Raw genomic sequence first — 55,563 nt, forward strand, 5'->3', positions numbered from 1 at the left:
AACTTGTCCGGGTACGGGCTGTTCGCGTCGGCGCCCTTGACCGAACCGCGCCAGGCGGCCTCGGTGGCCCCGTTGGTGTTCAGCGCGGACACCACTTCACCGTCCATGATGGACTTCTCGCCGAGCTGGGCCAGCTCGATCTTGCCGCTGCCGCCGTCGGCCGTGCCGGGCGGCGCCGGGATGCGCTCGATCAGCGGCGCGCTCGGGTCCACCGCCTTCGGCGTGCTCTTGACCGGCGGGGCCGGGCTGGGCGGCGGAGCCTGCGCGCCGGTGGACTGGGCCACCGGGGGTGTCGGCTGCGGGTCCTCGTCGCCGGAGAACAGCAGGATGCCGCCGGTGACCAGGCCACCGACCACCAGCAGGGCGACCAGCGCGAGCAGGGCCACCTTGCCGCCCTTGCCCTTGCCGCTGGACTCCTCGAACAGTTCGGGACCCTGGCGGGTCCACTCCGAGCTCGAAGTGGGCGCGAGCGGCGGGAACTCCGAGCCGCCCCACGGCGGGCTCAGGTCGCCTTCGGGCTGGTTCCAGCCGGGCTGCGTCTGCTGGGGGTGTTGCTGCTGGTGCGGGTGCTGCTGGGCGAAGCCGCCCGAGTGCGGCCCCTGCTGCTGCGGGTACCCGGGCTGCGCGAAGCCGCCGGCCGGCGAGTTCTGCTGCTGCTGCGGGTAAGCGGGCTGCTGGTAGTTCGGCTGCGGCGGTGCCTGGGTCTGCCAGCGCGGGACCGCCTGCGTGCGATCGACGGCGGGATCGGCGACCCCCGAGACGATCTGCGTCGCCTCGGCGGCGTTCGGCTGCGGCACGCCCTGCGGTGGGCTGACCGGCGCGACCACCTGCGTGGCGTCCGCGCTGCCCGGCTGCTGCTGCGGGGGCTGGAACATCGGCGACTGCTGCGGTTGCCCGCCGTAGGGCTGCTGCTGCGGCGCCTGCGGGGATGCCGGGTTCTCACCCGGCGCGACCGCCGAGGAGAGCACCTGATCCCGGCGAACCCGGTAGTCATCGGCGGAAAGCCGGCCCGAGGCGAGTTCCTCGTCCAGCTTGCGGAGCTCCTCCTGCCAGGACACCCTCTGGCCCCTCTCTTCCGGCGGTGCGGATCTTTTCGCGGCCGCCTGCGACTACTGGTGCGGTGACCTGCGCCATTGTGCACGCCCGGGTGACCGGCCCTCGGATCGGGCCGGACTTCCATCGGGTGACAAGTGGCGCGTAATGCCGAGCGTTCGGCGATTGATAAGTGAGTGTATTCGCGCAAGAGGGGGAGGACCTCGAGTTGACCGAATCCGGTGGGCCGGGATCCGGACCCGCCCCGGCCCAGCCCGCCGGGGCGGCCCGGCTCCGCGCGTTCGCCGCCGTCTGCGCCGGGACCGCGCTGGTCGCCGCGCACGGCTCGCTCTACGGCAACTGGCTCGTCGACGACGCGGCGATCACCTTCGCCTACGCGCGCGACGTCGCCGACGGCGCCGGTCCGGTGCTGCAACCCGGTGGCGACTCGGTCGAAGGCTTCTCCAACCCGTCCTGGCTCCTCCTGCTGGTGCTCGGCAAGCTGCTCGGCCTGTTCGATTCCGGCACGATCCTCGGCGTCCCGGATTACGTGCTCTTCCCGAAACTGCTCGGGCTGCTCTGCACCGCGGGCGTGCTCGCCGCCTGGCACTACGCGGCGAAGGGCTTCACCCGGCGGCCCGCGCTACTCACCCTGGGCGCGGGCGCGGTGCTGGCGGTCATCCCGTCGTACGTGCTGTGGACGGTGTCGGGGCTGGAGAATTCGCTCTACGCATTGGCTGTCTGCTGGCTGGCGGCGATCATCCTGCGCGCGCTGGCCCGCAACGACCTGTCGCGCACCGGAATCGGCGTGCAGGCCGGGTTGCTGGCCGCGCTCGCCGCGCTGACCCGGCCGGACGGCGCGCTGTACGTCCTCGCGTATCCGCTGGTGCTGCTGGTGTTCGCGCGTCGGCACCGGTTGCCGGACGCACTGGCCGCCGGGGTCGCGTCGCTGGTCGCGTTCGCCGTGCCGTACGGCGGCTACCTGGGCTGGCGGTACCTCGAATTCGGCAGGCTGGTGCCGAACACCGCGATCGCGAAAGGACAGGATTTCCCTTCACTGGAAACCTTCGCGCTCGCCGGGGACCTGCTGGCGTACGCCGGTGCGTGGCTTTCCCTGCTGCTCGCCGCCGGGGTCGGCGTGCTGCTGGCGAAGGGCTCGCCGCGACGGGACGCATTGAGCGTGTTATTGCTGTTCCTCGGGTTGGCGGCCGTCGTGTTCTGCGTGCTCGGGCCCGAGCCGAACGGGGAACTCCGGTTCGCCACGCCGTTCTGGGCCATCGGCGCGCTGCTCCTGGTGTTCGTGCTCGGGGAGGCGCTGGCTTTCGCCCGCGGAATCCGCCGGGTCGCGGTGATCGGGGTGGTGGTGCTCGCGTCGCTGCCGACGTTCGCCGCGTTCGCCGACTCCGCGCGCAAGCACGCCGAGGCGCCGATCGTGCCCGCGTGCGTGGTGGCCGAGCGCTACGGCCGGGTGTTCAACGGATACGCCGACGTGCTCGGCATCCGCGAGGGCACGCTGCTCGTCCCCGACGTCGGTGGAACCGCGCTGACCAGCAGGCTGCGCGTGGTCGACCTGGTCGGGCTCACGCACGCGCGCATCGCCGAACTCGCCGGGTCCGGCGATCACGCGGGCCTGCGGGACTACCTGTTCGACGAGGTGAAGCCGACCTTCGTGCACACGCACCAGCCGTGGTCGGAGATCAGCGGCGTCACCGCCGACCCCCGGTTGGACCGCGACTACTACCCCCTGTTCGAAGGCGGGCCCAAGGGCGACTGGGTGCGCAAGGACGCCGTGCCGTCGATGGCGAAGTTGCAGGAGGTCCGCGACTACGCCGAAGTCGTCACCAACCGCGTGCTCGCCGAACGCACCGGGTCGCTGCGTGGTTCGTGCGGGGCCGTGCTCCGCCCGGGTCAGACGCCCTGATCAGCTCGGCGGCAGTACCGCTTCGACCTTGGCCAGCGTGTTCTTGAGCCGCTCCCCGAGTGCGAGTTCCTGGCCGTCGAGACCCTGCGAGACCCACACCGCGACGGCGAGGTTCTCCGAGTTGTACCAGGTCGCGTTCATCCGGCCGATGGTGTTCGCGCCGGCCAGCGCGCTCTTCTCCGGGGGCATGCCGAGGTCGAGCCGGGTGAACCCGGTGTCCGCGGCGGCCTCGCGCAGCTCGTCGGCGATCTTCTTGCCGCCCTCCGGCGAACCGGCGGGCACCACCATCACCAGGTACCCGTCGTTGCCGTCCGAGCTGGACCGGTAGACCACCTCGGTGGCGCCGTTCTGCTTGAACATGTTCGCCGTCTCCGGCGCGTACAGCTTCAGCTGCGTGCCCTTGTCCACGGGCATCGTCGAGTTGTTGACGTTCTGCGTGCCCGGCAGCGCGGGCAGCCGCTGCTCGATCGGCAGGTCGGCGGGCGGTGGGGGCAGCTGGCTCGACGGCGCGGGCACGGTGGCGGACGCCGGTGGTGGCGCGGCCGCGGTGCCCGCCGGCTCGTCCTTGGCCAGCAACCACACGCCACCGGCCAGCAGGCCACCGGCGAGCAGCAGGCCCACGCCGAGGAACAGCCAGGTGGAGCCGTTGCGCCGGGAACCGTGGTCGTCCTGGTCGTAGTAGTCGGGCTGGTGCGGCGGGTGCTGCCAGCTGCGCTGGGCTTCGGTGGCGTAGGGGCGGGTCGGCTGGTGGGCCGCCACCGGGGAGACCACGCTCCGGCCGCGCGTGAGCCCGCGCGGCGGCACGGCCATCGATTCGGTGACCCGCTGGTCGGCCGGGCTCGGCGCGGTGGTCGGCCGGTCGCCGGAGAGCAGCGCGGCCGCGTTCGGCGGCTGCCTCGGGTCCTGGTTGCCCAGCGGCAGCGTCGGGCGCGACTCCACCATCCTCGGCGCCGGGCGCCCGCCCGCGATCGCCGCGGGCGGCTGCTTCCCCTGTCCGGCGGGCATCGGCTGACCCGCCACCGGGATCCGCGGCAGCACGGCCGTTTCCTGCATGGCTTCCCGTGCGGCCGGGTCGTCCGGCGCGCGCCTCGGCGCGGCGACCGGGGACGTCGAGCCCCCGCCGGACGCCGCGGCCAGCAGTTCGTCACGCATCTTGCGATGCTCGGACGGCGTCAGGCTGCCGTCGGCCAGCTTGGCGTCGAGCACCCGCAGCTCTTCCTGCCAGCCCATCGCATGCTCCATGGTCGGTCTGTTCGGGGGGACCAGTGTGCCCTACAGCAGGTTACCGGTCCCCGGATCGGGTGAGTTCCGGCTCGGCCCCCGCTCGCCGGGCCTCCCAGCGGCGGAAAGCCCGCGCGAGCGGACGCTCGACGAACCGGTGCAGCAATTCCGTTGTGACGGCGAGCACAGCCAGCCCGATGCCGAGCGCCGGCCAGAAGCCCAGCGGGCCGGCCAGCAGGTTCAGCGCGCTCAGCACCACGGCGAAGTGCAGCAGGTAGACCGCGTACGTCCGATCCGCCAGCACCTTGATCACCCGCGAGCGCGCGATCCGGCCGTTCGCCCTGGTGCACAACAACAGGAGCAGGAGGATCAGCACCAGCGTACGCACGTAGGCGGGGCCGTCCGGGGTGCCGCTCCAGGTCGCCGCCGCGCGGGTGGCCAGCCACAGGTGCACCAGCCCGAGCGCGATCGCGGGTACCGGCGCGAGCCGCTTGCCGCGCACCAGCATCACCAGTTGGCCGAGGAACAACACGGGCAGGAAGGAGGCGATGATCCGCAGGTGCGCCGGTCCGGCGGTGGACGGGTCGTTGGTGACCGAGATCAGCACCGAGACCAGTGCCGCCGCGATGGCCGGCGGCAGCCACGGCCACCGGCGCAGGAGCGGGATGGTCGCGGCGGCGAGCAGGTAGAACACCACCTGCACGGTCAGCGTCCAGGTGACCGCCAGCAGCGTGGACGCGTCCTCGAAGCTGTAGTTGAGCAGGCCGAGGTTGAGCAGCAGATCGCCGAAGTCCGGCGGCTGGTTCACGCCGAGCGCGCCGGTCAGCGCCAGCACCCAGGCCAGCAGGATCGCCACCCACAACGCCGGGAACAACCGCACCGCGCGGCGCGCGAGGAACTGCCCGGAGGTCTCGCGGGTGCTGACGTGCGTCACCACCACGCCGCTGATCACCAGGAACGAGCCGACGCCGACGAACCCGAGCAGGTCGTTGAGGTGCAGTGACGCGACCACCCCGCCCTCGATCAGGTCGGCGACCCAGAACTCGTCCGAGCCGCGCATCTTGGCCCAGCCGGCGACGTGGTTGTAGAGCACCGCGACCGAGCAGAGCACGCGCAGCACGTCGAGCCCGTGCATGTAGTGCGAACCGCGGGCGGGCGCGGCGGGCCGCGCCGGGCGGGCGGCTGTCTGGGTCACACCGCCTCCCGGGTGCGCTGGAACAGGAGCCGGGAACCGCGGTGCCCGGCTTCGGCGAGCAGGCCGACCCCGGCGGTGGCGAGCACCAGCCCGGCCGGGTGGGGGAGCAGTTCGGCGAGCGGGTGCCCGACCGCCGCGTACAGCGGGATCAGCCACCACACGCGCTCGGCGAGCCAGCCGGCGACGGGGTTCGCGGCGATCCGCTCGGCCGTGGGCCCGGCCAGCAGGAAGGCGACCGCGCCGAGCAGCACGGCGTAGGTCGCGGCGAGCGGGTACCACCAGCCGCCGAGTTCGGGCACCACCCGGTCGGCGATCGACACCACGGCGAGCACGGCGGCGATCAGCAGGCCGCAACCCCAGGCCGGGAGCAGCCCGGCGCGGTTGGTGTGCAGCAGTTGCCCGGCGACGAAGAGCGGGTAGAAGGCGGCCGCGGCGGGCAGATCGGGCACGAAACCGGTCAGCGCGACGGCGTTCAGCGCGAGCACCAGCTGCGCCAGCTGACCGGTCCACCGGTAGCCAGGCGGCAGCAGGTGCGTGCCCCTGGCCAGCAGGAACCCGATGAGCGTGAGCACGGCGAACCAGCCCAGCGGCACCAGCCCCGCGGTCGGCGGCACCAGGTGCAGCACGACCACCAGCGCCGCGATCGGGTACAGCTCGCGCGGCGAGCGCCCGGCCGCCGCCGCGTACCCGGCCGCGACCAGCAGCAGCATCAGCCCGAGCGGGCCGAAGTCCTCGCCGAGCCCGAGCGGGCGGGCGATCCAGTCCCTGGTCACGTCGAGCACGGCGAAGCGCTGGTCGTGCAGGTCGGCCCACTGGCCGAAGAGGTAGCCGTACGCGGTCAGCACCGCCGCGCTCGCGGACAGCAGGGTCACCGGCGTTCTCATCGCGGCTCCCCGGCGGGGAACTCGCCGGTCTGCTTGCCGAGCAGGGCGCCGAAGGCCGCGTCGATCTTCTCGCCCACCAGCCCGGCTTCCCCGGAGGCGTCGATGCGCAGCACATCGCGGCCGCGGACGTAGTGGGCGTGGTACGAGATCGTGGGGGCGTCGGGCGCCTCGGTGAACCGGCGAACCGTGACGCCCTCGGGGGCCGGGGTGACGAGCTGGTGCCCACCGGCCGCGTAGATGCCGTCGAGGGCTTCCTTGGTGACTTCCGGGTGCGCGTCGTCGCGGGCGGTGAACCGGCTGAGCAGGAGGTTCACCCCGTTCTCGCGGGTCATCCGCAGGTGCGCCGCGGCTACTCCGGTGGCCACGAGCTTGTCCAGCTCTTCCTGGCTGAAGAGCTGGTAGGTGACGAGCGAGGAGAGCTTGCTGCTGCCGCGGTCGATCAGCAGGTCGCCGGGTGGCGTGACCAGCGGAAACGGCGGCGGGCCGGGGCGGCGCGGCTCGGGGTCGGCCAGCTCGATCGGCTGGACCACGGCCTCCGGGTTGGCGCCGCTGCCCCAGGCGAACCAGGCGGCCGTCGGCGGGACCGCGAGCGCGACGAGCAGCGCGGCCGTGACGACCACGCTGCGTTTCCCTCCCCGGTCACCCATAGTGGCTCTCATGGTGCGTGATCAGCTCCGGCGAGGGCAGAGCCGGGGTGCGTACAGTGGGGATATGACCTGGTTCGGACGTGACAAATCCCGCTCCGTCTCGGCTGAGGAGGCCCTTCCCGGCCGAGCCGAACCGCTGGTCACCCCGGACTTCCACGCGGTGTTCCCCGACCGCCGCATCAAGCCGCCGTTCCCCGAGGGCCTGCGCACCGCGGTGTTCGGCCTGGGGTGCTTCTGGGGCGCCGAGCGGTTGTTCTGGCAGACCTCCGGCGTGTACTCGACCGCGGTCGGTTATGCCGGTGGTCACACGCCGAATCCCACGTACGAAGAGGTGTGCAGCGGGCTGACCGGGCACACCGAAGCCGTGCTGGTGGTGTTCGACCCGGCGCAGGTGTCGTACGAGCAGCTGCTGAAGGTCTTCTGGGAAGGCCACGACCCGACGCAGGGCATGCGCCAGGGCAACGACGTCGGCACCCAGTACCGCTCGGCCGCGTACTACGCGGACGAAACGCAGCGCGCGGAACTCGACGCCTCCCGCGCCGCCTTCGAGTCGGCCCTGAAGTCGGCGGGCCACGGCACGATCACCACCGAAATCGCCCCGCTCGGCGAGTTCTACTACGCCGAGGACTACCACCAGCAATACCTGCACAAGGTCCCGAACGGCTACTGCGGCCTCGGCGGCACCGGCGTCTCGTGCCCCATCGGCCTCGGCGTCACCGAAAGCTGACCGCGGGCATAAAGAAGCCCCAGGCGCATGCGGCAGAGGCGACACTGGGGCGTTCGCTACAGACAGTAGCATCTCCGCATGCCATCCGTCGATGTCGATGTGGTCTGGGACATGCTTTCCGAGCCGCGGATGGCTCCCTACCTCGCCACTGTCGGCTGTGACAAGGCGAAAGCGCTCGAGTTGTACGAATGGGGCAGCCGGACGTCCTCGGCCGCGTTCGAGGTGGTCGGACACCTCGAGGTGCTGCTGCGCAACGCGCTCGACCGGAGTCTTCGCCGGCACTTCCGTGAGGACCAGCGCGGCATCCCGTGGTTCCTGCTGCCCACTCCCGGCGGAGAGCACGTCGCCGAGGCCGTGGCTACGGTTCGTGAGCGGCTTCGGCCACTGGGCCAGGAATCCCGGCACCAGATCATCGCGGGCCTGAGCTTCGGGTTCTGGTCCGGCCTGCTGGGCACGAGGTACGAAGAACTCTGGCGCGACTGCCTTCATCGCGCGTTCCCCAACTCGTCGGGAAAGCGCAAGCAGGTCGCGGTGGCGGTCGAGCGGGTGCGGAAGTTCAGGAACCGGCTCGCGCACCACGATTCAACGATCAACGTCGACATACCCTTCGAGGTGCGGCAGATCTTCGACCTCGCGGCCTACATCGACGCCGATGCGGCGAACTGGCTGAAGCAGCGCAGCACCGTGATGGCCGTGTACGCCCAGCGGCCGGTGACCATCGCCGACACCGTGGCGGTGCCCGCCAGGCAGGCCTGGCCGCTGTACCAGGACTGCCGTGCCTACGTGTGCCAGTCCGGGCGCGCCTTCCGCCCGGTCGAGCGCGTGGCCTTCTACGCCGATCGAGAGGTCAAGGCCGACGTTCCCGCCGTGTTGCACCGACGGGACAACGTCGAGTGAACCCTCGACGAAGCTTCCAGGCTCAGCCGGTCGGAAGACCGCTGGGACCGGAAGGTCGCCGCGGTGATCAGTGCGTCCGCCGCGACCCTCACCGGCGGCCGGTACCAGGTGTTCCTGCTCACCGCTCCCGGGCACCCGGATCACCGGAGTCTCCAGAAAGCGCTGCCCCACCACGCCACCGGCCGTGGTTCCGGCTTCGTGCAGAAGCAACGGTATGTGTCACTCCACTCGTTGGAGACCGCGGTGGACACCACGGACCTCCAGGTTTGAGTCACTCCCGGCGGAGCAGGTCGTAGGCGGCGGCGCCGATCAGTTCCAGTGAAACCTGCAGCCGCTCCAGGCTGACGTTGTCGGCGATGGTGTCCTCCGGCGTGTGGTACGTCGGCTCCAGGGCCGCCGGGCCGCTCTCACCGCGCCAGCTGAAGTTGCCCGAAGCGATACCCCGCTCGAAGAACGGCACGTGGTCGCTGGAGCCGCGGGCCACCGGGCCCTGGACGCGCGGGTCGTAGCCGAGGCGTTCCGCCGCCGCGCCGACCGCCTGCGTGACCGCGTTGTCCGCCCCGTCGACCGACAGCAGCCAGTAGACCGTCGCCGGGTCGTGGCTGGTGGCGACCATGTCGTTCTGGAAGCAGCCCTCGATCCGGCTCGCCTCGGCGTCGGACAGGTTGTTCACGTAGTACCGGCTGCCGATCAGCCCGTACTCCTCCGAACCCCACAGCGCGAAGCGCACCGCCTTGCGCGTCGGCAGGTAGCGCAGGACGCGCGCCAGTTCGAGGCACAGCACGGTCCCGCTGCCGTCGTCGTTCGCGCCCGGCGAGCCGGGGACGCTGTCGTAGTGCGCGGTGACCATGACCACGCCCTGGTCGTCACCCGGCACGGTGGCCGGCCGCTCGGCGATCACGTTGTACGAGGTCAGGTTCGTGTAGTGGTCCGATGACAGCTCCAGCCGGACCGCGCCCGACCTCAGCCGGTCGCGCAGCTTCTCCGCCTGCACCTGCGCCAGGCCGAGGACCGGGATCCGCACCGCGGTCGGGAGGGTCGGGGAGAACGCCGACAGCTTGCGGTCCGCGGTCGCGCTCAACCGGCCGACCAGCACCGCCGCCGCGCCGCGCTGGGCGGCGAGCAGGTAGGCGTTCGCGTCGTTCGCGACGCCGGCGTAGAAGGCGATCTTGCCGGTGAGGTCGGCCGGGAAGCTGTCCGGCGCGCCGCTGCCGACGTCGACGATCTCGCCTTCGAAGGTGGCGTTCTGCGCACCCTGCGGCGAAGAACCGGTCTGCCAGGTGTCGTCACCGACCCGGATCCGCCCGAGGAACTTGTCAGCGACGGGGAACGGCTGCACGGTCACCTGGTACCGCAGTTTCCGCAGCGTGCTGGCGATGTGGTCGCGCGCCTTCAGCTCACCGGCGGTCCCGGCGATGCGCGGGCCGATCTCGTCGCTGAGCACCTTGAGGTGTTCGAGCGCGCGCTGCGACCGCACCCGCGCGACCACGGGGTAGTCGCCGAAGGCCAGGTCCGGTTTGGCCGCCGCGCCCGGGCGCTGCCGCTGTCCCGCGGCCGCTGCCGTGGCCGGGTTCAGGCCGATGGCGGCCGCACCGGCGAGCGCGACGGCCCCCGTCATCACGTCGCGACGTCGAATCCCAGCCATGTGCACCCCATCGGTCGGTGTTTCCCCAGCGTTGTCCGAACCTTAGGAACCCGGTCGAAACCAGGACAACCGCCGAACGTCGGCATGGGCCAGGGGGCAGGTGTCACACGGGGGCCGCATCCACCCGATTGCGACCCGAAGAATCCCCAGCTCCACGGGCATTTTTCGAACATATGTTCTATACTTGGGGGAGTCGCGCGGGAGTGCTGGGAGGCGCTGTGGCCTATGTAACTTTGCCCACCTTCGTCAGTTGCAGCAGCAGTGCGGGCGCCAAGCGCGCCACGCTGGTGCGGCGGCAACGGCGGATGTACGACAACCCGGAGCCCTCGGGCTTCGACTTCTACCGGCGGGCCGCCGCGGCGATCCGCACCGGGCGGGAGGCGGACATGGACGCCGCCGCGATGGACATCCTGGTCGCGAACGCGACCCCGCGGTCGGCGCCGCACTACCAGGCGGTCGCCGAAGGCTGGCTGCGCTACCTCGGCCGCCGCAAACCCGCCGTGCTCAACGTCGGGCGCGGCCGGTGGCGCTGCGGTGGGCTGGAGGTCGGCATCACCCCGCAGTTCGGCCTGCGCTCGGCGAACGGGCAGGACCACGCCGTGCACCTGTACTTCAAGGAGGAGCCGCTCAACCGGGATGCCGCGCACCTGGCGCTGCGCCTGATGGAGCTGCGGATGAAGGAACTGCTCCCCAGCGGCGGCGAGCCCATGGTCCTGGACGTCCGGCGCGCGAAGCCGTACACCCTGGGCCGCCGGGACCGCGACCGCCTGGACCACTGGATCCGCAGCGAAGCCGCCGCCTTCCTCACCCTCTGGGAGCCGGTCGCCTGAACGTGTTGCGTTCACTGCGTTTGTTGCGTTTGTTTCCGACGGACTCGCTGGCGCAGTGCGAGCCTGTTCGACCTCGCGCTGGACCTGATCGGGGTCGACGCCAGGGCGGCCTGGGGAGCGTGCGGGTGAAGTCGTGACCTGGGGTTGAGTAGGTGTACTCAAGACATCGCGGCTGTGGTGGCGGACCGTTTCACCCATGGGTAAAGCGGTTTCGTCCTCAGCTCCGACCACCGGGGCCTTCTTCGCGCAGGCGGCCCTTTCGTTCGGCATCGCGCTCGTGGCGGTGGCGGTGGGGGTCGCGTTCCTCCCGGTCGACCCGTGGATCCGGGCCTTCCTCGCGGTCAGCATGCTCTTCGCGATCACCTCGGCCTTCACCCTGGCGAAGGTCGTGCGCGACCGCCAGGAGGACAGCTACCTGGTGAGCCGGGTCGACCAGGCGCGGCTGGACAAGCTGCTCGCCGAGCACGACCCCTTCAAGGAGCCGGCTTAGCCGCTGGACCTAGGCTCTTGACATGTTCGAATACCACGGGTGGGTGACGATCCAGGTCAGCGCGGACGGCGACGAACCGGACGGGCTGCTGGAACGCGCCGTCGACCGTGTCGGCCGGGTGGTGCGGGAGTTCGGCAACGCCCAGCTGGTGGACCTCCGCTACGCCAACGGCGTGCCGGTGCTGCACCTCGGCGGGGTGCTGAAGCGCCCGAGCACGGTGGGCGCCTCGCTGCTGCACCTGTTCATCCGCGTCGGGGAGCTGGCACCGGCCTCCTACGGGCTGCTGCACGTCCACGACGACGAGGATTTCGCCCACGGCAACGAGTTCCGTGTCTACCGGATGGTGCGCGGGCAGGTCACCGAATGCGCCGACCCGTTCCTCTCGCCGGTGGTGCCGACGGTGGCCGACGCGGACGCCTACGCCGAATTCTGAAACCCGGGACGGACCGGCCGCTGCAGGGTGGCAGGCCGGCCCGTCCCGGAGTCTTGTTCAACTGACGGGAAAACTCAGAACTGCACGTCCGCGCACTGGTAGAACGCGTTGCCGGTGTCGGCGATGTCCCACACCGCGAGCACCAGGTGCCTGCCGGACTTGGCAGGCAGTTTGCCGGTGTGCGTGACGGTGAAGCCGGGGCGCTGACCGTTGAACGGCACCGAGTAGAACGGCTGGCTCTCCAGCTGGTCGCGGGTCAGCGGGGCGGACGGGTTCCAGCCGTTCTTGGTGATGAAGTAGCGGAACGACGTGGTGGCGTGCGCCGCGGTGAGCGTCCAGCTGAAGGTCAGGTTCGACCCGCTGCCGACCTGCTTGGCAGGCCAGCTGCCGCCGCGCGGGTCGTCGAGCTGGGCGAACTGCCCGAGCCCGCCCGCGCAGATCTTGCCGTTGGCCGGGCCCGCCGCCGGGAAGCCCTTCGGGCCCTCGACGCTCTGCGGTTCCCACTGGATCGGGCCGCAGTTGGCGACCGCGCCGGTCTTGCAGTGGTACGCGCGGCTCGGCGCGTTGGTGGTGTAACCGTGCCCCTGTGCGACGCCGGCGAGCACCACCGGCAAGGCGACGCAACCGGCGGCGACGGCGGCGATTCTGCCCAGGATCTTCTTGGCCATGCTTGCTCCTTGGTGGATAAGCGAAGCGATTCGGGGGGAGCTGGGTCCACCGAGTTTAGGTGACCACCGTCACCGTGGTCTAGACCACGACACAATTGGACTAGACCAAGATTCCACCCCACACGCACCGTGGCGCCCCCTACCCCCAGCCACCCCCATTCGGCCGCACCCCCACCCCCAAACCCACCCCCCATCACACCCAGTGATCACCCCGCCCCAACTCCACCCGTCACGCACCACCAAGGATGGAGAAAGGCTTCGCAAGCAGACCGCTCAACAAATCAATGGCCGCAGGCCGAGACGACCCACCAGAAAGTCGATCAAGAGCACCAGCAGGAGCAGCCCCGATGGCCGCAGGCCAAGCCGCGCCAGCAGAAGCGCCCCGATGGCCGCAGGCCGAGACGGCCCAGCAGAAGTCGATGGCCGCAGGCCAAGAGAACACAGCAGGAGTGGTTCCGATGGCCGCAGGCCGAGCCATGCCAGCAGGAGTAGGACGATGGCCGCAGGCCGAGCCACACCGGCAGAAGTGGTTCCGATGGCCGCAGGCCGAGCCATGCCAGCAGGAGTAGGACGATGGCCGCAGGCCGAGCCAGACGGGGGTCCGGGGGCTCGCCCCCGGCCGGGGTGTGGGGCTTGGCCCCACAAAGGAGGATTCGAGGATCGACCCCGGGGAAGGCGGAACGCCGAACACCGGGCACGGAAGATCGAGAGCGGACGACGGGACTCGAACCCGCGACCCTCACCTTGGCAAGGTGATGCGCTACCAGCTGCGCTACGTCCGCCTGCCCGGCGGTTTCCGCCGGTGCGGGGCAAACTATACAACGGTCCGGGAGGGGCACTTTTACCCACCCGGACTGTGGCTCTTTGGTTACCCTTGGCGCACGAGGGGTGACGGCCACGAGTTCGCTCCGTATGGTGTCCACATTCAACCGAACGGGTTAGCGTTTGGCGGGGAGGTGCCTGGCTGGATGACCGAGCAAAGTACGGTCCCGCCGCCGGTTTCCGGTGAGCCCGCGCTGCTGCAACGACTCCGGGACGGGGAAGACGCGGCGTTCGGCGAGCTGTTCGAGCTGCACGCGGCGGCGGTGCGGCGGTTGGCGCTGGGGCTGGCGTCGGATCGGTCGGAGGCCGAGGACATCACCGCGGAGACCTTCTTCCGCGTGCTGCAGGCGTTGCGCCGCGGGTCCGGTCCGCGTGACAACGTGCGTGCCTATCTGCTGACCGTGGCCCGCCGGGTGTCGTGGGAGTGGCACGGCGCTCGCCGCGATGTGCCGGTCTCCGAGGACGAGTTGACTCACCGGGCCGGGGCGGGCGCCGACGCGCACGCCCGTACGGCTGAGCACACGCTGATCACCCGTGCCTTCACCAGCTTGCCCGAGCGTTGGCGGACCGTGCTGTGGCAGACCGAAGTGGAGGGTGAGCAGCCCGCGGTGGTCGCGCCCCACTTCGGTTTGAGCGCGAACGCGACGGCGGCGCTGGCCCGCCGCGCCCGTCAGGGGTTGCGTGCGGCGTACCTGCAGGCGCACCTGTCGGTGCACCGCGGCGCGGACGGCTGCCGCGCGGTGATCGAGAAGCTCGGCGGCTACACCGCGGGCAGCGTCACCGGCACCGAGGCGCGCCGTATCCAGGCGCATTTGCTCGGCTGCTCCTCCTGCCGCGCCACCGCGGACGAACTGCGGGAGGTCTGCTCCTCGCTTCGCGCGCACGCCGGCGTGATCGTGCTCCTGCTGCCCGTCTCCGCGCTCTCCTTGGAGGGCCTGCAGGCGGGCGGTCTTCTCGCCGGGCTGAAGGGGCTGCTGGTCGGCTCGAAGATGAAGGTCGGCATGGCGCTGGCCTCGACCGCGGCGGCCGGTGCGGTCGGCGTGGCGGTCGGCCCGCTGGTGGACCACTCGGCGCAGCCGTTCCACCTCGGCCTCCCCGGTCTGGGCGGGCAGGAGCTGATCGCCGCCGAACCCGCGGCGGTGCCGCCCGACCGGGTGCAGACGCCGGTGGTCGCCACCGAGTCGCTGCACAACCAGGCTTCCCCGCCGGTGCCACCCCTGCCGCAGCACCCGGAGGTGCAGCCGGGTCCCGGTCAGCTGCCCGCGCTGCCGGGCGGTTCGGCCGGCGGGGTGGTGCTGCCCGGCGAGCACGACCTGCCCGGCACCGTGGATCTCCCGGGCCCGCCCGGCGACGACCCGATGGTGACCGGCCCGGACGACCCCGGCGTGGGCAACACCCCGCGCGACGACGTCGACCCGCCCACGGACGAGCTCCTGAGCACCACCGACGTCCCGGAGACGACCGAGCCGGCGACCTCGGTGCTGCCCGCGCCGACCAGCGGCATCCGGCCGACCAGGAGCGGTGACGCCGAGGTGCCCGCCGACGAGGTGACCGACTCGCCACCGACAGCTACCGGCGGGTGACTTTCCGGTCTCGCGCTGGACGAGCGGCTCGCGGTACCGTGGTCTGGCTCGTGCCGCGCTGCTCGCCTGGAGGCTGTGGATGAACCGCCTGGTACATGGTGCCGACGGTCGTGATTGGGTTCTCCGGAGCCAGCTGGAGTGGCGGCCACCCGCCACCGCGGACGATTTCGAGCACGACGTGGCCGGTAGCCACGCCCCCGGTATCGCCATGCTGTTCGTCACCGTGGTGCTCGCGGTGATCCTGGTGGTGTGGACGCCGGAGGACGTGGTGGTGCCCAGCTGGGTGCTGCTGGCCCTGCTGCTGATCGTGATCTTCTTCCCGCTGCGCTGGATCCTGCGGCGGCCGTGGACCGTGGTCGCCGAGACCGAGGGCGACGCCACCGGTGAGCGCCCGTCGGAGCGCTGGGTGGGCACCGTTCGCGGCATGTTCTCCGTGCGCGGCGAGATGAGCCGGATCGCCAAGACCATCCAGAAGCACTCGCTGCCCGATTTCGACGGGCCCCTGCACCCGGTGGAGTAGGCCATGCCCGAACTGCCCGAGGTCGAAGCGCTGGCGCACCACCTGCGTGAGTTCGCCGTCGGCCGGGTGGTCAGCCGGGTGGATGTGGCTTCGATGACCGTGCTGAAGACGGTCAGTCCCGCGTGGACGGAACTGAAGGGCCGCGAGGTCACCGCGGCGGGCCGGTTCGGCAAGCACCTCGACCTGGACTGCGACGGCATCCACCTGGTCACGCACCTGGCCAGGGCGGGCTGGCTGCGCTGGTCGGATTCGCTCTCCCCGACCCCGCCCAAGCCCGGGAAGGGGCCACTGGCGCTGCGGGTGCACCTGTCCGGTCCCGGTTTCGACCTGACCGAGGCGGGCACGAAGAAGGGGCTCGCGGTGTGGATCACCCGCGACCCTGCCGAAATCCCCAGCATCGCGCGGCTGGGCCCCGACGCGCTGACCGTGGACCGGACGAAGCTCGCCGAGCTGTTCCGCGGCCGGACCGAGCGCCTGAAGACCGCGCTGACCGATCAGTCCCTGATCGCGGGCATCGGCAACGCCTACTCCGACGAGATCCTGCACACCGCGAAGCTCTCGCCGTACGCCACCACCGGCAAGCTCTCCGACGAAGCGCTGGACCGGCTGTCCGGCGCGATCTCCGGCGTGCTCACCGACGCCGTGGAGCGCTCGGTCGGCCAAGCCGCCGCGCGGTTGAAGGGCGAGAAGCGCTCGGGACTGCGGGTGCACGCGCGCGCCGGGATGCCGTGCCCGGTCTGCGGCGACACCGTGCGGGAGATCTCCTTCGCCGACAAGGCTTTCCAGTACTGCCCGACCTGCCAGACCGGCGGCAAACCGCTGGCCGACCGGAGGCTCTCCCGGCTGCTCAAGTGAGCGCCTCGCCCGAATGGCCGTCGGCTCCTCGTTCGGGGTGCCCGCCGCCGACTCAGCGTGGAGCGGCCGTGATCGCTTTGTCATGCACTGAGCGTGCCGCCGGCCTGGGCACCCTGCGGACCGGTGAAGTACCAGGTCAGCGGCGGGGGACCCCCGACGGGTGTCACAATGGGTAGCTGCTGGTTGTCGATCATGCACAGAAAGTGGAGGAAACCCCCTTGCACCCGGATGCCGGAGCGCAGAGCATGAACGCCGTGTCCGGGTTGCCTCTCGCGCAGATCATCCCGTGGAGCGTCGCGGCCGTCGCGGTGATCCTGCTGATCGTCGTGCTCGTCCGCAGCCGCCGTCCGGCGAGCTTCGTCGACGACGCGGTGCTCGAGGCCGTCCGCCGGATGTCCAAGGCCACCCCGGACCTGCGCCGCGGCCTCGACGAGAACTCCGCGGACCGGATCACCACGCAGATGCTCGAGACGCTCAAGTGCGTGGCGGTCGGCATCACCGACGCCGACGGCACGCTGCTGTCCTGGGACGGCGAAGCCAATGAGCACTACGACGACCTGCGTGACGCGATCGCGGTGACCATCCGGCGGCACCGCCGCGAGGTGGTCGGGCACGAGAAGCTGCCCTGCAACCACCGCGGCAACTGCCTGATGCGCACCGCGGTGATCGTGCCGCTGATCGTCGAGGAGCAGACGCAGGCGGTGCTGATCGTGGTCGGCCGGACCCGCGGCAAGCGGCTGGTCGAGATGGCCGACGCGGTTTCGCAGTTCGTCTGCACCCAGTTCGAGCTGGCCCGCCTGGAGGACTCCAAGCTCCAGCTGCAGCAGGCCGAGGTGAAGGCGCTGCGGGCGCAGATCTCGCCGCACTTCGTCTACAACGCGCTGAACACCATTTCCTCGCTGATCCGCACCGATCCGGAGGAGGCGCGCGAGCTGCTGCAGGAGTTCGCCGACTTCACCCGGTACATCTTCCGGAGCTCCGGCATGTTCACCTCGCTCGCCGAAGAACTGCGCAACATCGACCGCTACCTGACCATCGAGAGCGCGCGGTTCGCCGGCAAGCTCAACGTCCGGCTGAAGATCGCGCCCGAGGTGCTGTCGGTGGTGGTGCCGTTCCTGATCATCCAGCCGCTGGTGGAGAACGCGGTCAAGCACGGGCTGTGGAACAAGCCGAACGGCGGCACGGTCACGGTGATCGCGCAGGACCACGGCGCCGAGGCGTTGATCAGCGTGGAGGACGACGGCGTCGGCATGGACCCGGCGCGGCTGTCCGAACTGCACGACTCGCACCAGTCCGGCGCGCACGTCGGCCTGGGCAACATCAACCAGCGCATGCGCCAGCTCTTCGGCGACGAGTACGCGCTGACCGTGGAGACCGCGCCCGGCGCGGGCATGAAGGTGACCCTGCGGGTGCCGAAGTACGCGCGTGGCGTGCGGGCCACCGTGCCGGAGTACACCGAGGCCACGCAGGACCGCGATCCCGCCGCCGACTCGGTGCCCGCGGCGGTCGTGCACCAGCAGCCGGTGGTGCAGCCGCAGCGCGGCCGCGGCCACACCGCGCGGCACCGCCCGCAGTCCACCCGCGAGGGCCGTCCGACGGCGGCGGGACCCCGCTGATCGCAAGGGGGCGTCCGCGAAGCCTCGGTCGCGCCCTTCGCGCCCAGGCGGCCCCTGGCGGCACCGGGCCTTCGTCCGAGTACAAACCCGGTACGAGGACGAACGCCCGGCACCGCCAGGAACCACCTGGATCCCGAAGTCCATCGACCGGCCTCCGCGGACACCCCCTAGTAGGGTGGCCGCATGAGCGTGACGGACAAGCTGACCTCCCGGATCCCCGGTCTCGCCGACCGCGGCGAGCGCAAAGACGTGGTGTCGGTGGTGAAGCTGCACGGGGTGATCACCCCGCAGGCCTCGCCGCTGTCCAGGGGCGCGATCAACCTGTCCGCCCTGGAGACCGCGCTGACCCGCGCCTTCGGCCACGACCGGCTCAAGGCGGTCGCGCTGCTGATCAACTCGCCGGGTGGGGCGCCCACCCAGTCCGGGCTGGTCGCCGAGCGGATCCGGCAGCTCGCGGACAAGAAGGGCGTGCCGGTGCTCGCCTTCACCGAGGACGTCGCGGCTTCCGGCGGCTACTGGCTGGCCTGCGCGGCCGACGAGATCTTCGCCCACCGCACTTCGCTGGTCGGCTCGATCGGCGTGATCAGCGGTGGCTTCGGGTTCACCGGCCTGCTCGAGCGCTTCGGCGTGGAGCGGCGGCTGCACACCGCGGGCGAGAACAAGTCGCGGCTCGACCCGTTCAGCCCGGAGAAGCCCGAGGACGTCGAGTGGCTCAAGAAGCTCCACACGCAGCTGCACGAGCTGTTCGTGAGCTGGGTGAAGGAGCGCCGCGGTGACCGCCTCAAGGGTGGCGACGAGCTGTTCACCGGGGACGTCTGGCTGGGCGCGAAGGCGGTCGAACTGGGCCTGGTGGACGGGGTCGGCAACCTGCGCGAGGTGCTCGCCGAGCGCTACCCGGACGCCGAGATCGCCATCGCCGAGCCGAAGAAGCCGCTGCTGGCGAAGCTCGGCATCGGCGCACCGGCCGCGGCCGTACTGGAAGCCGTCACCGCGAAGGCCACCTGGTCCCGCTTCGGCCTCTAACCACCCCCCACCCCTCACCCGGCAATGCTATGAGTGGGGCATTACTAGCATTCAATGCAAGTAATGCCCCACTCATAGCATTCGGAGGGGCGGTTTGGGGGGTATGGGGGGTTTGGGTGATCGGGGTTGACCGGAACTGATCGGGTCCGCACCTGAACGGGCTACAGACATCGGGTTGAGGGCTGGGGTGTCATAGTCAGGCTTTGTTGTTGGCCACAACAAAACTGCTCCCCATCGGTACGGGTTGACAAGGAGGTCACCCCCATGCCCGTTCCTCCCCACTCCCCACCCGTGAAAAGACGCCGCTTCGGCCGGGCGCTCGCCGCCGCGGTCGCCGGTGCGGCCCTGGTCACCGTTCCGCTGACGGTGCCGGCCGGGGCGTCCGTGCCCCCACCCCCGACCGGCTGGACCCAGGTCTGGGCGGACGACTTCGACGGTGCCGCGGGCACCCTGCCCAACGGCAACAACTGGCGCTTCAGCCTCGGCCACGGCTACCCCGGTGGCCCGGCGAACTGGGGCACCGGCGAGATCGCCGCGCACACGAACAACCCGGCGAACGTCAGCCTCGACGGCAGCGGCAACCTGCGCATCACGCCGTTGCGCGACGGCGCCGGGAACTGGACCTCGGCGCGGATCGAGACCAACAAGCAGGACTTCAAGGCACCGGAGAACGGCGTGCTGCGCGTCGAGAGCCGGTTGCAGATGCCGAACGTCACCGGGGAAGCCGCGCTGGGCTACTGGCCGGCGTTCTGGATGCTCGGCTCGCCCTACCGCGGCAACTGGTGGAACTGGCCCGGCATCGGCGAGTTCGACATCATGGAGAACGTCAACGGGATCAACTCCGTGTGGGGCGTGCTGCACTGCGGCACCGCGCCCGGCGGGCCGTGCAACGAGAACAACGGCATCGGCACCAGCCGGACCTGCCCCGGCGCCAGCTGCCAGAGCGCCTTCCACACCTTCAGCTTCGAATGGGACCGCAGCACCAGCCCCAACCAGCTGCGCTGGTACGTCGACGGTCAGCAGTTCCACCAGGTCAGCCAGAACCAGCTGGACGCGACCACGTGGACCAACATGACCAGCCACGCCGGGTACTTCATCATCCTGAACGTGGCGATGGGCGGTGCCTTCCCGAACGGGGTGGCCGGCATCGGCACGCCGACCGCGGCCACCGTGCCGGGACGGCCGATGGTGGTCGACTACGTGGCCGCGTGGACCCGCGGCGGTGGCGGCACCGGTGATCCCGGTGGCACCGACGCCTACGGCACCATCCAGGCGGAGAACCACCAGCAGCAGAACGGCCTGAGCACGCAGATCACCACCGACGCGGGCGGTGGCCAGAACGTGGCGACCGCGGCGAACGGCGACTGGGCCAGGTACAACGGCATCCGGTTCGGTTCGCAGACGGCCACCCAGTTCAAGGCGCGGGTCGCCTCCGGCGCGGGCGGCGGGGTGAGCGGGCTGATCGAAGTGCGGCTGGACAGCCTGTCGAATCCGCCGATCGGGTCGTTCGCGGTGGGCAACACCGGCGGCTGGCAGAGCTGGCAGACGATCCCGGCGAACATCAGCGGGGTCACCGGCACCCACGACGTCTACCTGAGTTTCCGCAGCGGGCAGCCGTCGGACTTCGTGAACGTCAACTGGTTCACCTTCGCACCGTAACCAATCGGCGACGTGGGGGCGGCAGACATTCCGCCCCCGCGTCGCTTATAACTGAACCGGACTCCTTCCCACCAAAGCTGGACATAGCCACTTTCACTAGGCAGGATGCTTGTCACTGTGAGTACCCACGAAGACACTTCGGGCCTGCTGGTGCTGGCCGTCGACGACGAGCCGCACGGCCTGTCCGAACTCGCCCACTGCCTGGAGAACAACCCGGCCATCCGGCGCATCTTCACCTGCACCGACGCCACCGACGCGCTGCGGCTGCTGGCCTCGGACGACGCCGAGGTCCGCTACCGCAAGGACCGCGGCCTGGCCCCGGTCGACGCGGTGTTCGCCGACCTGAACATGCCCGGCCTGTCCGGCATGGAGATGTCGCGCGTGTTCGCCACGCTGAACCCGGCGCCGGTGCTGGTCTTCGTCACCGGGCACCCGGAGGAGGCGGTGAACGCCTTCGACCTCGGCGCGGTCGACTACGTGCTCAAGCCGTGCAAGCAGGAGCGCCTGGACAAGGCCATCAAGCGGGTGCTGCAGTCGCTGCAGGCCGCGCCCGCGCCCGCCGCCCCGGCCGGGCAGGAGCCGGTGAAGACCGACGACGAGGTCATCGCGGTCGAACTGGCGGGCAACACCAAGCTCATCCCGCGCGCGAACGTGCGCTGGGTCGAGGCGCAGGGCGACTACGCGCGGTTGTTCACCACCGACGGCAGCCACCTCGTGCGCATCCCGCTGGCCCAGCTCGAGGAACGCTGGGAGAAGGCGGGTTTCGTCCGCATCCACCGGTCCTACCTGGTGGCGCTGCAGCTGATCACCGAGCTGCGGATGGGCCAGGGCGGTTACCAGGTGGTCATCGGCAACGAGGAGAAGTTGCTGCCGGTGAGCCGCAGGCACACCCGTGAGCTGAAGGACCGGCTGGTCGGCTCGTCGCGGAACAGCTAGCCATGACCCTCGGTGGGGACCCGTACCGCCAGATCGGCGGGGTGCGCGAGCCCGACCCGACGCTCGGCAAGAACCTGGGCCGCCACGCGAAGCCGCAGGCCGGGCCGCTGCCACCCACCTCGAAGACCGAACCGGTCCCGGCGGGCGCCCTGCCCGACGACCTGCCGGAGCCCGAGCACCACTCCCGGCCGCGGCGCCAGCGGGTGGTGCTGTCCGGGCCGAAGCAGACGAACGCGCTGCGGGCCCGCGTCGAACTGGAGGAGCAGACCAGCTGGGGCGAGCTGCTGATCAAGGACCTGGTCAAGAAGCAGCTGCGCACCGGGCTCGCGCTCGGGCTGCTGGTGGTGGTGCTGCTCGGCGCGCTGCCGCTGGCCTTCTTCCTGTCCCCGGACTTCGCTGGGCTGCGGGTGATCGGCGTGCCGGTGGCCTGGCTGCTGCTCGGGGTGGCCCCGTTCCCGCTGCTGCTCGCCGTCGGCCTGTGGTACAACCGCCTGGCCGAACGCCATGAGCGGGCCTTCGTCGACATGATCGAGGACTGAGATTCCCGGACCGCGTGCGAGGATCTTCGAGTGCAGCTGAACCCGTGGGCGCTGGCCGGCATCGTGCTGGTCGGCATGGTCACGTTCTACCTGGGCCACCGGTCCTCGCGGTTCGCCAGCAGCACGCACGACTTCCTGGTCGCCCGCCGGACCGTGCGGTCCCGGCGCAACGCGGCCGCCATCTCCGGTGAGTACCTGTCGGCGGCCTCGTTCCTCGGGGTCGCGGGCATCGTGCTCAAGGAGGGCGCCGACGCGCTGTGGTTCCCGATCGGCTTCACCGCGGGCTACCTGGCGCTGATGCTGTTCGTCGCCGCGCCGCTGCGGCGCTCCGGCGCGTACACGCTGCCGGACTTCCTCGAAGCGCGGCTCGGTTCGCTGCCGCTGCGCCGGTTCTCCACCGCGTTCGTGGTGTTCATCGGCATCCTCTACATGGTCCCGCAGCTCCAGGGCGCCGGGCTCGGGCTGACCACCATCCTCGGCACGCCCGCGTGGGCGGGCGCGGTGGTGGTGACCGTGGTGGTGACCATCAACGTGATCGCCGGTGGCATGCGCGCGATCACCGTGGTCCAGGCGTTCCAGTACTGGCTGAAGCTGTTCGCCATCGCCGCGCCGACGTTCGTGCTGTGCGTGGTGTTCATCGGGGGCGGGGCCGGGCCGACCGCCGGTTCGCTGGGCACGCAGGCGCCACCGATGTTCACCGAGGAGACCACGGTCGACGTGCAGACCCCGGTCACGCTGAAGGTGGCCGTGCCGACGGTGCTCTACGCGGACGGCGTGGTGGACGGGGCGAAGTCCGAGGGCGTGGTCTTCTGGTCGCCCGAGGTCACCCCCGAGGTCGGCGAGGGCACCAAACTGCGCTTCCCGGCGGGGTCACCGGTGCCGGTGGTGACCGGGGCGGTGGCCGAGAACTCGACCTGGCTGCTGCCCGCCTCCGCCGACGTGACCGACCTGCTCAGCACGTATTCGCTGATGTTCGCCACGTTCCTCGGCACGATGGGCCTGCCGCACGTGCTGGTCCGCTTCTACACCAACCCGGACGGCAAGGCCGCGCGCCGGACCACGGTGCACGTGCTGCTGCTGCTCGGCCTGTTCTACCTGTTCCCGGCGCTGCTCGGCGCGTTGTCCCGGCTGTACGTGCCGGAACTGCTGGTCACCGGGCAGACCGACGCCGCGGTGCTGCTGCTGCCCTCGGCGATGCTGGGCGGGCTCGGCGGGCAGATCCTCGGCGCGGTCACCGCCGCCGGTGCCTTCGCCGCCTTCCTGTCCACCGCCTCCGGCCTGCTGGTCAGCGTGGCGGGGGTGCTGTCCACCGACGTGCTGCCCGGCCGCGTCCGCGACTTCCGGCTGGCCACCGTGCTGGTCGCGCTGGCCCCGCTGGGCATCGCGCTGGCCCTGCGCCAGGACGACCTGTCGCTCAGCGTCGGCATGACCTTCGCGCTGGCCGCGTCCACCTTCAGCCCGATGCTGCTGCTCGGCATCTGGTGGCGGAAGCTGACCTGGACCGGGGCGATGGCGGGCATGGTCGTCGGCGGCACGCTGGTGCTGGGTGCGCTCGCGGTGACCATCGTCAGCGGGTACACCGGCGACTGGGCACCGTGGTTCGCCGTGCAGCCCGCGTTGTTCACCGTGCCCGCCGCCTTCCTGGCCACGATGCTGGTCAGCAAGGCCACCGCGCACCGGGTGCCCGACGACCTGAACGCGGTGATGCTGCGCCTGCACGCGCCGGACCCGCTGGGCTTCATGCGCGATCGCGCGGTGGCGCGCTTCGGGCAGGCGGAGGAAAAGGCTCGCACCGGCCGCGGTCGGCACCGGAAGTAACTTCCCACTCTCGGTCACCGCTCTCCCCTGATCGTGCGACCTGCGCACCTCCCCCATCAGGAGGATGATCCTCGGCACACCGCTGGATCGAGGGAGGTCTCCTGTGAGCAGTAGTGAACCGCTGACCGAAGCCGACTGGAAGCGTATCCAGGCCAGTCCGGAGTTCCGTCAGCTGCGCAAACGCCTGCGGAACTTCGTGTTCCCGATGACCGTGTTGTTCCTCGGCTGGTACCTGCTGTACGTGGTGCTCGCCGACTACGCGCACGGCTTCATGTCCACCAAGCTCGTCGGCAACATCAACGTGGGCCTGGTCCTCGGCCTGCTGCAGTTCGTGTCGACCTTTGTGATCACGGGGTTGTACGTGCGGCACGCGAATCGCCACCTGGATCCGGTCGCGGACAAGATCCGCGAGGACATTGAGAACACAGTGGGGGAGGGAAAGTGAACGACCTCGCGCAGGGCGTGCAGGGGTCGAACCCCGCATTGAACATCAGCATCTTCGGCGCGTTCGTGGTGGTCACGCTGGTGATCGTGTTCCGGGCCTCGCGGAATACGAAGACGGCGTCGGACTACTACGCCGCCGGGCGCGCGTTCTCCGGGCCGCAGAACGGGATCGCGATCGCCGGTGACTACCTTTCGGCCGCTTCCTTCCTCGGCATCGCCGGGGCGATCGCGGTCTACGGATACGACGGTTTCCTCTACTCGATCGGGTTCCTCGTCGCCTGGTTGGTGGCTTTGCTGCTGGTCGCCGAACTGTTGCGCAACACCGGCAAGTTCACCATGGGCGACGTGCTGGCGTTCCGCATGAAGCAGCGGCCGGTGCGCGCGGCCGCGGCGACCTCGACGCTGGCGGTCAGCTTCTTCTACCTGCTGGCGCAGATGGCGGGCGCGGGCATCCTCGTTTCGTTGCTGCTGGGCATTTCCAGCACCGCCGGGCAGGCCGTGGTGATTGCGGTGGTCGGCATCGTGATGATCATCTACGTGCTGGTCGGCGGGATGAAGGGCACGACCTGGGTGCAGATCATCAAGGCCGCGCTGCTGATCACCGGCGCGTTCGCGATGACCGTGTGGGTGCTGGCGCGCTATGGGTTCAACCTGTCGGACCTGCTGGGGAGCGCGGCCCAGCGCGCCGGTGACGCCGTGCTGAACCCGGGAACCCGGTATGGCGTTTCGGAGACGTCGAAGATCGACTTCCTGTCACTGGGTATCGCGTTGGTGCTCGGTACGGCGGGTCTGCCGCATGTGCTGATGCGTTTCTACACCGTGCCCACGGCGAAGGACGCGCGGGAGTCGGTGGTCTGGGCGATCGGCCTGATCGGGTTGTTCTACCTGTTCACCCTGGTCCTGGGTTATGGCGCGGGCGCCATCGTCGGCAAGGACGCGATCAACAAGGCACCGGGCAAGGAGAACTCGGCCGCGCCACTGCTCGCACAAGCGCTGGGTGGGCCGATCCTGCTCGGGTTCATCGCGGCGGTGGCGTTCGCGACGATCCTGGCCGTGGTCGCCGGGTTGACGATCACCGCGTCGGCGTCGTTCGCGCACGACGTGTACGCCAACGTGATCAAGAAGGGCAAGGTCTCCGACAGCAACGCCGAGGTCCGTGTCGCCCGGATCACCGCGGTGGTGATCGGCGCGGTCGCGATCGTCGGCGGCATCCTGGCGAAGGATCAGAACGTCGCGTTCCTGGTCGCGCTGGCCTTCGCGGTCGCGGCGTCGGCGAACCTGCCGACCATCCTGTATTCGCTGTTCTGGAAGCGGTTCAACACCTCGGGTGCGTTGTGGTCGATCTACGGCGGCCTCGGGGTCACCGTCGTGCTGATCATCTTCTCGCCCGCGGTCTCCGGACTGCCGAACTCGATGATCAAGGGCGTGGACTTCCACTGGTTCCCGCTGCAGAACCCGGGCCTGGTCTCGATCCCGCTGTCGTTCTTCCTCGGCTGGCTGGGCACGGTCCTGTCCAAGGAACACAACGAGGAGAAGTACGCCGAGATGGAGGTCCGCTCGCTCACCGGGTTGGGGGCGGAGAAAGCGACTCCGCACTGAGGACCGCTTCGACGAGTTCCAGGTCGGCGCGCAGGTGCGCCCGGCCGTTGTCGAACATGGCCTGCCAGAGCGGCGGAAGGGGAGCTTTCGCCGCCTGGCCGGCCTCCCAGTCGGCGAGCTGCGCCCGCAGGGAGTGCGCCAGCGATTCGGCGAGCGAGCGCACTTCCACGGGCGGGAGCACGTCGACGAAGGTCAGCAGCAGGTAGACGCTCGCCGGATAGGCGTTGGGCAGCTGCCCCCACAGCTTGCGAGCCAGCCGCCGCAGCTCCTCGCGGCCGGCGTCGGTGATCGCGTACACCGACCGGTCGCGGCGGGCGGTCGGCTCGACCCGGTCGAGCGCGGCCAAGCCCTCCTTGGCGAGCTGGGTCAGCGCGTGGTGCACGGAGTACGGCTTGACCTCCGCCCACTTCTCGGCGTGGCTGTCGACGAGCCACTTGCGGATCTCGTAGCCGTGCCGCGGCTGTTCCGCGAGCAGCGCGAGCACCAGCAGGCGGACGTTCACTTCGTCCGCTCGAAGGCGAAGTCGCAGTGGTCGCAGCCGTAGCCGATGGTCACCGGGCGCGCGGCACGCATGCCGTGGCGGTCCGGGTCGACCGCGGCCAGCATCGGCTTGTCCCATTCGCACCACACGGCGGCGGTCAGTTCCGGCGCGCCGAGCCGGGTGCTCGCGTCGTGGTAGACGCAGCGGTGCGCGCGGGACAGGATGGCGCGGTCGTCGTCGACCACCCGTTCCCAGGCGAATCCCTTGCCGTAGAGGGACTTCTCCTGTTCCCGCAGGTTCGCCACCATGGTCGCGAACGGATCGGGTGCCTGGTCGAGTTCGGTGCGCACGGTGTCGGCCATCCACTCGCCGAACGGGCCGACCACGGCCTCGCGCACGGCGTCGAGCGGGTCCGCCACCCGGTCCTGGAGCCAGCGGTAGGCGGCGACGGCGTAGGCGGTGAGCACCACGTGGCTGCGGGCGGCCTCGTCGACGACGAGGTCTTCGGTCTGGTCGAGCAGGTCTTCGGTCTCGCGTTCCAGGCGGGCGCGGATCTCCGCCGCGTCCGGTACGCCGTCGAGCAGCGCGGCGAAGAACGGTTCGACGAACCAGCTCCGCGGATCACTGAGGTCTGTCATGACGGCCACCATAGACAAGTTTGTCTATCGAGTCGAGAGCTGCCCTGTTCACACGCGCTGAACGCGCCTTCGTGCGAGCATGGTGGGGTGGTGAACCCTGCTGAAGTGCCCACTGTGGACGTCCCCGAGCTGCCCGGTGAGTTCGCGCTGCTCGACGTCCGTGAGAACTACGAGTGGGCCGCGGGGCACGCCCCCCAGGCCGTGCACATCCCGATGGGCGAGCTGCCCGGCCGCCTGGGCGAGCTGCCCGAGGCCGACCGGCTGTACGTGATCTGCCGTAGTGGCGTGCGTTCGGCGAACGTCGCGGCCTGGCTGAACGGGCAGGGGCGCGAAGCGGTCAACGTGGCGGGCGGCATGGAGTCCTGGCAGGCGAACGGCCTGCCGATGGTCACCGACCAGGGTGCCGAGCCGCAGGTGGTGTGAGCGTGCACCCCCAGCACTACCCGCCACCCCAGCACCAGCACCCGCCGCCCTACCGGCCGCGGGTGCGCTGGGTGGCGACCCCGCCGTACCACGCGCCGCGCCGGCGTGCGGTCGACCACCGCTACTACGGCCCGCCCGCCTACCGCGTGCCGCCGCGCTGGGGTTTCCCGAACGTGGTGTGGCGGCTGCCGACCGCGGTCCCCGGCACCCCGTCGAACTCGCCGCGCCCGGCGCAACGCCTGCGCGCGCTCTACCGCAACGCCACCATGTTGCTGTGGGCGCTGGCCGCCTTCGCCACGCTGTCCGCGTTCGCCGAGGGCTGGCGTTACGTGCTGCTGCTGATCAGCCGGGAGGACGCGCTCGACGCCGACGTCGTCGGCACCTCGGACGCGCTGGTGCTCACCGGCGCACTGCTGACCTTCGTGCTCGCGTTGTTCGCCGCCGGCGTCAGCCTGTGGTGGCTGCTGGTCGCCAGGGTGGTCGCCGCCGACGAACTGGGGGAGCGCCCGGCCCGGCCGCCGTGGCAGGTGGTCGCCGGGTTCTTCGTGCCGGGCCCGAACCTGGTGATGGCCGGGTCGATCATCGCCGAGACCGAGCACTCCGTGCTGCGCCGTCCCGGCTCCGAGCGGCCGCGGCCGTCGCGGCTGGTGCTCGCCTGGTGGGGGACCTGGGTGCTGAACGGCCTGCTGCTGGTCATCTCGGTGATCTGGCGCCTGCGCGACGGCGTCCAGGCCCAGGCCGACGGCGTGCTGCTCGCCGTGCTGACCGACGGGTCCGCCGCCGCGCTGGCCGTGCTCACCGCGCTGCTGGTCCGCCGGATGACCGGGCTGCTGGCGCCGGTCGGCGCGGACAAGCTGCGCCACCTGCGCGTGCTCAAGGTGACCGGCGCCCCGGAACCCGAGCTGCGCCCGGCCCGCCCGGCCACCGCACCCCGCTGAATTTTCTTGTGCGCGCGTGGCTACCGGCCCGCGCCGACCAGTAGTTCCTGATAACCGCGCATGACGAACTCGGGGCGTCGCGGTGGTTCTCCGGCGAGTTCCAGCTCCGGCAGCGCGGTCAGCGCCCGGAACGCGGCGGCGATTTCCACCCTGGCCAGCGGGGCGCCCAGGCAGAAGTGGATACCGGCCCCGAACCCGAGGTGCGGGTTCGGGGACCGGGTCACGTCGAAGGTGTCCGGCTCGGCGAACACCTCGGGGTCACGGGCGGCGGCCCCGAGCAGCGCGCCGATCTTCTGCCCTTCTTCGAGGCGGTACCCGGCGATCTCCACGTCCTCGGTCGCGGTCCGCTCGAACAACTGCAGCGGCGAGTCGTACCGGATCGCTTCTTCCACGGCGGAATCGATGTTCGCGGGCAGCCGGGTCCACTGGTCGCGGTGGTCGAGCAACGCGCGGAGGCCGTTGCCGAGCACGTTGACCGTCGCCTCGTGGCCCGCCATCAGCAACAACACGGCGGTGGCGACCAGTTCGTCGTCCGAAAGCCTGCTGTTGTCGTCGTCGCGCACGCGGACGAGGTCGCTGATCAGGTCGTCGCCGGGGTTCGCGGCCCGCTCGACGGCCAGTTTCCGCAGGTAGTCGACGAACTCACCGGCCGCCCGCTCGGCAGCCGCCCGCTTGTCGGCGGGCAGGCCGTACTCGTACATCTTCACGATCTGGTTGGACCACGGCACCAGCAGCGGCCGGTGCTCGGCGGGCACGCCCAGCAGTTCCGCGATCACCTCGACCGGCAGTGGTTGCGCGACTTCGGCGAGGAAGTCGGCCGTGCCTTCGTCCCGGATGCGCGCGGCGAGCCGGTCGACCAGCTGCCCGGCGATGTCCTCGACCCGCGGCCGCAGCCGTTCGACGTGCCCGCGCGCGAAGGCCGATGAGACCAGCCGCCGCAGTCGCGTGTGTGCCGGGGGTTCGTTCTCCAGCAACGAGTTCCGGTGCAGCAGGTTGAACGAGACGAACTGCTCGGCCGGGGTCGCGTCGCGCCAGATCCGGCCGAGCGACCGGTGTCGCAGCACCGCCGAAGCCGCCGGGTGCGACACCGCGATCGCCAGCCCGAGCCCGTCGTGCCGGTGCACCGGCCCCTGGCGGCGCAACTCGGCGAACGCCGGATAGGGATCGGCCAGGAACTCGGGATCGCTCGGGTCGAACACCCGGTGAGCGTAACCGTCAGGTAGTTCGGGGGTCCGGGGTTCGGCCCCCGTGCAGACAACGCGGTACCGTCGGCCCGACCGATCGCGAGGAGGAATTGTGGGCAAGGCGGCGCGCAAAAAGGGGCCCAAGCAGGACAAACCGAAGAAGGTCCGCGAAGTCTTCGTCGGCCGGCCGTTCGAAGGGCTCGCCGGGGAGCCGGAGCTGATCGCGCTGCGTGAGTTCGTGCCCTCCGCGACCGTCGAACTGCCGCTGAAGGACACCGGTGGCCGCAAGGTGGTGCTCGGCACGGTGCTGCCGATGGCCGCCGCCGCGTTCGTCCGCGCCGACGGCCAGGCGTTCGTCGGCCTCCAGGTGCAGACGCGCTCCACCGACGTCAGCCGCGACATCGGCCGGTCGGTCCGCTGGGCGCTCGAGGCCAAGGAGGGCGACGTGCTCTCCGTGCCCGACACCATCACCCCCGGTTCCGACGGCGAGCGGCTGCAGGACCTGCTCGCCCCGAACGCCGAGCTGGACGTCCGGATGCACAGCGACTTCTCGTGGTGGCTGCCCGAGGGCACCGAGGCCGAGGGCGAGGTGGCGTTGTCGCTGGAGCGGGCGAACGGCGCGATCATGCCGTCCGAGCGCCTCGGCACCGGCGCGTACTGGGTCGACGCCGGCGAGAAGGCGCACCTGCGCTGGGTGCGCCCGGAGCCGGAGGGCAAGGTGCTCCAGGCGCTGGCCCGCCTCTCCGCCGCCGGTGAGATCGGCCTCGGCGAGGACTCGCGGTACGCGGGTTCGTTCCGCGCGCACGGCCTGCTGGTGCCGGTCTGGGACCTCGACCCCGAGGCGCACGCCCGCGAGTGGGCCGACCCGGCCGAGCAGCTCGGCGAGCGGCTGGACAAGGCGCTGGCCTCGCTCGACGACGAGCCGCTCAACGCCGCCGAGCGACGGGCCCGCGACGGCCTGATCGGCCGCCAGATCACCATCCGCTAGTGCTGCTGCACATCTGCTCGAAGCAGGACTGGGCGTCGAGCGAGGGCGGCGACTACCGCGCGCCCTCGCTCGACGACGCCGGCTTCATCCACTGCTCCGACTTCGGCACCGCCCACCTGCCCGCCGACGCCCTCTACGCCGGCCGCACCGATCTCGTCCTGCTCGAAATCGACCCCGATCGCCTCGGCGTGCCGGTCCGCTGGGAGGACGGCGTGCCGCCGCACCCGGCCGGGGTCCGCTTCCCGCACGTGTACGGCCCCATCCCGCGCGCCGCCGTGGTCGCGGTGCACGGATTCCCGCCGGGCCCGGACGGCCGTTTCCACCTCCCACCAGCCATCGCGAACCGGTAACGGATCACAACGGCGACCCCTGCGGTGCGTCCCTCGATCGAGAACGGCCGATGGACAACCTGCGGGGGCACGGATGCGTGAGACAGACGGTGGTGGGGAGCGGTCGAGAGCGCTCACCGGAATTGGAGGCGATACGGTGACCGCGTGCGCGCCGGTGGTGCCAGTGCTGTCGCTGGCCGAGAACCGCGTCGTCGATGCGCGCCGGGAGAGGGGATTGGCGGTGCCGGGCGACCTCGTTGACTTCGGGGAGTTCGTTTCGGCCAACCTGCCCGGCCTGATGCGCTACGGGCACGCGCTGACCGGCAACCCGCACGACGCCGCCGACCTGGTGCAGACGGTGCTGGAGAAGATCGGCTCCCGCTGGACCCACGTGCAGCGCAAGACCGGCGACCCGATGGCCTACATCCGCCGCTCGATGGCGAACGCGCACATCAGCCGGTGGCGGCGGACCAAGCGGGAGAACCTGGTCGCCGAGATCCCGGACTCGCAGCCGCTCGTGCACGCGGACCCGTTCGAGCACGAACCGCTGTGGCAGGCACTACGCGCTTTGCCGCCGAGGCAACGCGCCGTCGTCGTGCTGCGTTACTACGAAGGACTGTCCGAAGCGGAGATCGCGGCGTCACTCGGCGTCAGCCAGGGCACGGTGAAGAGCCAGGCGAGCAAGGCGCTCGCCTCCCTGCGGCTGAAGATGGCGGCCACGGTCGAGGAGAGCGGAGGGAGGGAAGCGGGATGAGCGCAGCCGATGACGAACTGGCCGGGCAACTGCGCCGGTTGTTCGACGACGAACGCCTCGAACTGCGTCCCCAGCCGGACGCCGGGCAGCTCATCGTCGCGGGCGCCAAGCGGCGCCGCGTCCGCCGTCGCCGGATGTCCGTCGCCGGTGGAGCGCTGGGCGTGGCCGCGCTGGTGGCCGGTGGGGTGGCGCTGACCGGGGGCGGGTTCCAGCGCGAGGTACCGCCGCCGGTGGCCCACTCGTCCGGCCTGGGCCCGAGCCTGCAGATCGGGCCGAGCGCCACGGTGGCCCCGGTGCCGCCGCCGACCAGCCCGGTCCCGCCGCCGGCCGCTCCGGCGCCACCGCCGAGCCAGCACGCCGGTCAGCCGTCCGCGGGCGCACCCATGAGCCCGATGCGCACCGACGTGCCCGCCGCCTCGAAACCGCCGATACCCGGTCCGCTACTCGGCCACGGCGGGTACGGCAAGCTTCTGCTGAACGCCACCATGGAGCAGGCTTCGTCGGCGGGGATCAACTTCACGCCGGAGAGCAGCAGCGGACTGGACGGCGGCTGCGCCACCTACTACTTCAGCGGGGCCGGGGTGCCCAGCGGCGGTTCGGTGGTGGTCTCCCCGAACCGGGGCGTGGTCCACATCAACCCGTCGGCGGACGTGACCACGCCGGAGGGCATCGGCACCGGGTCGACCCGCGGTCAGCTGCAGGCCGTCTACCCGAACGCGACCGCCGGCCCCCACGGCGACGTGGTGCCCGTCGGCAACGGCTACCGGTACCGCGTGGTGGTCGGCGAGGCCTCGGTGATCGAGCACATCTACCTCGACGACAGCTACCAGGACTGCTACGAGTGAACCCGGGCACTCCCGCGGTGGGGGTGCCCGGGTCCGGTCGGCCCTCGGGGCTCGGGGCCGCTCAGATGGCGCCGCCGGCCACCGGGGGCATCATCGGGTCGCCACCACCGTCGCCGACCGATTCGCGGGAGAGCCAGTTCTCCACCTCGAACAGGTTGCCGTTGGCGCGCCGGACGATGTTGAGCAGGGTGGACATCGCGGAGATCTCCTCGACCTGCTCCTTGAGGAACCACTGGACGAACTGCTCGGCGATGTAGTCGTCCTCGTCGCGGGCGGCCTTGGCCAGCGTCTTGATGTCGGCCGCGACCTCCTTCTCCTGCGCGAGGGCCAGCTCGATCAGCTCGTGCACCTCGTCGAAGTCGTTGCGGACCTCGCCGGTGCCCGGGATCTCGACGTGGTGGTCGGTGTCCAGCATGTACTGCACCAGCGCGAGTGCGTGGTTGCGCTCCTCGTTCGCCTGGCGGAAGAAGTGCTTCGCCAGCTGCGGCAGGTCTTCGTTCTCGAACCAGACCGCCAGGGCGATGTACTGCTGGGAGGCGTTGAACTCGTTGTGCACCTGCTGCTGGAGCAGCTCGTAGAACTTCGAACGCGGATTCTTCTTGGTGAGGGCCATGCATTCAACGATAACCCAGACGCGCCATTATCTCCATTTCACTCTGGTGATTCCCGCCGCATTAGGTTACCATTCCCAAAAGTAGGCCCAACTAATTAAGCCAAGCCAAACCTCATCAATTACCCGTTGTGTCCCACGTTCAACCACCCGAACCCCACACTCAGGCACCCGAACTCCACGTTCAGGCACGCGAGTCCCACGTTCGGGCAGGTGAGTCCCGCGTTCGGGCAGGTGAGGGCCGCGTTCGCGCGTGGGTGAGAAGCGCGCTCAGGGCACGGGCCCCGAGCGCGCCGCCTCTCCGGGACCTAGACCGAGTCCCGCACCACCGGGCACGACATGCACCGCGGTCCGCCCCTGCCCGAGCCCAGTTCGGAGCCGGCGATGCGCAGGACTTCGATGCCCGCGGCCTCCAGCCGTTCGTTCGTCTCCACGTTCCGTTCGTAGCCGACCACCACGCCCGGCGCGACGGCCAGGGTGTTGTTGCCGTCGTCCCACTGTTCGCGTTCGGCGGTCACCGGGTCCAGGCCGGTGTCGATGACGCGCAGCCGGTCGATGGACATGGCTTTCGCGGCGGCCGTCAGGAACGGCTCCGGGCCGTCGACCCGCAGGCCGCCGTCGTCGCCGGGGTGCAGGGTGAAGGCCACCAGCGAGTCCCTGGCCAGCGGGTACATCACCACCGCGTCGGTGTTGACCATGGTGCACACGGTGTCCAGGTGCATCGTCGCCCGTGACTGCTCGATGGGCACGGCCAGCACGGTGTGCGCCAGGTCGTCGGCGAACACCGAGCGGGCCAGCGACTCCGCCCCCGCCGCCGAGGTGCGTTCGCCGACGCCGATGGCGACCACGCCCGGCGCCAGCAACATCACGTCCCCGCCTTCGATCGGCGCCGAGTGCGCGCCATACGCACGCGCGGCCCGCTGGAACCGCGGGTGGTAGGCGTAGATCAGGTCCAGCACCGCGGTTTCCCGGCGACGCGCGGGCATGGTCAGTGAGGAAATCGCCACCCGGTCCGCGATCCACGCCGACGAATCGCGGGTGAACAACAGGTTCGGCAGCGGGTCCACGGCGAAATCACGCGGGTGGTTCATCTTCCGGACCAGTGAGGTGCCTTCGGCGGCGGGCAGCTCCTCGAAGGTCATCCCAGCCATCAGCACCTCCGCCAGCACCGAAGCGTCCACAGAGGACAGATGCGAGCGCAGCACGTCGGCCAGTTCGGTGCCCAGCCTGCGGGCGTCCACCGCGGCGTGCACGCCCGCGGTGTGGGCGCGCGGGTCGTCGAGCGCGCTGCGCAGCACCTCGGCCAGCAGCAGCACCTCGACCCCGCGCCCGCGCAGCACCTCGGCGAACGCGTCGTGCTCCTCCTGCGCGCGGTCCACCCACGGGATCGAGTCGAACAGGAGCTGGTCGTTGTTGCGCGGCGTGAGGCGCTTCAGCTCGGCTCCCGGCCGGTGCAGCAGGACCGAGCGCAGCGGCCCGACCTCACTCTCCACCAGGGGCGCGGGCGCCGCGGACACGGTTTCGGAAGTCGCTTGCTCGACGGTCACCTGCTGAGACTAATCACATCCACGGCGGTAATGGATCGGTAAGCGCCCGCCCCCTGTCGCCGGGCGCGCGCGTGGCCCAGGGTGGACGCATGTCGCGCACCTGGAAAATCGTTCTCGGCCTCGGGCTGGTCGTCGTCGCCGTCGGACTGTGGGCCTTCCAGCCGTGGAAGGCGTTCACCCGCAGCTCGGTGGACGAAGCGCTCCCGGTGGCCGTGGTCAGCGAAGCACCCGCCGCAGCACCCCAGTCCGCCGAAGCACCCCAGCCCGCCGAAACACCCGAAACACCTGAGCCCACCGGGCCGAAGGACCTCGCCACCGGCGAGTTCGTCAGCCAGGAACACGACACCAGCGGCAAGGCCCGCGTGGTGGACCTCGGCGACGGCAACCGCGTGCTGCGCCTCGAAGGCTTCTCCACCTCCGACGGCCCCGACGTGCACGTGTGGCTTTCCGACGCCACGGCGGGCGGCGAGTGGGGCAAGTACGACGACGGCGCCGTGGTCAAGCTAGGCAAGATCAAGGCCACCGACGGCAACCAGAACTACGCCATCCCCGCCGGCGCGCAGCTGACCGGCCTGCGCAGCGTGGTCATCTGGTGCGACCGCTTCAACGTCGCGTTCGGCTCCGCCCCGCTGGCCCTGTGAAAAAGCAAAAAAAGAGCATCGCGGGAGTCGTTCCGGTGCGGGTGCGTTCGTAGGTTCGGTGCACGCACCGCACGGAAACGGAGAGAACCATGCCGCACGATCCCCGCACCGGCCGCCCGCCCGTGGTCGACCAGGCCACCTGGCAGGCCGCCCGCGACGAGCTGCTGGTCCGCGAGAAGGCCCACACCCGCGAAGGCGACGCCATCGCCGCAGCCCGCCGGAGACTGCCGATGGTGGAGTTCGACGGAACGGTCCAGGTGGTCGGTGCCGACGGCCCGGTCCCGTTCACCGACCTGTTCGACGGCCGCGACGAACTCGTGGTCTACCAGCACATGTGGCACGACGGCGCGCCCCACCAGGGGCAGTGCGAGGGCTGCACCAACATGGTCTGGCACCTGCGGGACACCGAGGTCTACCTCAACGCCCGCGGGGTCTCCTTCGCCGTGGTGACCACGGGCCGGTGGGACGAGGTCGCCCCCTTCGTGGAGTTCATGGGCTACACCCACCCCTGGTACTCCGTGCGTGACGTGCCCGCGCCGGTCGGCGGCGACATGGCCTACCTCTCCTGCTTCCTGCGCGACGGCGAGCGCACCTTCCTCACCTACTCCACGACGGGCCGCGGCAACGAGCAGGCCGCCGGGGCCTTCGGCGTGCTCGACATGACGCCCTACGGCCGCGGTGAGGCGTGGGAGGACAAGCCGGACGGCTGGCCGGAGGGCGACACCCCGTGCTGGTACTGGCGTTCCGCCGCGGACGGGACCGCCACGTGGGGGTCGGACAGCCGTCCCGTGCCGCAGTGGACCCGCCCCGGCGCCACCCCGGAGGAGACCCTCGGGCGGCACGGCGACTGCCACTGAAGCTAGGGCAGGAACGACACCTTGCCCCGCAGCAGCGCGTACCCGACGAAGGCGACCACGTCGAGCAGCGTGTGCGCGACGACCAGGGGCCACAGCCGGTTCGTCTTCTGCCAGATCCGGCCGAACACCAGCCCCATCACCAGGTTCCCGACGAACCCGCCGAGCCCCTGGTAGAGGTGGTACGAACCACGCAGCACGGCCGCGGCGAACAGGCTCGAGTTCTCCTTCCACCCCAGCTGCCGCAACCGCGTCAGCAGGTAGCCGACGACCAGCACCTCTTCGGCGAAGGCGTTGCCGAAGGCGGACAGGGTCAGCGTGATCGGCCGCCACCACGATTCGGTCAGCGTCGACGGCTGCACGGCGAGGTTGAATCCCAGCTGCCAGCCGACGAAGTAGAGCACCAGCCCGGGGATGCCGATCAACGCCGTCAGCCCGGCACCCCAGAGCAGGTCGCGCCGCGGCCGGGTGCGGTCGAAGCCGACCTCGGCCAGCTTCATCCCGCCTCGGTACAGCAAGTACACCCCGAGCGCGCCCCAGCCGACCAGCTGCGTGGCGCTCAGCAGTTGCTTGAGCAGGTCGATCAGCCCGGCGGCGGCCTGCGGCACGTTGAGCGCCACCTGCTGCTCGTTCAGCGGTTCGGGCCGCAGCAGGGAGTCCAGCAAGGACAGCAGGCTCCGCACGCCGGAGAGGCCGAGCGTGATGCCGAAGACGATGAGCAGCTCGAACTTCAGCAGCCGCCGTCGAGCCGGGTCGGTGACCACCTCGGGGGACGCCGGGCGGTCGCTGATCAGCCAGGAGCGCATTCGCGCAAGCTACCCGGTGCCGGATAGCGTCGAAGTCATGCCACGCACCATCGCGACCAACACCCCCGTGGAACGCGCCGCACTGGTCGAGTTCCTGCGCCCCCGCCACCACGGCATCCTCACCACCCGCCGCGCCGACGGCAGCCCGCAGCTGTCGCCGGTGACCTGCGGGGTGGACGAGGAGGGCCGGATCGTCATCGCCACCTACCCGCAGCGCGCGAAGGTGCGCAACCTCCGCCGCGACCACCGCGCGTCGATCTGCGTGCTCTCGGACGAGTGGAACGGCGCGTGGGTGCAGGTCGACGGCACGGTGGAGGTGCTCGACCTGCCCGAGTCGGTGGAGCCGCTGGTCGACTACTTCCGCGCGATCTCCGGTGAGCACCCCGACTGGGACGAGTACCGCGAGGCCATGCGCAAGCAGGGCAAGTCGCTGCTGCGGTTGACGATCGAGCGCTGGGGCCCGATCGCGACCGGCGGTTTCCCGCCCGAACTGGCCGACGACTAAGTCTCTGACAAGAACGGGCACCCGACCAGCTTGCGGATTTCCACGGCGAGTTGTGCCGGGTCGTCCACCGGCTTGGAGAAGGCCAGTCGCACGTCGTGGTCGCCCGCGACGGACTCGACCCGCAGGCGCAGCCCGTGCCGGTCGAGCCCCAGCGGGCGGATCGCCCCGCCACGCAGTTCCTCGGGCAGGTGCCGCCCCAACTGTTCGACCACGTCGGCGTGCTCGGTCTCCAGGTGCTGGAGCCAGCGCGCCTCGTAGTCGTGGAACGGATCGGGCGTGGCCGCGCTGAACATGTGCGGCCGCAGTGAATGCGTGCCGTCCGCGTCCGCGAGTACCAGCGACGCCGGGGTCAGGCGCAGCATGGTCAGCCCGTGGTTCACGTCGAGCAGCCGGTGGTCCGGCCGGTCGACGGCGATCGCGACCGCGCGCGCCCGCGCGGCGGGCGGGTCGAGCGGGCGCAGGAACCCGGTGATCCAGAGCAGGCCGCGGATCGGCTCGCGCAGGGGCACCGGGGCGTGGTCGGCGAGTTCGAGCATGACCCCGAACTCGCCGCGCTGGGTTTCCGCCGCGGCTTCGAGCAGCGGATGTCCGTCGGGCAGGAGCAGGCTGACACTGCCGCTGGCGTGCACGTGGTGCAGCACCGGGGTGACCCGGCTGCCGTCGTGCTCACCGCGGTCCACCGACGGCACCAGCGTCGCCGGGCAGTCGCGCGACGCGATGGTCTTGGCGCGCTCGGCGGGGTTCGGGGCCGGCGGGCGGCGAGTCGCGGTCGTGGGCTCGGTCAAGGTCCACCTCCTACTTAGGTGAGGCTAACCTGCTGGCGCGGGTTTGCAAAGTCAGGAACCGAGCACCCTTCGTGCGGCTTCGTCGGCTTCCACCACGCCACGCCGGATCGCCTCCAACTGCTCGGCCAGGCCGTCGAGGGAGGTGCCCGACGCCGGAGCCGGGTCGGCGGTCGCCGACAGTTCGACCGCCCGGGTCACCAGGCTCTCCAGGTCGAGCGTGCCCGCGTGCAGTTCGCCGAGCAACCTCGCGCGGAGGTCGGTGAGCCGTTTGGCCACGTCACGCTGGGCGCGGACGGCGTTCAGCGAGCGCAGGGTCGCCTCGTCGGTCCCGCGTTTGCGCAGACGCCGTTCCTCGGCGGCCAGTTCTCCGGTGTCGATGCGCCCCAGCGCATCACGGGTGGTCGACGAGCGTTCCGCCAGTCGCCGCAGGCTGCCCGCGGTTTCCGCGACCATCGGCTTCATGCCGGCGATCTGCTCGGCCAGTGGTCCCGGCGGCAGGGAGGCGCCGATCGCGCCGAAGCTCTCGCGCGCCCGCTCGGCCCGGTCGTAGTACGCGGCTTCTTCGCCGGTGAGCGCGGTTTCCGGCTTCTCCGGGCGGTCGAAGCCCGCGATCGCCGCCCTGGCGAGCAGGACGGCGACGCCGACCCCGGCCGCGGCGACCGACGGCAGCTGCACCGCCCAGGCCACCCCGGCGGACGTGCCCGCCAGCAGCAGCCCCCACGGCTCGCGCAGTTCTTCCCGGAAACCCATGGACCGCCTCAGAAGTTGGAGATCACCGCGGTGAACACCTGGTTGATGGTGTCCGGTTCGGACGAGTCGTACTCCGCCGCCTGCGTCGCTTCGGCCATGCGCTTGAGCACGTCCTGATCGGCGTCACCGCCATAGGCGATGGTGAACATCCGCACGGTCTCACTGCCGCTTTCCACCTGAAGCCTGCTGATCAGGTTGTCGAGGTCGAGGCTGCCCGGGTCCTCGTTGCGCCCGTCGGTGAGCACCACCACGGCGTTGATCGCGTCGGGAGCCAGGTGCGCCTTGAGGTATTCGTGTGCGGCCAGCGAGGTGTCGTACAACCCGGTTCCACCTTGGGGCGTAAGGCCTTCCAGCCGCGAGCGCAACGCGTCCCGGCGGCCGTCCTGGCCGACCGGCCCGATCGGCACCAGCTCGCGGTGGTCCCGATCGCCCTCCAGTTTGGTGGAGAACATCCACAGTCCGACCTGGTCCCGGTCGCCGAACTCGCCGAGCGCGCTCACCGCCGCCTGCTTCGCCAAGTCCATTTTGGACTTACCGGTGCCCTCGGCGGAGTCGCCCATCGAGCCGGAGACGTCCACCACCAGCAGCACGTTCGCCTTCTTGCGCAGCTCGGACCACGACTTCAGCACCAGGTCGAGCACCGGCGGGCTGGGCGGCCGGATGAGGTTGAGCTTCGTCTCCGGCAGCACGCCGTTGTCCACAGTGGCCTGTGGGCCTGGCTTGTTGTCCCAGCTGCGGAACCCCTGGTCCAGGAAGCGTTTCTGGGCGTCGTCGGAGCGCAGGAAGGCGAGGAAGTCCGCGGCCACCTGGCGGCGCGGGTCGTCGGCCCAGTTGAGCACCGCGTACGGGTGGTCGGAGTTCAGCGTGCCGTCGGCCGGGTACACCGCGACCACCGGCACCTTCGGCCGCGGGTGCTGGCCGAGCTTCGCCGGGTCGTTGGTCGGGTTGCCCTGGTTGTAGCCGATCAGCGAGTTCTCCTCGACGGCCACCGCGGAGACGTAGGACAGCGCCGCGCCCCGGTCGTCGGCCTGCAGCAGATTGGACAGGAAGGTGAGCGTGGTGTCGCCGTAGTGCACGATCGACTGCTCCACGCCGCCGACGAACGACTTCACCTCGGGCTTGTCCAGGTCCGGCGCGGTCAGGTCGGACGAGGTGCCGGTGGCCGCGAAGTAGGTGCCGATGGTGGCGTTCAGCCCGGAGGTCGACAGGTTCGGATTCGTCTTGCCGAGCCGGAAGGCACCCCATTCCGGGTGCCCGTACTTGGCCCAGCCCGCCGGATCCGTGGCGAGCGCGGCGAGGTCGCGCCAGCCGATGCCCTGGCCGGGCCAGCCGAGCGCCTTGGCCATCGGTTCCGGCATGGCGATCACCAGTGGCGCGTTGGCCAGCGACGGCGGTTGCTGGTCGAGCAGCACGTCGGGGCGGTCCTGGGTGGCGAGCCGCTGCCGCAGCAGGGTCGCCCAGCCGGACGCGGCCGGCGTCCAGACATCCGGGCGCGGGCCGTCGACCGCCTCGTTCCAGCCACCGGCCAGCGCCTGCATCGCCGCGCCCGAACTCTTCGACTGGACCAGCACGTCCACGCAGGTACCGGCGACCGTGCGCCCGCTGTACTCGCCGGCGAGCTGCTTGACGATGCCCGCCTTCTCCGGGGACGAGGCACCCGCAACTGCAGCGACTCCCCGGTGCACTTCGCCTCTTCCGCCTGGTCACCGCCATCCGAGGTGACCAGGCGGAGCGTGACGATCAACCCGGCGGCGAGCACCACCGCGCCGATGAAGGACCCGGTGCGCCTGCGTCTTCGACTTTCCTGGCCGGACAAGGTCATCTGGAACCTCCGCGCGGTCGGGGAACCATCATCCCCGGAAACCGCGCGGGAGCGGGAAACCTTGTCACAACGATCAGCGGCTGGGCCCGCGTCCCGACCACGTCCAGGCGTAACCGGGGTCTTCCGAAGCGTCCGCCGCTTCACCGAGGTCCAGCGGCGCGAAGGTGTCCACCATGACCGCGGTCTCGTCGAAGTAGTCCGCGCCGATCGAGGCCTCCGCCGCGCCCGGCTGCGGGCCGTGCGTGAAGCCCGACGGGTGCAGCGAAAGCGAGCCGATGCCGATGCCCGAGCCCTTGCGTGCCTCGTAGTTGCCGCGCACGTAGAACATCAGCTCGTCGGAGTCGACGTTCGCGTGGTTGTACGGCACCGGGATCGACTCGGGGTGGTAGTCGACCTTGCGCGGGCAGAACGAGCAGACCACGAAGTTCGGGCCTTCGAAGGTCTGGTGCACGGGCGGCGGCTGGTGCACGCGGCCGGTGATCGGCTCGAAGTCGTCGATGTTGAACACCCACGGGTACAGGCAGCCGTCCCAGCCGACCACGTCGAAGGGGTGGTTGGCGTAGGTGTAGCGGGTCAGCCCGGCGCGGTGGCGCACCAGGACCTCGACGTCCTCGCCCTCGGTCAGCATCGGCGCTTCCGGGCCGCGGATGTCTCGCTCGCAGTACGGCGAGTGCTCCAGGAACTGCCCCTTGCTCGACAGGTACCGCTTCGGCGGCCCGATGTGCCCGCGCGCCTCGATGGTGAGCAGCTGCAGCGGCTCGCGCGGCACCACGCGGTAGGTGCACGAGGTCGGGATGACCACGTAGTCGCCGTCGCCGATCTCCAGTGCCCCGTAGATGGTCTCCAGCGTGCCGCTGCCGCCCTGGACGTAGAGGAGCTCGTCCCCGGCCGCGTTGCGGTACAGCGGGCTCGGCACGGTCGCCACGGCGAAGCCGATGGTCACGTCGGCGTTGCCGAACAGCCGCCGCCGGTCGGTCACCGCGTCGGCGTCGGCGGTGAACTTGAGGTCCTGGGTGCGGAACGCCCGCGGCTTGAGCGGGTGGTTCGGCTGCAACGAGCCGCGCTCGTCCGGCACCGCGACCGCGTCGACGATCGCCGTGGGCAGGTGGCGGTGGTAGAGCAGGGCGGAGTCGGCGGAGAACCCCTCGACGCCCATCAGCTCCTCGGCGTAGAGGCCGCCCTGCGGTGAGCGGAACTGGGTGTGCCGCTTGTGCGGGATCTCCCCGACTCGGCGGTAGTAAGGCACGGACCCCTCCGGAAGGCTCGAAAATGTGTCCGATTTACGGACGTGTTTGTCCTGATGTCGTACGCTACTAGCGTGTCAGTCGTGTCAAGCGCTGTGGAACTCACGCCCCCCGGACCTCGCGGAATCCCGCCCCTGTTCGCCCGGCTCGTCGACGACTCCGCGCTCTTCCCGCCCGGGGACGCCGCGATGCCCGAAGCCCTGCGCTCGTACCTGGAGACCAGGGCGGGTGAGCACGCGGGTCTCGTCGGCCTGTTCCTGTGCCAGGCGTCGAGGCTGCCGGAGCTGATCACCGAGCTGATCAAGATCAAGCCGAAGACCCCGCTGCCGTTGTCGCTGATCATCGACACCGGGCTGGGCGGGGTGCCGAAGGCGATCTCGATCGTGGAATCCCGGGACGAGCTGCTCGACCTCCGCATGGTCGAAATGCCCGCGCCGTCGGACGTGGACGAGGTGTGGCTGGAACGGGTGTCCGAGTTCGTGCCGGAGGACGTCATCCGGGTGGTCGAGCCGCGCCGCGGCGTCGGCTGGCTGGACGGCGTGCGCAAGGTGATCGAGCACGGGAGCCGCCCGAAGATCCGCTGCGGCGGCCTGTCCAGCGAAAACTTCCCCAGCGTCGACGAGGTGGCCGACTTCCTGGCCGTGGTCAGCGCGCACACCGGCGCCTCGTTCAAGGCGACCAACAGCCTCCACCGGGCTGTCCGGCACGCGGACGCGCACACCGGCTTCGAGCACCACGGCTTCCTCAACCTGCTGGTCGCGTCGGGTCGCTGCCTGTCCGGCAAGGACGTGCGCGCGGCGCTGGAGGAGACCGACGGCGCCAAGCTGGCCCAGGAGGCGACCGAGCTGTCCGAGCCGGCCGCGAAGGCGGTGCGCGAGCTGTTCGGCTCCTACGCCTCGGCCACGCTGGACGAGCCGTTGGGCGATCTCAAGGGCCTGGGCCTGCTGTGAGCGGGAGATGAGTCGCGAGGGCTCGCTGACCCTCGAGCGGGGGCTGGCGCTGCTCCAGGCGGTGGCGGACGCGGGCAGCGAGGCCGCGACCATCTCCGAGCTGGCCGTCGCCATCGGCGCCAGCCGCCCGGCGGTCTACCGCCTGCTGGTGCCGCTGGCCGAACGCGGCCTGGTCTGGCGCGACGGGTCGAAGGTGCGCCTGGGCGTCGGGCTGCTGCGGTTGTCCGGCCAGGTGCTGCCGCAGCTGCGGCAGGCGGCGCAGCCCGTGCTGCGGGACCTGGCCGAGGCGGTCGGCGCCACCGCGCACCTCTCGGTCGCCGAGGGGGAGCAGGTGCAGGCGATCGCCGTGGTCGAGCCCTCGTGGACGAACTTCCACGTGGCCTACCGCGTCGGCAGCCGCCACCCGATCACCGCCGGCGCCGCGGGCAAGGCGATCATGCTGCGCGGCGAGCCGGGCTGGATCGCCACGAGCGGCGAACTGCAGCCCGGCGCGTCCGGCGTGGCGGCGCCGGTCCGCGGACTACCGGGATTGCGGGCCAGCGTCGGCGTGATCTCCCTGGACCCCCTCGACACGGCCGCTGTGGGCCCGAGGGTGGTCGAAGCAGCCGCGACCCTCACCGGCGTGCTGAGCTGAGTTTTTGGCCGTGCCTCCGGCACGGCGGGTGAGGTCGCTTTGAGCCGTTCATTGGGCCGCGGCACGCCGTGCCGCTGGGCGGCCCGACGCGCCCCAGCCCAATGAACGGCGCGACCTCACCGGTGTGCTGAGTTGAGCAGTGGCCGCGTCATGGTGAGGAGCAGGGCCAGGTCGACGGCGAACAGCACGCGCTCGAACAGGCCGAGCGTGATCACCGGGTCCGCCGGGCCGGTGCTCATGATCCAGGCGAAGCTGGCCAGCACCACGCCCAGCGTGACGGCGCTGGCCACGGACAGCCGCCGGATGGTGGTCCGCCGCGGCTCCCACGGGCAGCGGGCGTCCGAGCGGCGGGTGAGCAGCCAGCCCGCGAGGGGCAACGAGATGAACGCGAGCACCGCGCCCCCGTTGTGCAACTGACCGCTGAGCGTGCGAGCCGCGCCGTCCGCGTCGACGGGCACCAGCCCGCACACGACCAGCCCCGCACACCAAAGCCCCAGCAGCACCGGCACCGCGCCACCGCGGCGGGACCTGGCGATCCCGACCAGCAGGGCGAGCGAACCGGCCGCGAGCGCCAGGCACATCACGCCGAAGATCGGCGCGGCCCCGGCGTTCACGTACTCCGACAGCGTCCGCCACAGCGGGCTGACCTCGGCGGACAGGCGGATGTGCAGGTGGATCGCGATCAGCACCGCCACCCCCATGCCGGCCAGCGCCAGCCGCCCGGCCAGTCCGGGCTCCCTGGTCGGCAGCGTGCTCACTCGCGTTCACCTCGGCTTCGTAGAACAGACACGAGCCAGTCATGTTATGCGAATGAGACCTTCGCTGTCTCGCGAGGTCGCGCCGTTCACTGGGCTGGGGCGCGTCGGGCCGCCCAACGGCACGGCGTGCCGCGGCCCAGGGAACGGCTCAAAAGCGACCTCGCCCGCCGTGCCGGAGGCGCGGCCAAAAATAGAGCTCTAGGCGAAGGTCTGCCACAGGGCGGCGACGCTGAACGCGCTGAAGACGAAACCGGCCACCCGCTGGATCAGCTTCGGGCGGATGCGGCTGCGGACCTTCTGCCCGACGAACACCGCGATCCCGGCCACCGCGACCAGCGCGCAGAAGGCCCCGACGCCGACCGCGACCGGCTGCTCGAGGCGGGCGGCGAGCCCGGCCGTGGCGAGCTGCGAGGCGTCGCCCCACTCGGCCGCGAACAGCACGCCGAACGAGGTCAGCGAAGACCGCAGGAAGGTGACCGGACCGGGACCGATGCGCGCGGCCCCCTCCTCGCCGTCCGCCGCCGGGGCGAAGCCCTCGCGGAGCAGGAAGTACGCGCCGACGCCGAACATCACCGCGACGATTCCGGACACGAGTGTTTCCGGTAACAAGGTGAGCACGCTGCCGAACAACACCGCGATCGTGCTCTGCACGGCGAACGCGGCGGTGACCCCGGCGAATACCGGCCAGGCCCGGAAACGGGTGGTCAGCACCAGGGTGGCGACCAGGGTCTTGTCCGGCAGTTCGACGGCGAGAACCAAGCCAAAAGTGCTGATCAGGGCCAGTAGAGCGGCAGACATAGCGAACTTCACCTTCTTTCACTTCAACGATAAAGGCGAGATTCGGAGATGTGAAGCAGATGGGAATCGCGAATCGGCGTTTCAGTACCCGGACGAAATGATTTTCGGCATGCCGAAATAAATTCTTCCCCGTCCGGGTACATTGGTTTCATGACTGCCGAGAACGTCGTCGTGACGACCACCACCGACAGTGAGGACGCGGCCAAGGCGCTGGCCGCCGGTGCCATCGAGGCGAGGCTGGGCGCGTGCGCGCAGGTCGTGGGCCCGGTCACCAGCGTGTACCGCTGGGAGGGCGCGGTGCAGACCGATCAGGAGTGGCGGGTGGAGGTCAAGACCACCGCGCGGCGCATCGAGGAACTGACCGCCCACCTGCTGGAACACCACACCTACGACACGCCGGAGGTGATCGCGACGCCGATCACCGGCGGCAGCCCGGCCTACCTCACCTGGCTCGGCGAAGAGACTCGCTGATCAGGACCTAAGTCCTGGGATAGACGGGACCAGTTGAACTGGTAGCCGGCCCCGCCCGAGACGAGAGTCGAAGGCGTGGAAGTACTCGAACTCGCGCGGTGGCAGTTCGGCATCACCACCGTCTACCACTTCCTGATGGTCCCGCTGACCATCGGGCTCTCACTGCTGGTCGCCGGGATGCAGACGGCCTGGGTGCGCACGGGAGACGTGCGCTACCTCAAGATGACCAAGTTCTGGGGCAAGCTGCTGCTGGTCAACTTCGCCATGGGCGTGGTGACCGGGATCGTGCAGGAGTTCCAGTTCGGGATGAACTGGAGCGAGTACTCCCGCTTCGTCGGTGACGTGTTCGGCGCGCCGCTGGCGATGGAGGGGCTGGTCGCCTTCTTCGTCGAGTCGACCTTCCTCGGCCTGTGGATCTTCGGCTGGGACCGGCTGCCGAAAAAGGTGCACCTGGCGTGCGTGTGGGCCTTCTCGCTGGCCACGGTCGCCTCGGCGTACTTCATCCTGGCGGCGAACTCGTGGATGCAGCACCCGGTCGGCGTCGAGTTCGTGGACGGCAAGCCGACGATGAACTCGATCTGGGCGGTGCTGACGAACAACACCGCGCTGGCCGCCATCCCGCACACCGTCGCGGGCACCTTCTCGGTCGCGGCGGCCTTCGTGGTCGGCGTCGCGGCCTGGCACCTGTGGCGCAAGCGGTCGGGCGACGACGAGCACCGCGCGGTGTGGCGCTCGTCGATCCGGCTCGGCGGCTGGGTCGGTGTGGTGGCCTTCGCCGTGCTGGCGATCACCGGTGACGTGCAGGGCAAGCTGATGTTCGAGCAGCAGCCGATGAAGATGGCCTCGGCGGAGGCGCTGTGCCACACCGAGGCGCCGGCCAGCTTCTCGATCATGGCGATCGGCGACGTGGCGGACGCCGAGTGCGAGGACGTCAAGACCTTCACCGTGCCGGCGCTGCTGTCCTTCCTGGCGCACAACGACTTCACCACCGAGGTGAAGGGCGTGGAGGACCTGGTCACCGAGTACGAGGCCAGGTACGGCACGCACTACCCGGACGACCCGCGCCTGGGCGAACTGGCCGGGCAGCCGATCGACTACGTGCCCATCCTGCCGGTGACCTACTGGGGTTTCCGCGCGATGATCGGCTTCGGCGCGATCTCGGCGGGCCTCGGCGTGCTGGCCCTGTGGCTGACCCGGCGGGGGCGGATCCCGGCGAACCCGTGGTTCCCGCGGCTGATGCTGCTGGGCATCGTGACCCCGTTCGTGGCGAACAGCGCCGGCTGGATCTTCACCGAGATGGGCAGGCAGCCGTTCGTCGTGGTCCCGAACCCGACCGGCGTGGACGGCGTGTGGATGTTCACCGCGACGGCCGTGTCGAACCTGAGCACCGGCGAGGTGTGGACCTCGCTGATCGGCCTCACCACGATCTACCTGGCACTCGGCGTGGTCGAGGTGTTCCTGCTGCGGAAGTACGTCCGGGGCGGCGTCGACGGCGTCATGCCCCCGCCCGCCGAACCCACCCCCGAAGACGACGACAAAGCCCTGTCGTTCGCCTACTGAAAGCCGAGACCCATGGGCCATCCACACCCACCCCAGCTACAACCCCCGCCACTCCCAGGGGGGCGTTCCCAGGTCCAGCGTATCCAGCCCCGGGCGCGCGTGGGGCTGTCCACAGGTTTCTGTGGACAACTGCTCCCGTTGTGCACAACTTGGGGAAAACAGGTTTCACGTGGCACAACACCTACGGAGGTGGGCTAGATGGACCTCGAGACGCTGTGGTTCATCATCATCGCGGTCTTCTGGCTCGGCTACCTCTTCCTCGAGGGCTTCGACTTCGGCGTCGGCATGCTGCTGCCGGTGCTCGGCCGCGGCAACACCGAGCGGCGCGTCATGATCAACACCATCGGCCCGGTCTGGGACGGCAACGAGGTGTGGCTGATCGTCGCGGTCGGCGCCACCTTCGCCGCCTTCCCCGGCTGGTACGCGACCCTGCTTTCCGGCGTCTACCTCCCGGTGCTGGTGGTGCTGCTCGCGCTGATCGGCCGCGGCGTCGCCTTCGAGTACCGCGGCAAGGTCGACTCCGACCGCTGGCGCCGCACCTGGGACCGGGTGATCGTGCTCGGCTCGTGGCTCCCGCCGCTCGGCGTCGGCCTGCTGCTGGCCACCACCATGCTCGGCCTCCCGCTCGACGCCAACGGTGATCGCCTAGGCGGCCCCTTCGAGGCCGTCCGCTGGGACACCCTGCTCGGCGCACTCGCCTTCGCCGGTTTCTCGCTGGTGCACGGCGCCGCGTTCCTGACCCTCAAGACCGAGGGCGAATTCCGCGCGCACGCCAGGGCCGTCGCGCTGAAGGTGCTGCCGTTCGCGTTGCTGCCGATGTTCGCCTTCCTGGTGCTCGTCCAGCTCCGCGAAGGTGCACTGTGGACGGTGATCACGCTCGCCGTGGCCGTGCTGTCGGCGATCGTGGCCTGGACGCGGCTGGCCGCCGACCGGGACGGGCAGGCCTTCGCCGCGCTCGGCGTGCTCATCGCCACCGCCGCGATCACCCTGTTCGGCGCCCTCTACCCGGACGTCCTCCCGTCCACCGGCGACCCGGCCAACACGCTGACCATCGACGGCACCGCCTCCAGCCCGTACGCCCTGCAGGTGATCACCTGGGTCGGCGCGTTCGGCGCCCCGGCCGTGCTGGTCTACCAGGGCTGGACCTACTGGGTGTTCCGCAAGCGGATCGGCACCCGCCACATCCCGCCGGTGCACACCCCATGACCCCCGGCCGCACCACCCTTCCCGCCAATTTGTCCACAGTGGACAAGGTGCGGCCGGGACCCGGCCCGCTCGGCGCGCTGCCCGCCCTTTCCCCGGTGGCGCGCCGGGCACTGGTCCTCGCCGCGGTGCTGGCCGCGGCCAACGCCGCACTGCTGGTGGCGCAGGCGTTCCTGCTCGCTTCGGTACTCGCGTCGGTCGTCGGGGGCGACGCGGGGATCGGTGGCCGCACCGCCTGGCTGCTCGGCGCCGTCCTCGGACGCGCGCTGGTCAGCTGGGCGGTGCGGGTGGTCTCCGCCAGGGCCGCGGCCGGCGCCAAGGAGGAACTGCGCGCCAAGGTCGCCGACCACGCCGCGGCGCTCGGCCCGGAATGGATCGCCGCCCGCGGCACCGGCGAGCTGACCGCGCTGACCACCCGCGGTCTCGACGCGCTCGACGCCTACTTCACCACCTACCTGCCCGCACTGGTCACCGCCGCCGTGGTCCCGCTCGGCGCCGGCGCGGCGGTGCTGTTCGCGGACTGGCCGTCGGCGGTGCTCATCGCGCTGACCGTGCCGCTGCTGCCGATGTTCGCGATCCTGGTCGGGAAGTACACCGCGGACCGGGTCGCCGACGCGACCGAAGCCACCCACCGCCTGTCCGGCCGCCTGCTGGAACTGGTGCGCGCGCTGCCGGTGCTCGCCGCGTTCCGCCGAGCCGGAGCGCAGGTCGAGGCGGTGCGCCAGGTCTCCGACCGCCATCGCCGCGACACCCTCAAAACCCTGCGCGTGGCCTTCTCATCGGCCTTCGTGCTCGAACTCGCCGCGACGCTCTCGGTGGCGCTGGTCGCCGTGGTGATCGGCGTGCGGCTGGTGTCGGGTGATCTGTCGCTGGCCATCGGGCTGGGCGTGCTGATCCTGGCGCCGGAGTGCTTCCAGCCGCTGCGAGCCGCGGGCGCCGCCTTCCACGCCAGCGAGGATGGTGTCGAGGCGGTGCGCCGGGTCAGCGAGGTCCTCGCCGAACCGGTACCCGCTCCGGGGGTCACCAAGGTCCACAAAGGACAGATTCGGGTGCGCGACCTCCGCGTGCGCCGCCGTGACGGGTTCGCGCCGGACGGTGAGACGTTCACCGCCCGCCCCGGCGAGATCACCTGGCTGCGGTCGCCGAGCGGCGCCGGGAAGTCCACCACCCTCGCCACCCTGCTGGGCTTCACCCGGCCCGACTCGGGCGTGATCACCGTCGGCGGACAGCCACTCGCGGACGCCGACCTCGCGCACTGGCGCCGCCAGATCGCCTGGGTGCCGCAGTCGCCCGCGTTCACCGGCGGCACCGTCCGCGACGAACTCCGCCTCGCGCTGGCCGACCGGGACGTCGAACCCACCGAGGACGAGTTGCTCAGTGGCCTAGTGGCTCTGAGGCTGAGTGGTTTGGTGGATCAGCCACTTAGCCACCTGTCCACTGGACAACGCCAGCGGGTCGCGGTGGCCAGGGCACTGCTCCGCGTCCGGCACGGCGCGTGGCTCCTGCTGCTCGACGAGCCCACGGCCCACCTCGACGGTGCCTCGGCCAAGCGCGTGATGAAGGCGATCAACCAGGCCGCCGCGATGGGCGCCGCCGTGGTGATCGCCGCGCACGACCGGTCGAAGACGTCGACCGAAGAGGAATCCGGCGAGAAGAACACAGCTGCGGACGCGCCGGTCGAGCACAAGGCCAAGCCGCTCGCGCTGCGCGCGCTCGCCGACCGCTCCTTCCTCACCGGAGCGGCACTCGGCGCCGGCGCCTTCCTCGCCGGGATCGCGCTGACCGCAACCTCCGGCTGGCTGATCGCCAAGGCGTCGCAGCAACCGCCGATCCTCACCCTGACCGTCGCGGTGGTCGGCGTCCGGACGTTCGGCCTCGCGCGAGCCGCGCTCCGATACGTCGAACGGCTCGCCACGCACGACGGCGCCTTCCGCACCGCGACCCGCCTGCGCGTCGACCTGTGGCGCGCGCTCGTGCGCATCGGCCCGGTCGGCACCGCCGCGTTGCGCCACGGCGAGGGCCAGCGCCGCATGGTGTCCGATGTGGACACCGTGCGCGACCTGCTGCCCCGGGTGATCTCGCCGCCGCTGGTCGCGGTGCTGGTGGTGGCGGGCGCGGTCGCCGTGCAGACGGCCGTGCTCCCGATCGCCGGGCTGTACCTCGCCGTGGCGGCACTGGTCGCCGGGCTGCTCGCGCCCGCACTCGCCCTCCGGCTCGAACGCCGCTCCACCTCGGCGCTCGCCGAGGGACGGCGTGACGTGGCCGCCCGGGTCCTCACACTCTTCGAAGCCGCCGCGGAACTGCTCGCGTTCGGCGCCTACCGCGAACACCGGCGCGCACTCGCCATCGCCGACGACCGGCTCACCGCGAACGCGCGTCGCCAGGCGTTCGGCGCGGGCGCCGCCGAGGCGCTGGTGGTGCTCGCGATGGGTGGCGCGACGGTCGCGTCGACCATGGCGGCCGCCGCCGACGGCACGCTCACCCCGGTGCTGGCGCCGGTGGTCGCCCTGGTGCCGCTCGCGCTCGCCGAGGTGCTGCTGCAACTGCCGCCGGTCGCGCAGCACTGGGACGAACTCCGCCGCGCCCGCACCCGGCTCGCCGCGATCTTCACCGCGCCCGACGGTCCGAAAGCCGCGCACGCCGACGACGTCGAACTGGCCGACGTCGACCTGCGCTGGCCGGGTGCGCCCGAGCCGGTGCTGCGGGACATCACGCTGACCATCCCGCGAGGCGCGAAGGTCGCGATCACCGGTCCGTCGGGTGCGGGCAAGTCGAGCCTGCTCGCGCTCCTGCTCGGTTTTCTCGCTCCGGAACGCGGTCGCGCCGTCATGCCGGAAGCGGTCGCGTGGGCACCTCAAGAGCCCGGCCTCGTCGCCACCACTGTCGCCGAGAACCTGCGCCTCGCCGATCCGCACGCGACCCCCGACCGGCTGCGCGCGGCGCTCGACACCGCCGGGCTCACCGACGTGGACCTCGACACCATGTTGGGCAGCGGAGGAGCCGGACTGTCCGGCGGGCAGGCGCAACGAGTCGCGCTGGCACGCGCGGTGCTCGCCGCGGAGGCGAGCGCTCTCGTCCTGCTCGACGAGCCGACCGCGCACCTCGACGAGCAGACCGCCTACGAGGTTCGCTCCCGGCTCGACGAGGCACTGGCGGACAAGACCGTGATCTGGGTCACTCACCGCATGGAGGAGGCCGCCGCCGCGGATCTCCACCTGGACGTGCGGGACGGGCGAGTGCGCGTGCTGTCGAGAAGCGGTGTTTAACTTGTTGGCGCTGATGGACCCGACACTTGCCGCGCGCGCCCTCGCGGCCGCCACCGAGATCACCACCACCGCCCTGTCCGACGAGGACCCGGCGGCGGTGCTGGGTTCCGTGGTCCGGCACGCCGCCGAACTCGCGCGCGCCGACCTCGGCCTGCTGATGACCCGCGCCGAAGACAGCACGGTGGTGGTCGAGGCGGTGGCGGGCACACCCGGCGAGAACGTGCTGGGCCTGGTGCTGCCCGCCGAATCCGCCGCGGGCCGGGTCGCGCAGGGCGCCGAGTCGGTAGTCACCGCCGACGTGACCACCGACCCCCGCACCGCGCCCTACGTGCCCCGCGAACTCAGCGGGTTCGGGCCGTTCGCGGCGGCGCCGTTCGGCAGCGGCGGGCGCCGCCTCGGCGTGCTCACCGTCTACCGCGAACGCGGCAGCGAGCCGTTCTCCGAAGAGACCGTCGAGGTGCTGACCGCCTTCGCCACCCAGGCCGGTGTGGTGCTCGCGCTCGCCGAAGGGGCCAACGCGCGTCATCGCGTGACGCTGTACCAGGAGCGCGAACGCATCGCCCGCGAACTGCACGACGTGATCGTGCAGCGCCTCTACGCCGCCGGGATGCAGCTGGACCGGGTGCGGCGGCGCATGAGCAAGCGGTTCGCGCGCGCCGATGAGGCCCGGCTGGGCGAGGCGATCGACCAGCTCGACGAGACGATCGAGGAAATCCGCGGCACCGTGCGCGCGCTGCGGTCACCCGAGCCGGAGCAGCAACAACTGCCCGCCACCGACCTCGCCGAGTCCGCGCGCGCCGAGGTCCGCATCGCCGGTGAACTGCTCGGTTTCCCGCCGACCCTGGAACTTTCCGGCGAACTCGCCGACATCCCGGCCGAGCGCGCCGACCACATCCGCGCCGCCCTGCGTGAAGCACTGTCCAATGTGGTCAGACACTCCGGCGCCAGCGAATGCCGGGTGACGCTCCTCCGTGACGCCGGTGAGATCCGGTTGCGCGTGCGGGACAACGGTTCCGGCGTCCCGCACGACGTGGCCAAGCGCGGCCTGCGTCACCTGGCCGAACGCGCCGACGCCTCGGGCGGGAAGTTCTACCTGAACTCGTCCCCGAGCCTGGGCACCCTGGTGGCTTTCGACCTGCCGCTTTAGCGTTTCTCGCGGCGGGCGATCCAGGCCGCGGCCTGCGTCCGCCGCTGCATGCCGAGCTTCGCCAGCACCGAGGTGACGTAGTTCTTCACCGTTTTCTCCGCCAGGAACAGGCGTTCGGCGATTTCCCGGTTGGACATGCCCTCGCCGATCAGCTCGAGGATGCTGCGTTCGCGCTCGGTCAGGCCCGCCAGCTCGTCCGCCGGCGGCTGCCGCATCTTGTCCAGCACCTTCGCCGTGGTCCGCGGATCGAGCAGCGACCGCCCGGCGGCGACCTCGCGCACGGCGTTGACCACGTCCTGCCCGCGCACCTGCTTCAACAGGTACCCCGAGGCCCCGGCCATGATCGCGCCGACGACCGCCTCCTCGTCGTCGAAGGCGGTGAGCATCAAACACTGCGGCGGGTTCGGGCGTGACCGCAGTTCGCGGCACAACTCCACCCCGCTGCCCTCGCCGAGCCGCACATCCACCACGGCGACGTCCGGTTCGAGGTGCATCGCCACGGCCAGCGCCTCGTCCACCCCGCCCGCCTCGGCGACCACCTCGATGTCCGGTTCGTCGCCGAGCAGATCACGCAGCCCGCGCCGCACCACCTCGTGGTCGTCGACGAGCAGAACCTGGATGGGCACGCCCCGAGGTTACGCGGCCTGCGCGGCGGTGACGCGGTGGACGAGCACGATGACCATGCCCGCCGCGATCGCCTGGAGCGCGGTGGCCGCCGTGGTCAGGACGGCGGCTTCCCGCAGCGTCTCGGCGGAGACGGTCCGCAGCACGATCTGGGTGACGTACTGGTCGAGCAGCACGCTCGCCACCAGCACGGCCCACCAGCGGCCGATCAGCGGGTCGCCGCGCAGGTGGGTCAGGTCGGTCTCGGTCCTCGCCTCGGCGCGGCTCGCCTTCTCGATGTCGGAGAGCACCTGGGCGGGGAACCAGAAGTTGACCAGCGGGCAAAGCCAGCCGCCGACCACCCAGCCGCGCGCGCGGTGGTGCCGGGCAGGGGAGAGGGCCTCGGCGTTGAGCCGCGCGCGCCAGCTCCAGAGGAGGAACAGGCCGCCCGCGACCAGCGTGACCACCACATGGGTCACGGCGAGCACCAGGCTCAGGTCCTCGGCGTCACGCAGATCGGCCATGGTGAGCCCGGCGACGTCGGCGATGTAGTCGTCGGCCACCGACGACGTGTGCCAGTCGGCGACCGTCACCGCCACCCCGGCCAGCGCGGAGAGGGCCACGAGCGCGCTCGTGGCCCTGGCTTGCCCGCGCAACGGCGCCAACGGGCGGGTGGGCAACTGCTGTTCGGACATGACTTCCCCCAGAAGACGCCGGCCAGCTGCCGGAATGCCTGCTCATCGCGGAGGAAGACCGCCGCGTTTCACCTCCGCCGCCGGACGCGGGTCATGAACCAGGTCAGTCCGACGATCAGCAGGGCGAACAACAGCAGTCCGGCACCGAGCGTCGCGATCAGCACGAAGCGGTCGCCCTTGGACAACGCGCCGTTGAGCGTGACCTGCAACGATCCGACGGCGAACGCGATGGCCGCGGTGAACACGGCGACCACCTCCACCATCCGCACCGGCGAGGACTGCACGGTGTCGCGCAGCGCCGCGTTCTCCGCCTTCAACTCGGCCAGCAGCCGCTGCTGCTCGGTCATCCAGCGGGCGCGCCGCTCCTCGGTCCGGATCGCGTTCCGCTCGGCCAGGTACTGGTCCTGGAGCAGGCCGTGGCTGCTGCGGTTGCCCATCGTCGGCAGCAGCTCCAGCGCGGTGTCGATGCTGCGCAGTGCCTCGTCGTACGCCTCGCAGATCCGGTGACCAGCGGCGAGCCGGTAGTGGAAGATGTGGTTTTTCGGGTACTTCTCCACGGCTTCACCGGCGTGGGTGCGGAGCAGCTCGCCCTGCCGGTCGAAGGGCCGGCTCCACCAGAGGCCGTTCAAGCAGATGTCGACCACCGCCGAGGTGCGGTCCGGCGCCTTCCAGGCCTGCTCGAACAGCCGGACCGCGTGCTCCGAGGTGACCGAGTGCCTGCCGAACGCGGCGAACGCCTCCAGTGCCAGGAACAACGGCCCTTCGCGCAGCTTGCCCGCCGCCATGGCCAGTAGGGACGACTTGAGGAATTCGCCCAGTTCCTCGCAGTTGAAGTTCGCCCGGAACTTGCCGGCGTGGTAGAGCGTGGCGAAGTAGGCGATCTCCGGCGAGCGGTCTTCGCCGTTGACCAGCGCGCCGGTCGCGCGTTCCACCTCCGCACCCGCCTGGATGTTGTCCCGGGTGATGAAGGCGTAGCCCAGGGCCCACTTCTCGGTGACCGTGGTGCGGGCGTCCGCCGCGACGTGGTCGGCGAGCCAGCGCGCGCACCGCGTGGCCGTCTCCACCGTCGGCCGGTCGAGGAAGCGGAGCCGCCAGTAGCGGTCAGCGCAGATGAGCAGGCCGTCGCCGTTGAAGTCCGCCGACTCCACGGCGAATCCGGGCTCGACACCTTCGTCGAAGAACCGCTGGGCGTGGCGCTCGCAGAGCCGGTCGAGTTCCCGGCTCCCGGTGGCGGCGGCGTGGGCGAGTTCGGCGGCGATCGTTTCTTCCATGTTCCCCTCGTGCGCGCGGTCATCGGTCCTGCTCGGCTCGGCCGATGTTAGTCAGGGGA

56 protein-coding genes and 1 tRNA gene (1 of these 57 only partly in view) are annotated in these 55,563 nt (G+C 70.8%); 34 read left to right on the plus strand and 23 right to left on the minus strand.

The genetic code is table 11. The features are described 5' to 3' along the window. A protein-coding gene (locus L3Q67_RS11535; protein ID WP_499189502.1) for a flagellar basal body-associated FliL family protein crosses the window boundary here: on the minus strand, positions 1 to 1,058 show its 5' portion. 322 nt of this gene lie to the left of the window's left edge; only the first 1,058 of its 1,380 coding nucleotides appear in the window; its start codon is at positions 1,056 to 1,058; the stop codon falls past the left edge of the window. 203 nt (positions 1,059 to 1,261) lie between these two features. Between L3Q67_RS11535 and L3Q67_RS11540 the strand changes: the two genes are divergently transcribed. After that, positions 1,262 to 2,953, plus strand: a complete 1,692-nt coding sequence (locus tag L3Q67_RS11540; protein WP_499189503.1) for a hypothetical protein — start codon at positions 1,262 to 1,264, stop codon at positions 2,951 to 2,953. Here L3Q67_RS11540 and L3Q67_RS11545 read toward each other — a convergent pair whose 3' ends face one another. From L3Q67_RS11545 to L3Q67_RS11560, 4 genes are read right to left on the minus strand one after another with little or no spacing between them, the layout of a single operon-like run. Beyond that, positions 2,954 to 4,183 (minus strand): hypothetical protein, encoded by a 1,230-nt coding sequence (locus tag L3Q67_RS11545; RefSeq protein WP_499189504.1) that lies wholly within the window; start codon positions 4,181 to 4,183, stop codon positions 2,954 to 2,956. Between the two features lie 52 nt (positions 4,184 to 4,235). Then, the gene (locus L3Q67_RS11550; protein ID WP_499189505.1) at positions 4,236 to 5,369 is read right to left on the minus strand and encodes an acyltransferase family protein; all 1,134 of its coding nucleotides are present in this window, start codon (positions 5,367 to 5,369) and stop codon (positions 4,236 to 4,238) included. Next, on the minus strand, positions 5,366 to 6,253 hold the full coding sequence (locus L3Q67_RS11555) for a hypothetical protein (protein WP_499189506.1): 888 nt from the start codon (positions 6,251 to 6,253) through the stop codon (positions 5,366 to 5,368). Before L3Q67_RS11555 ends, L3Q67_RS11550 begins: the two co-directional genes overlap by 4 nt. Further along, positions 6,250 to 6,900, minus strand: a complete 651-nt coding sequence (locus tag L3Q67_RS11560; RefSeq protein ID WP_499189507.1) for a hypothetical protein — start codon at positions 6,898 to 6,900, stop codon at positions 6,250 to 6,252. Before L3Q67_RS11560 ends, L3Q67_RS11555 begins: the two co-directional genes overlap by 4 nt. Positions 6,901 to 6,964: 64 nt before the next feature. On the opposite strand from L3Q67_RS11560, the gene msrA reads away from it, so the two are divergent. The 3 genes from msrA to L3Q67_RS11575 all read left to right on the plus strand — a co-directional run bounded on the left by msrA (position 6,965) and on the right by L3Q67_RS11575 (position 8,794). Next, positions 6,965 to 7,627, plus strand: a complete 663-nt coding sequence (msrA, locus tag L3Q67_RS11565; protein WP_499189508.1) for a peptide-methionine (S)-S-oxide reductase — start codon at positions 6,965 to 6,967, stop codon at positions 7,625 to 7,627. Positions 7,628 to 7,705: 78 nt separating this feature from the next. Further along, positions 7,706 to 8,524: a hypothetical protein gene (locus tag L3Q67_RS11570; RefSeq protein ID WP_499189509.1), complete on the plus strand. Its 819-nt coding sequence runs from the start codon at positions 7,706 to 7,708 to the stop codon at positions 8,522 to 8,524. Positions 8,525 to 8,587: 63 nt separating this feature from the next. Continuing rightward, positions 8,588 to 8,794: a hypothetical protein gene (locus L3Q67_RS11575; protein WP_499189510.1), complete on the plus strand. Its 207-nt coding sequence runs from the start codon at positions 8,588 to 8,590 to the stop codon at positions 8,792 to 8,794. Position 8,795: 1 nt separating this feature from the next. On the opposite strand, the gene L3Q67_RS11580 is transcribed toward L3Q67_RS11575, so the two are convergent. After that, complete coding sequence (locus tag L3Q67_RS11580) at positions 8,796 to 10,169, minus strand: zinc-binding metallopeptidase family protein (protein ID WP_499189511.1); 1,374 nt, start codon at positions 10,167 to 10,169, stop codon at positions 8,796 to 8,798. A 218-nt stretch (positions 10,170 to 10,387) separates the two neighbouring features. On the opposite strand from L3Q67_RS11580, the gene L3Q67_RS11585 reads away from it, so the two are divergent. The 3 genes from L3Q67_RS11585 (at position 10,388) to L3Q67_RS11595 (ending at position 11,922) form a co-directional block, all read left to right on the plus strand. After that, complete coding sequence (locus tag L3Q67_RS11585; protein ID WP_499189512.1) at positions 10,388 to 10,999, plus strand: hypothetical protein; 612 nt, start codon at positions 10,388 to 10,390, stop codon at positions 10,997 to 10,999. Positions 11,000 to 11,195: 196 nt separating this feature from the next. Further along, complete coding sequence (locus L3Q67_RS11590; RefSeq protein ID WP_499189513.1) at positions 11,196 to 11,489, plus strand: YiaA/YiaB family inner membrane protein; 294 nt, start codon at positions 11,196 to 11,198, stop codon at positions 11,487 to 11,489. A 22-nt stretch (positions 11,490 to 11,511) separates the two neighbouring features. Further along, on the plus strand, positions 11,512 to 11,922 hold the full coding sequence (locus tag L3Q67_RS11595) for an Imm7 family immunity protein (protein ID WP_423576848.1): 411 nt from the start codon (positions 11,512 to 11,514) through the stop codon (positions 11,920 to 11,922). A 74-nt stretch (positions 11,923 to 11,996) separates the two neighbouring features. Here the strand turns inward: L3Q67_RS11595 and L3Q67_RS11600 are convergent, their stop codons facing one another. Next, the gene (locus L3Q67_RS11600) at positions 11,997 to 12,590 is read right to left on the minus strand and encodes a lytic polysaccharide monooxygenase auxiliary activity family 9 protein (protein ID WP_209663311.1); all 594 of its coding nucleotides are present in this window, start codon (positions 12,588 to 12,590) and stop codon (positions 11,997 to 11,999) included. 709 nt (positions 12,591 to 13,299) lie between these two features. After that, positions 13,300 to 13,372 (minus strand) — tRNA-Gly (locus L3Q67_RS11605). 186 nt (positions 13,373 to 13,558) lie between these two features. Between L3Q67_RS11605 and L3Q67_RS11610 the strand changes: the two genes are divergently transcribed. The 11 genes from L3Q67_RS11610 to L3Q67_RS11660 all read left to right on the plus strand — a co-directional run bounded on the left by L3Q67_RS11610 (position 13,559) and on the right by L3Q67_RS11660 (position 26,004). Beyond that, positions 13,559 to 14,995 carry a sigma-70 family RNA polymerase sigma factor gene (locus L3Q67_RS11610; protein WP_499189514.1) on the plus strand — a complete coding sequence of 479 codons (1,437 nt, stop codon included), beginning with the start codon at positions 13,559 to 13,561 and terminating at the stop codon, positions 14,993 to 14,995. 79 nt (positions 14,996 to 15,074) lie between these two features. Further along, on the plus strand, positions 15,075 to 15,515 hold the full coding sequence (locus L3Q67_RS11615) for a DUF983 domain-containing protein (RefSeq protein ID WP_499189515.1): 441 nt from the start codon (positions 15,075 to 15,077) through the stop codon (positions 15,513 to 15,515). Positions 15,516 to 15,518: 3 nt separating this feature from the next. Continuing rightward, complete coding sequence (locus L3Q67_RS11620) at positions 15,519 to 16,370, plus strand: Fpg/Nei family DNA glycosylase (RefSeq protein ID WP_209663308.1); 852 nt, start codon at positions 15,519 to 15,521, stop codon at positions 16,368 to 16,370. 245 nt (positions 16,371 to 16,615) lie between these two features. Next, positions 16,616 to 17,986: a sensor histidine kinase gene (locus L3Q67_RS11625; protein WP_499189516.1), complete on the plus strand. Its 1,371-nt coding sequence runs from the start codon at positions 16,616 to 16,618 to the stop codon at positions 17,984 to 17,986. 183 nt (positions 17,987 to 18,169) lie between these two features. Continuing rightward, positions 18,170 to 19,009 carry a S49 family peptidase gene (locus L3Q67_RS11630; protein WP_499189517.1) on the plus strand — a complete coding sequence of 280 codons (840 nt, stop codon included), beginning with the start codon at positions 18,170 to 18,172 and terminating at the stop codon, positions 19,007 to 19,009. A gap of 291 nt (positions 19,010 to 19,300) precedes the next feature. Beyond that, a complete protein-coding gene (locus L3Q67_RS11635; RefSeq protein ID WP_499189518.1) occupies positions 19,301 to 20,668 on the plus strand; it encodes a glycoside hydrolase family 16 protein in 1,368 nt (455 codons plus the stop codon). 105 nt (positions 20,669 to 20,773) lie between these two features. Further along, complete coding sequence (locus tag L3Q67_RS11640) at positions 20,774 to 21,604, plus strand: LytR/AlgR family response regulator transcription factor (RefSeq protein ID WP_209663304.1); 831 nt, start codon at positions 20,774 to 20,776, stop codon at positions 21,602 to 21,604. Positions 21,605 to 21,606: 2 nt separating this feature from the next. Further along, entirely contained in the window at positions 21,607 to 22,143 is a 537-nt protein-coding gene (locus L3Q67_RS11645) for a hypothetical protein (RefSeq protein ID WP_499189519.1), read from the plus strand. Positions 22,144 to 22,173: 30 nt separating this feature from the next. Continuing rightward, positions 22,174 to 23,961 carry a sodium/solute symporter gene (locus L3Q67_RS11650; RefSeq protein ID WP_499189520.1) on the plus strand — a complete coding sequence of 596 codons (1,788 nt, stop codon included), beginning with the start codon at positions 22,174 to 22,176 and terminating at the stop codon, positions 23,959 to 23,961. 103 nt (positions 23,962 to 24,064) lie between these two features. Then, complete coding sequence (locus L3Q67_RS11655; protein ID WP_499189521.1) at positions 24,065 to 24,406, plus strand: DUF485 domain-containing protein; 342 nt, start codon at positions 24,065 to 24,067, stop codon at positions 24,404 to 24,406. Beyond that, positions 24,403 to 26,004 (plus strand): solute symporter family protein, encoded by a 1,602-nt coding sequence (locus tag L3Q67_RS11660; protein WP_499189522.1) that lies wholly within the window; start codon positions 24,403 to 24,405, stop codon positions 26,002 to 26,004. Before L3Q67_RS11655 ends, L3Q67_RS11660 begins: the two co-directional genes overlap by 4 nt. Here the strand turns inward: L3Q67_RS11660 and L3Q67_RS11665 are convergent. Next, on the minus strand, positions 25,967 to 26,506 hold the full coding sequence (locus L3Q67_RS11665) for a PadR family transcriptional regulator (RefSeq protein ID WP_499189523.1): 540 nt from the start codon (positions 26,504 to 26,506) through the stop codon (positions 25,967 to 25,969). The genes L3Q67_RS11660 and L3Q67_RS11665 overlap by 38 nt on opposite strands. After that, positions 26,503 to 27,123, minus strand: coding sequence for an L-2-amino-thiazoline-4-carboxylic acid hydrolase (locus L3Q67_RS11670; RefSeq protein ID WP_499189524.1), 621 nt, complete (start codon positions 27,121 to 27,123; stop codon positions 26,503 to 26,505). Before L3Q67_RS11670 ends, L3Q67_RS11665 begins: the two co-directional genes overlap by 4 nt. A gap of 87 nt (positions 27,124 to 27,210) precedes the next feature. Here L3Q67_RS11670 and L3Q67_RS11675 point away from each other — a divergent pair, with 87 nt between their 5' ends. Further along, entirely contained in the window at positions 27,211 to 27,546 is a 336-nt protein-coding gene (locus L3Q67_RS11675; RefSeq protein ID WP_209663297.1) for a rhodanese-like domain-containing protein, read from the plus strand. 2 nt (positions 27,547 to 27,548) lie between these two features. Next, the gene (locus L3Q67_RS11680; protein ID WP_499191504.1) at positions 27,549 to 28,484 is read left to right on the plus strand and encodes a DUF4328 domain-containing protein; all 936 of its coding nucleotides are present in this window, start codon (positions 27,549 to 27,551) and stop codon (positions 28,482 to 28,484) included. A 20-nt stretch (positions 28,485 to 28,504) separates the two neighbouring features. On the opposite strand, the gene L3Q67_RS11685 is transcribed toward L3Q67_RS11680, so the two are convergent. Continuing rightward, entirely contained in the window at positions 28,505 to 29,683 is a 1,179-nt protein-coding gene (locus L3Q67_RS11685) for a cytochrome P450 (RefSeq protein ID WP_499189525.1), read from the minus strand. A 97-nt stretch (positions 29,684 to 29,780) separates the two neighbouring features. Between L3Q67_RS11685 and L3Q67_RS11690 the strand changes: the two genes are divergently transcribed. The 4 genes from L3Q67_RS11690 to L3Q67_RS11705 all read left to right on the plus strand — a co-directional run bounded on the left by L3Q67_RS11690 (position 29,781) and on the right by L3Q67_RS11705 (position 32,584). Next, positions 29,781 to 30,656 carry a DUF5926 family protein gene (locus L3Q67_RS11690; protein ID WP_499189526.1) on the plus strand — a complete coding sequence of 292 codons (876 nt, stop codon included), beginning with the start codon at positions 29,781 to 29,783 and terminating at the stop codon, positions 30,654 to 30,656. Then, the gene (locus L3Q67_RS11695; RefSeq protein ID WP_499189527.1) at positions 30,656 to 31,006 is read left to right on the plus strand and encodes a DUF952 domain-containing protein; all 351 of its coding nucleotides are present in this window, start codon (positions 30,656 to 30,658) and stop codon (positions 31,004 to 31,006) included. Before L3Q67_RS11690 ends, L3Q67_RS11695 begins: the two co-directional genes overlap by 1 nt. A gap of 220 nt (positions 31,007 to 31,226) precedes the next feature. Continuing rightward, positions 31,227 to 31,739, plus strand: coding sequence for a SigE family RNA polymerase sigma factor (locus tag L3Q67_RS11700; RefSeq protein ID WP_499191505.1), 513 nt, complete (start codon positions 31,227 to 31,229; stop codon positions 31,737 to 31,739). After that, positions 31,736 to 32,584, plus strand: coding sequence for a hypothetical protein (locus tag L3Q67_RS11705; protein ID WP_499189528.1), 849 nt, complete (start codon positions 31,736 to 31,738; stop codon positions 32,582 to 32,584). The genes L3Q67_RS11700 and L3Q67_RS11705 overlap by 4 nt, the downstream gene beginning before the upstream one ends. Positions 32,585 to 32,645: 61 nt before the next feature. Here the strand turns inward: L3Q67_RS11705 and L3Q67_RS11710 are convergent, their stop codons facing one another. Next, complete coding sequence (locus L3Q67_RS11710; RefSeq protein WP_209663290.1) at positions 32,646 to 33,197, minus strand: ferritin; 552 nt, start codon at positions 33,195 to 33,197, stop codon at positions 32,646 to 32,648. 305 nt (positions 33,198 to 33,502) lie between these two features. Continuing rightward, the gene (locus L3Q67_RS11715) at positions 33,503 to 34,687 is read right to left on the minus strand and encodes an arginine deiminase (protein ID WP_499191506.1); all 1,185 of its coding nucleotides are present in this window, start codon (positions 34,685 to 34,687) and stop codon (positions 33,503 to 33,505) included. 143 nt (positions 34,688 to 34,830) lie between these two features. Here L3Q67_RS11715 and L3Q67_RS11720 point away from each other — a divergent pair, with 143 nt between their 5' ends. Further along, complete coding sequence (locus tag L3Q67_RS11720; protein WP_499189529.1) at positions 34,831 to 35,382, plus strand: DM13 domain-containing protein; 552 nt, start codon at positions 34,831 to 34,833, stop codon at positions 35,380 to 35,382. A gap of 89 nt (positions 35,383 to 35,471) precedes the next feature. Beyond that, positions 35,472 to 36,239, plus strand: coding sequence for a thioredoxin domain-containing protein (locus L3Q67_RS11725; RefSeq protein ID WP_499189530.1), 768 nt, complete (start codon positions 35,472 to 35,474; stop codon positions 36,237 to 36,239). A gap of 2 nt (positions 36,240 to 36,241) precedes the next feature. Here L3Q67_RS11725 and L3Q67_RS11730 read toward each other — a convergent pair whose 3' ends face one another. Next, positions 36,242 to 37,042, minus strand: a complete 801-nt coding sequence (locus L3Q67_RS11730) for a CPBP family intramembrane glutamic endopeptidase (protein ID WP_499189531.1) — start codon at positions 37,040 to 37,042, stop codon at positions 36,242 to 36,244. Between the two features lie 37 nt (positions 37,043 to 37,079). Between L3Q67_RS11730 and L3Q67_RS11735 the strand changes: the two genes are divergently transcribed. Next, complete coding sequence (locus L3Q67_RS11735; RefSeq protein ID WP_499189532.1) at positions 37,080 to 37,547, plus strand: PPOX class F420-dependent oxidoreductase; 468 nt, start codon at positions 37,080 to 37,082, stop codon at positions 37,545 to 37,547. On the opposite strand, the gene L3Q67_RS11740 is transcribed toward L3Q67_RS11735, so the two are convergent. The 4 genes from L3Q67_RS11740 to L3Q67_RS11755 all read right to left on the minus strand — a co-directional run bounded on the left by L3Q67_RS11740 (position 37,544) and on the right by L3Q67_RS11755 (position 42,150). Next, the gene (locus tag L3Q67_RS11740; protein ID WP_499189533.1) at positions 37,544 to 38,332 is read right to left on the minus strand and encodes a DUF2470 domain-containing protein; all 789 of its coding nucleotides are present in this window, start codon (positions 38,330 to 38,332) and stop codon (positions 37,544 to 37,546) included. The genes L3Q67_RS11735 and L3Q67_RS11740 overlap by 4 nt on opposite strands. 51 nt (positions 38,333 to 38,383) lie before the next feature. Further along, positions 38,384 to 39,082: a hypothetical protein gene (locus tag L3Q67_RS11745; RefSeq protein WP_499189534.1), complete on the minus strand. Its 699-nt coding sequence runs from the start codon at positions 39,080 to 39,082 to the stop codon at positions 38,384 to 38,386. Positions 39,083 to 39,090: 8 nt separating this feature from the next. Then, complete coding sequence (locus L3Q67_RS11750) at positions 39,091 to 40,767, minus strand: substrate-binding and VWA domain-containing protein (RefSeq protein ID WP_499189535.1); 1,677 nt, start codon at positions 40,765 to 40,767, stop codon at positions 39,091 to 39,093. Positions 40,768 to 40,977: 210 nt separating this feature from the next. Continuing rightward, the gene (locus L3Q67_RS11755) at positions 40,978 to 42,150 is read right to left on the minus strand and encodes a homogentisate 1,2-dioxygenase (protein ID WP_499189536.1); all 1,173 of its coding nucleotides are present in this window, start codon (positions 42,148 to 42,150) and stop codon (positions 40,978 to 40,980) included. 93 nt (positions 42,151 to 42,243) lie between these two features. Here L3Q67_RS11755 and L3Q67_RS11760 point away from each other — a divergent pair, with 93 nt between their 5' ends. Both L3Q67_RS11760 and L3Q67_RS11765 read left to right on the plus strand, forming a co-directional pair. Beyond that, entirely contained in the window at positions 42,244 to 43,098 is an 855-nt protein-coding gene (locus tag L3Q67_RS11760) for a hypothetical protein (RefSeq protein WP_499191507.1), read from the plus strand. Positions 43,099 to 43,105: 7 nt separating this feature from the next. Further along, the gene (locus L3Q67_RS11765; protein WP_499189537.1) at positions 43,106 to 43,732 is read left to right on the plus strand and encodes an IclR family transcriptional regulator; all 627 of its coding nucleotides are present in this window, start codon (positions 43,106 to 43,108) and stop codon (positions 43,730 to 43,732) included. 116 nt (positions 43,733 to 43,848) lie between these two features. Here the strand turns inward: L3Q67_RS11765 and L3Q67_RS11770 are convergent, their stop codons facing one another. Next, positions 43,849 to 44,433 carry a DUF998 domain-containing protein gene (locus L3Q67_RS11770; RefSeq protein ID WP_499191508.1) on the minus strand — a complete coding sequence of 195 codons (585 nt, stop codon included), beginning with the start codon at positions 44,431 to 44,433 and terminating at the stop codon, positions 43,849 to 43,851. A gap of 255 nt (positions 44,434 to 44,688) precedes the next feature. Next, positions 44,689 to 45,288 (minus strand): TMEM165/GDT1 family protein, encoded by a 600-nt coding sequence (locus L3Q67_RS11775; RefSeq protein ID WP_499189538.1) that lies wholly within the window; start codon positions 45,286 to 45,288, stop codon positions 44,689 to 44,691. Between the two features lie 150 nt (positions 45,289 to 45,438). Here L3Q67_RS11775 and cutA point away from each other — a divergent pair, with 150 nt between their 5' ends. From cutA to L3Q67_RS11800, 5 genes are all read left to right on the plus strand, one after another. After that, positions 45,439 to 45,759 (plus strand): divalent-cation tolerance protein CutA, encoded by a 321-nt coding sequence (cutA, locus tag L3Q67_RS11780; protein ID WP_499189539.1) that lies wholly within the window; start codon positions 45,439 to 45,441, stop codon positions 45,757 to 45,759. 75 nt (positions 45,760 to 45,834) lie between these two features. Beyond that, positions 45,835 to 47,319 (plus strand): cytochrome ubiquinol oxidase subunit I, encoded by a 1,485-nt coding sequence (locus L3Q67_RS11785; RefSeq protein ID WP_499189540.1) that lies wholly within the window; start codon positions 45,835 to 45,837, stop codon positions 47,317 to 47,319. A gap of 198 nt (positions 47,320 to 47,517) precedes the next feature. Continuing rightward, the gene (gene cydB, locus L3Q67_RS11790; RefSeq protein ID WP_499189541.1) at positions 47,518 to 48,525 is read left to right on the plus strand and encodes a cytochrome d ubiquinol oxidase subunit II; all 1,008 of its coding nucleotides are present in this window, start codon (positions 47,518 to 47,520) and stop codon (positions 48,523 to 48,525) included. Then, positions 48,522 to 51,788 carry a thiol reductant ABC exporter subunit CydD/CydC gene (gene cydD / locus L3Q67_RS11795; protein ID WP_499189542.1) on the plus strand — a complete coding sequence of 1,089 codons (3,267 nt, stop codon included), beginning with the start codon at positions 48,522 to 48,524 and terminating at the stop codon, positions 51,786 to 51,788. The genes cydB and cydD overlap by 4 nt, the downstream gene beginning before the upstream one ends. Before the next feature lie 13 nt (positions 51,789 to 51,801). Further along, the gene (locus L3Q67_RS11800) at positions 51,802 to 52,935 is read left to right on the plus strand and encodes a GAF domain-containing sensor histidine kinase (RefSeq protein WP_499189543.1); all 1,134 of its coding nucleotides are present in this window, start codon (positions 51,802 to 51,804) and stop codon (positions 52,933 to 52,935) included. On the opposite strand, the gene L3Q67_RS11805 is transcribed toward L3Q67_RS11800, so the two are convergent. From L3Q67_RS11805 to L3Q67_RS11815, 3 genes are all read right to left on the minus strand, one after another. Further along, positions 52,932 to 53,561 (minus strand): transcriptional regulator, encoded by a 630-nt coding sequence (locus tag L3Q67_RS11805; protein WP_499189544.1) that lies wholly within the window; start codon positions 53,559 to 53,561, stop codon positions 52,932 to 52,934. The genes L3Q67_RS11800 and L3Q67_RS11805 overlap by 4 nt on opposite strands. A gap of 9 nt (positions 53,562 to 53,570) precedes the next feature. Then, the gene (locus tag L3Q67_RS11810; protein ID WP_499189545.1) at positions 53,571 to 54,233 is read right to left on the minus strand and encodes a DUF4328 domain-containing protein; all 663 of its coding nucleotides are present in this window, start codon (positions 54,231 to 54,233) and stop codon (positions 53,571 to 53,573) included. A gap of 68 nt (positions 54,234 to 54,301) precedes the next feature. Continuing rightward, positions 54,302 to 55,504: a hypothetical protein gene (locus L3Q67_RS11815; protein WP_499189546.1), complete on the minus strand. Its 1,203-nt coding sequence runs from the start codon at positions 55,502 to 55,504 to the stop codon at positions 54,302 to 54,304. Between the last annotated feature and the right edge of the window lie 59 nt (positions 55,505 to 55,563).

Source organism: Saccharothrix sp. AJ9571 (assembly GCF_021725495.1).
Classification (GTDB): Bacteria; Actinomycetota; Actinomycetes; order Mycobacteriales; family Pseudonocardiaceae; genus Amycolatopsis; species Amycolatopsis magusensis.

Bases quoted from the DNA above. Each gene is read 5' to 3' on its own strand.
- L3Q67_RS11545 (WP_499189504.1), bottom strand. From the start codon at position 4,183: ATGGGCTGGCAGGAAGAGCTGCGGGTGCTCGACGCCAAGCTGGCCGAC.
- L3Q67_RS11555 (WP_499189506.1), bottom strand. From the start codon at position 6,253: ATGAGAACGCCGGTGACCCTGCTGTCCGCGAGCGCGGCGGTGCTGACC.
- L3Q67_RS11560 (WP_499189507.1), bottom strand. From the start codon at position 6,900: ATGGGTGACCGGGGAGGGAAACGCAGCGTGGTCGTCACGGCCGCGCTG.
- msrA (WP_499189508.1), top strand. From the start codon at position 6,965: ATGACCTGGTTCGGACGTGACAAATCCCGCTCCGTCTCGGCTGAGGAG.
- L3Q67_RS11570 (WP_499189509.1), top strand. From the start codon at position 7,706: ATGCCATCCGTCGATGTCGATGTGGTCTGGGACATGCTTTCCGAGCCG.
- L3Q67_RS11580 (WP_499189511.1), bottom strand. From the start codon at position 10,169: ATGGCTGGGATTCGACGTCGCGACGTGATGACGGGGGCCGTCGCGCTC.
- L3Q67_RS11590 (WP_499189513.1), top strand. From the start codon at position 11,196: ATGGGTAAAGCGGTTTCGTCCTCAGCTCCGACCACCGGGGCCTTCTTC.
- L3Q67_RS11595 (WP_423576848.1), top strand. From the start codon at position 11,512: ATGTTCGAATACCACGGGTGGGTGACGATCCAGGTCAGCGCGGACGGC.
- L3Q67_RS11600 (WP_209663311.1), bottom strand. From the start codon at position 12,590: ATGGCCAAGAAGATCCTGGGCAGAATCGCCGCCGTCGCCGCCGGTTGC.
- L3Q67_RS11610 (WP_499189514.1), top strand. From the start codon at position 13,559: ATGACCGAGCAAAGTACGGTCCCGCCGCCGGTTTCCGGTGAGCCCGCG.
- L3Q67_RS11615 (WP_499189515.1), top strand. From the start codon at position 15,075: ATGAACCGCCTGGTACATGGTGCCGACGGTCGTGATTGGGTTCTCCGG.
- L3Q67_RS11620 (WP_209663308.1), top strand. From the start codon at position 15,519: ATGCCCGAACTGCCCGAGGTCGAAGCGCTGGCGCACCACCTGCGTGAG.
- L3Q67_RS11625 (WP_499189516.1), top strand. From the start codon at position 16,616: ATGAACGCCGTGTCCGGGTTGCCTCTCGCGCAGATCATCCCGTGGAGC.
- L3Q67_RS11630 (WP_499189517.1), top strand. From the start codon at position 18,170: ATGAGCGTGACGGACAAGCTGACCTCCCGGATCCCCGGTCTCGCCGAC.
- L3Q67_RS11640 (WP_209663304.1), top strand. From the start codon at position 20,774: ATGCTTGTCACTGTGAGTACCCACGAAGACACTTCGGGCCTGCTGGTG.
- L3Q67_RS11645 (WP_499189519.1), top strand. From the start codon at position 21,607: ATGACCCTCGGTGGGGACCCGTACCGCCAGATCGGCGGGGTGCGCGAG.
- L3Q67_RS11670 (WP_499189524.1), bottom strand. From the start codon at position 27,123: ATGACAGACCTCAGTGATCCGCGGAGCTGGTTCGTCGAACCGTTCTTC.
- L3Q67_RS11705 (WP_499189528.1), top strand. From the start codon at position 31,736: ATGAGCGCAGCCGATGACGAACTGGCCGGGCAACTGCGCCGGTTGTTC.
- L3Q67_RS11710 (WP_209663290.1), bottom strand. From the start codon at position 33,197: ATGGCCCTCACCAAGAAGAATCCGCGTTCGAAGTTCTACGAGCTGCTC.
- L3Q67_RS11720 (WP_499189529.1), top strand. From the start codon at position 34,831: ATGTCGCGCACCTGGAAAATCGTTCTCGGCCTCGGGCTGGTCGTCGTC.
- L3Q67_RS11725 (WP_499189530.1), top strand. From the start codon at position 35,472: ATGCCGCACGATCCCCGCACCGGCCGCCCGCCCGTGGTCGACCAGGCC.
- L3Q67_RS11730 (WP_499189531.1), bottom strand. From the start codon at position 37,042: ATGCGCTCCTGGCTGATCAGCGACCGCCCGGCGTCCCCCGAGGTGGTC.
- L3Q67_RS11735 (WP_499189532.1), top strand. From the start codon at position 37,080: ATGCCACGCACCATCGCGACCAACACCCCCGTGGAACGCGCCGCACTG.
- L3Q67_RS11745 (WP_499189534.1), bottom strand. From the start codon at position 39,082: ATGGGTTTCCGGGAAGAACTGCGCGAGCCGTGGGGGCTGCTGCTGGCG.
- L3Q67_RS11765 (WP_499189537.1), top strand. From the start codon at position 43,106: ATGAGTCGCGAGGGCTCGCTGACCCTCGAGCGGGGGCTGGCGCTGCTC.
- L3Q67_RS11770 (WP_499191508.1), bottom strand. From the start codon at position 44,433: ATGGGGGTGGCGGTGCTGATCGCGATCCACCTGCACATCCGCCTGTCC.
- L3Q67_RS11775 (WP_499189538.1), bottom strand. From the start codon at position 45,288: ATGTCTGCCGCTCTACTGGCCCTGATCAGCACTTTTGGCTTGGTTCTC.
- cutA (WP_499189539.1), top strand. From the start codon at position 45,439: ATGACTGCCGAGAACGTCGTCGTGACGACCACCACCGACAGTGAGGAC.
- cydB (WP_499189541.1), top strand. From the start codon at position 47,518: ATGGACCTCGAGACGCTGTGGTTCATCATCATCGCGGTCTTCTGGCTC.
- cydD (WP_499189542.1), top strand. From the start codon at position 48,522: ATGACCCCCGGCCGCACCACCCTTCCCGCCAATTTGTCCACAGTGGAC.
- L3Q67_RS11800 (WP_499189543.1), top strand. From the start codon at position 51,802: ATGGACCCGACACTTGCCGCGCGCGCCCTCGCGGCCGCCACCGAGATC.
- L3Q67_RS11810 (WP_499189545.1), bottom strand. From the start codon at position 54,233: ATGTCCGAACAGCAGTTGCCCACCCGCCCGTTGGCGCCGTTGCGCGGG.
- L3Q67_RS11815 (WP_499189546.1), bottom strand. From the start codon at position 55,504: ATGGAAGAAACGATCGCCGCCGAACTCGCCCACGCCGCCGCCACCGGG.